The 56,282-nt window shown below is 66.0% G+C and carries 52 protein-coding genes and 4 pseudogenes (2 of these 56 running past the window's edge); 41 read left to right on the forward strand and 15 right to left on the reverse strand.

The window, feature by feature from the left end; genetic code table 11:
* Together ACNJYB_RS13700 and ACNJYB_RS13705 are read left to right on the forward strand one after the other, a co-directional pair.
* On the forward strand, positions 1–732 hold the 3' portion of the coding sequence (locus ACNJYB_RS13700) for a TonB-dependent receptor domain-containing protein (protein ID WP_439374446.1). The gene continues 1,623 nt to the left of window position 1, outside the view; the window shows 732 of its 2,355 coding nt (coding positions 1,624–2,355); its start codon lies beyond the left edge, outside the window; the stop codon is at positions 730–732.
* Between the two features lie 11 nt (positions 733–743).
* Positions 744–2,162, forward strand: coding sequence for a PepSY domain-containing protein (locus ACNJYB_RS13705; protein WP_439374447.1), 1,419 nt, complete (start codon positions 744–746; stop codon positions 2,160–2,162).
* A gap of 156 nt (positions 2,163–2,318) precedes the next feature.
* Here the strand turns inward: ACNJYB_RS13705 and ACNJYB_RS13710 are convergent, their stop codons facing one another.
* Positions 2,319–3,686: an amidase gene (locus tag ACNJYB_RS13710; protein WP_439374448.1), complete on the reverse strand. Its 1,368-nt coding sequence runs from the start codon at positions 3,684–3,686 to the stop codon at positions 2,319–2,321.
* Positions 3,667–4,875: an MFS transporter gene (locus ACNJYB_RS13715; protein WP_439374449.1), complete on the reverse strand. Its 1,209-nt coding sequence runs from the start codon at positions 4,873–4,875 to the stop codon at positions 3,667–3,669. Before ACNJYB_RS13715 ends, ACNJYB_RS13710 begins: the two co-directional genes overlap by 20 nt.
* A 26-nt stretch (positions 4,876–4,901) precedes the next feature.
* Between ACNJYB_RS13715 and ACNJYB_RS13720 the strand changes: the two genes are divergently transcribed.
* Positions 4,902–5,237, forward strand: coding sequence for a hydroxyisourate hydrolase (locus ACNJYB_RS13720; protein ID WP_439374450.1), 336 nt, complete (start codon positions 4,902–4,904; stop codon positions 5,235–5,237).
* Between the two features lie 238 nt (positions 5,238–5,475).
* Here the strand turns inward: ACNJYB_RS13720 and ACNJYB_RS13725 are convergent, their stop codons facing one another.
* The 4 genes from ACNJYB_RS13725 to ACNJYB_RS13740 are packed head-to-tail and all read right to left on the reverse strand — an operon-like array spanning position 5,476 to position 9,329.
* A complete protein-coding gene (locus ACNJYB_RS13725) occupies positions 5,476–6,291 on the reverse strand; it encodes an ABC transporter permease (protein ID WP_439374451.1) in 816 nt (271 codons plus the stop codon).
* The gene (locus ACNJYB_RS13730; protein ID WP_439374452.1) at positions 6,291–7,154 is read right to left on the reverse strand and encodes an ABC transporter permease; all 864 of its coding nucleotides are present in this window, start codon (positions 7,152–7,154) and stop codon (positions 6,291–6,293) included. Before ACNJYB_RS13730 ends, ACNJYB_RS13725 begins: the two co-directional genes overlap by 1 nt.
* Positions 7,155–7,157: 3 nt before the next feature.
* Positions 7,158–8,204, reverse strand: a complete 1,047-nt coding sequence (locus tag ACNJYB_RS13735) for an ABC transporter substrate-binding protein (RefSeq protein ID WP_439374453.1) — start codon at positions 8,202–8,204, stop codon at positions 7,158–7,160.
* A 30-nt stretch (positions 8,205–8,234) separates the two neighbouring features.
* Positions 8,235–9,329 (reverse strand): ABC transporter ATP-binding protein, encoded by a 1,095-nt coding sequence (locus ACNJYB_RS13740; RefSeq protein WP_439374454.1) that lies wholly within the window; start codon positions 9,327–9,329, stop codon positions 8,235–8,237.
* A gap of 88 nt (positions 9,330–9,417) precedes the next feature.
* Here ACNJYB_RS13740 and ACNJYB_RS13745 point away from each other — a divergent pair, with 88 nt between their 5' ends.
* Positions 9,418–10,809 carry an amidase gene (locus tag ACNJYB_RS13745; protein WP_439374455.1) on the forward strand — a complete coding sequence of 464 codons (1,392 nt, stop codon included), beginning with the start codon at positions 9,418–9,420 and terminating at the stop codon, positions 10,807–10,809.
* On the opposite strand, the gene ACNJYB_RS13750 is transcribed toward ACNJYB_RS13745, so the two are convergent.
* Together ACNJYB_RS13750 and ACNJYB_RS13755 are read right to left on the reverse strand one after the other, a co-directional pair.
* Positions 10,806–11,555 carry an aspartate/glutamate racemase family protein gene (locus tag ACNJYB_RS13750; RefSeq protein ID WP_439375546.1) on the reverse strand — a complete coding sequence of 250 codons (750 nt, stop codon included), beginning with the start codon at positions 11,553–11,555 and terminating at the stop codon, positions 10,806–10,808. The genes ACNJYB_RS13745 and ACNJYB_RS13750 overlap by 4 nt on opposite strands.
* Before the next feature lie 2 nt (positions 11,556–11,557).
* Positions 11,558–12,337 carry a GntR family transcriptional regulator gene (locus tag ACNJYB_RS13755; RefSeq protein ID WP_439375547.1) on the reverse strand — a complete coding sequence of 260 codons (780 nt, stop codon included), beginning with the start codon at positions 12,335–12,337 and terminating at the stop codon, positions 11,558–11,560.
* 128 nt (positions 12,338–12,465) lie between these two features.
* Between ACNJYB_RS13755 and ACNJYB_RS13760 the strand changes: the two genes are divergently transcribed.
* The 6 genes and pseudogenes from ACNJYB_RS13760 to ACNJYB_RS13785 all read left to right on the forward strand — a co-directional run.
* Positions 12,466–13,470 (forward strand): ABC transporter substrate-binding protein, encoded by a 1,005-nt coding sequence (locus tag ACNJYB_RS13760; protein ID WP_439374456.1) that lies wholly within the window; start codon positions 12,466–12,468, stop codon positions 13,468–13,470.
* Entirely contained in the window at positions 13,454–14,305 is an 852-nt protein-coding gene (locus tag ACNJYB_RS13765) for an ABC transporter permease (protein WP_439374457.1), read from the forward strand. The genes ACNJYB_RS13760 and ACNJYB_RS13765 overlap by 17 nt, the downstream gene beginning before the upstream one ends.
* Positions 14,305–15,081 (forward strand): ABC transporter ATP-binding protein, encoded by a 777-nt coding sequence (locus tag ACNJYB_RS13770; RefSeq protein ID WP_439374458.1) that lies wholly within the window; start codon positions 14,305–14,307, stop codon positions 15,079–15,081. The genes ACNJYB_RS13765 and ACNJYB_RS13770 overlap by 1 nt, the downstream gene beginning before the upstream one ends.
* Positions 15,082–15,090: 9 nt before the next feature.
* A complete protein-coding gene (locus ACNJYB_RS13775; protein WP_439374459.1) occupies positions 15,091–15,822 on the forward strand; it encodes a maleate cis-trans isomerase family protein in 732 nt (243 codons plus the stop codon).
* Positions 15,823–15,833: 11 nt separating this feature from the next.
* The gene (gene hydA / locus ACNJYB_RS13780; protein WP_439374460.1) at positions 15,834–17,243 is read left to right on the forward strand and encodes a dihydropyrimidinase; all 1,410 of its coding nucleotides are present in this window, start codon (positions 15,834–15,836) and stop codon (positions 17,241–17,243) included.
* 99 nt (positions 17,244–17,342) lie between these two features.
* Positions 17,343–17,502 (forward strand): annotated as a pseudogene (locus ACNJYB_RS13785) (aldehyde dehydrogenase family protein); the annotation flags it as partial.
* 259 nt (positions 17,503–17,761) lie between these two features.
* Here the strand turns inward: ACNJYB_RS13785 and ACNJYB_RS13790 are convergent.
* From ACNJYB_RS13790 to ACNJYB_RS13815, 6 genes are all read right to left on the reverse strand, one after another.
* Positions 17,762–18,598 carry an ABC transporter substrate-binding protein gene (locus ACNJYB_RS13790; protein ID WP_439374461.1) on the reverse strand — a complete coding sequence of 279 codons (837 nt, stop codon included), beginning with the start codon at positions 18,596–18,598 and terminating at the stop codon, positions 17,762–17,764.
* A gap of 70 nt (positions 18,599–18,668) precedes the next feature.
* The gene (locus tag ACNJYB_RS13795) at positions 18,669–19,151 is read right to left on the reverse strand and encodes a MaoC family dehydratase (protein ID WP_439374462.1); all 483 of its coding nucleotides are present in this window, start codon (positions 19,149–19,151) and stop codon (positions 18,669–18,671) included.
* A 9-nt stretch (positions 19,152–19,160) separates the two neighbouring features.
* The gene (locus ACNJYB_RS13800) at positions 19,161–20,744 is read right to left on the reverse strand and encodes an acyl CoA:acetate/3-ketoacid CoA transferase (RefSeq protein ID WP_439374463.1); all 1,584 of its coding nucleotides are present in this window, start codon (positions 20,742–20,744) and stop codon (positions 19,161–19,163) included.
* A 4-nt stretch (positions 20,745–20,748) separates the two neighbouring features.
* Positions 20,749–21,891, reverse strand: coding sequence for an acyl-CoA dehydrogenase family protein (locus ACNJYB_RS13805; RefSeq protein WP_439374464.1), 1,143 nt, complete (start codon positions 21,889–21,891; stop codon positions 20,749–20,751).
* 12 nt (positions 21,892–21,903) lie between these two features.
* On the reverse strand, positions 21,904–22,272 hold the full coding sequence (locus ACNJYB_RS13810; protein WP_439374465.1) for a tautomerase family protein: 369 nt from the start codon (positions 22,270–22,272) through the stop codon (positions 21,904–21,906).
* 3 nt (positions 22,273–22,275) lie between these two features.
* Positions 22,276–23,373, reverse strand: coding sequence for a LacI family DNA-binding transcriptional regulator (locus tag ACNJYB_RS13815; RefSeq protein WP_439374466.1), 1,098 nt, complete (start codon positions 23,371–23,373; stop codon positions 22,276–22,278).
* Between the two features lie 184 nt (positions 23,374–23,557).
* Here ACNJYB_RS13815 and dapA point away from each other — a divergent pair, with 184 nt between their 5' ends.
* The 16 genes and pseudogenes from dapA to ACNJYB_RS13895 all read left to right on the forward strand — a co-directional run bounded on the left by dapA (position 23,558) and on the right by ACNJYB_RS13895 (position 39,505).
* Entirely contained in the window at positions 23,558–24,466 is a 909-nt protein-coding gene (gene dapA / locus ACNJYB_RS13820; RefSeq protein WP_439375548.1) for a 4-hydroxy-tetrahydrodipicolinate synthase, read from the forward strand.
* Positions 24,467–24,480: 14 nt separating this feature from the next.
* Entirely contained in the window at positions 24,481–25,671 is a 1,191-nt protein-coding gene (locus ACNJYB_RS13825) for a CaiB/BaiF CoA transferase family protein (RefSeq protein ID WP_439374467.1), read from the forward strand.
* Entirely contained in the window at positions 25,668–26,831 is a 1,164-nt protein-coding gene (locus ACNJYB_RS13830; RefSeq protein WP_439374468.1) for an acyl-CoA dehydrogenase family protein, read from the forward strand. The genes ACNJYB_RS13825 and ACNJYB_RS13830 overlap by 4 nt, the downstream gene beginning before the upstream one ends.
* Before the next feature lie 11 nt (positions 26,832–26,842).
* Complete coding sequence (locus ACNJYB_RS13835; RefSeq protein WP_439374469.1) at positions 26,843–27,250, forward strand: MaoC/PaaZ C-terminal domain-containing protein; 408 nt, start codon at positions 26,843–26,845, stop codon at positions 27,248–27,250.
* A 3-nt stretch (positions 27,251–27,253) separates the two neighbouring features.
* Positions 27,254–27,685 carry a MaoC/PaaZ C-terminal domain-containing protein gene (locus tag ACNJYB_RS13840; protein ID WP_439374470.1) on the forward strand — a complete coding sequence of 144 codons (432 nt, stop codon included), beginning with the start codon at positions 27,254–27,256 and terminating at the stop codon, positions 27,683–27,685.
* Positions 27,682–28,635, forward strand: a complete 954-nt coding sequence (locus ACNJYB_RS13845) for a dihydrodipicolinate synthase family protein (RefSeq protein ID WP_439374471.1) — start codon at positions 27,682–27,684, stop codon at positions 28,633–28,635. Before ACNJYB_RS13840 ends, ACNJYB_RS13845 begins: the two co-directional genes overlap by 4 nt.
* A gap of 11 nt (positions 28,636–28,646) precedes the next feature.
* Positions 28,647–28,949, forward strand: a complete 303-nt coding sequence (locus ACNJYB_RS13850) for a hypothetical protein (protein ID WP_439374472.1) — start codon at positions 28,647–28,649, stop codon at positions 28,947–28,949.
* A 122-nt stretch (positions 28,950–29,071) separates the two neighbouring features.
* The gene (locus tag ACNJYB_RS13855; protein ID WP_439374473.1) at positions 29,072–29,908 is read left to right on the forward strand and encodes an ABC transporter substrate-binding protein; all 837 of its coding nucleotides are present in this window, start codon (positions 29,072–29,074) and stop codon (positions 29,906–29,908) included.
* Between the two features lie 19 nt (positions 29,909–29,927).
* Entirely contained in the window at positions 29,928–30,659 is a 732-nt protein-coding gene (locus ACNJYB_RS13860; RefSeq protein ID WP_439374474.1) for an amino acid ABC transporter permease, read from the forward strand.
* Positions 30,656–31,444, forward strand: coding sequence for an amino acid ABC transporter ATP-binding protein (locus ACNJYB_RS13865; RefSeq protein WP_439374475.1), 789 nt, complete (start codon positions 30,656–30,658; stop codon positions 31,442–31,444). The genes ACNJYB_RS13860 and ACNJYB_RS13865 overlap by 4 nt, the downstream gene beginning before the upstream one ends.
* Positions 31,445–31,450: 6 nt before the next feature.
* Complete coding sequence (locus ACNJYB_RS13870) at positions 31,451–32,392, forward strand: dihydrodipicolinate synthase family protein (protein ID WP_439374476.1); 942 nt, start codon at positions 31,451–31,453, stop codon at positions 32,390–32,392.
* 475 nt (positions 32,393–32,867) lie between these two features.
* Positions 32,868–34,877 (forward strand): hydantoinase/oxoprolinase family protein, encoded by a 2,010-nt coding sequence (locus tag ACNJYB_RS13875; RefSeq protein ID WP_439374477.1) that lies wholly within the window; start codon positions 32,868–32,870, stop codon positions 34,875–34,877.
* Positions 34,874–36,452 (forward strand): annotated as a pseudogene (locus ACNJYB_RS13880) (hydantoinase B/oxoprolinase family protein). Before ACNJYB_RS13875 ends, ACNJYB_RS13880 begins: the two are co-directional and overlap by 4 nt.
* A gap of 11 nt (positions 36,453–36,463) precedes the next feature.
* A complete protein-coding gene (locus tag ACNJYB_RS13885) occupies positions 36,464–37,759 on the forward strand; it encodes an aminotransferase class III-fold pyridoxal phosphate-dependent enzyme (protein WP_439374478.1) in 1,296 nt (431 codons plus the stop codon).
* A gap of 148 nt (positions 37,760–37,907) precedes the next feature.
* Entirely contained in the window at positions 37,908–38,840 is a 933-nt protein-coding gene (locus ACNJYB_RS13890; protein ID WP_439374479.1) for an N-carbamoyl-D-amino-acid hydrolase, read from the forward strand.
* Between the two features lie 5 nt (positions 38,841–38,845).
* Positions 38,846–39,505, forward strand: a complete 660-nt coding sequence (locus ACNJYB_RS13895) for a flavin reductase family protein (protein ID WP_439374480.1) — start codon at positions 38,846–38,848, stop codon at positions 39,503–39,505.
* Here ACNJYB_RS13895 and ACNJYB_RS13900 read toward each other — a convergent pair.
* Positions 39,502–40,164 carry an aspartate/glutamate racemase family protein gene (locus ACNJYB_RS13900; RefSeq protein ID WP_439375549.1) on the reverse strand — a complete coding sequence of 221 codons (663 nt, stop codon included), beginning with the start codon at positions 40,162–40,164 and terminating at the stop codon, positions 39,502–39,504. The genes ACNJYB_RS13895 and ACNJYB_RS13900 overlap by 4 nt on opposite strands.
* Positions 40,165–40,220: 56 nt before the next feature.
* On the opposite strand from ACNJYB_RS13900, the gene hydA (ACNJYB_RS13905) reads away from it, so the two are divergent.
* The 15 genes and pseudogenes from hydA (ACNJYB_RS13905) to ACNJYB_RS13975 all read left to right on the forward strand — a co-directional run.
* The gene (gene hydA / locus ACNJYB_RS13905; protein WP_439374481.1) at positions 40,221–41,690 is read left to right on the forward strand and encodes a dihydropyrimidinase; all 1,470 of its coding nucleotides are present in this window, start codon (positions 40,221–40,223) and stop codon (positions 41,688–41,690) included.
* A gap of 16 nt (positions 41,691–41,706) precedes the next feature.
* Positions 41,707–42,681 (forward strand): NAD-dependent epimerase/dehydratase family protein, encoded by a 975-nt coding sequence (locus ACNJYB_RS13910; protein ID WP_439374482.1) that lies wholly within the window; start codon positions 41,707–41,709, stop codon positions 42,679–42,681.
* A gap of 1 nt (position 42,682) precedes the next feature.
* Entirely contained in the window at positions 42,683–43,432 is a 750-nt protein-coding gene (locus tag ACNJYB_RS13915; RefSeq protein ID WP_439374483.1) for an SDR family oxidoreductase, read from the forward strand.
* On the forward strand, positions 43,429–44,865 hold the full coding sequence (locus ACNJYB_RS13920) for an NAD(P)-binding domain-containing protein (RefSeq protein ID WP_439374484.1): 1,437 nt from the start codon (positions 43,429–43,431) through the stop codon (positions 44,863–44,865). Before ACNJYB_RS13915 ends, ACNJYB_RS13920 begins: the two co-directional genes overlap by 4 nt.
* Before the next feature lie 119 nt (positions 44,866–44,984).
* Positions 44,985–46,604, forward strand: coding sequence for an ABC transporter substrate-binding protein (locus ACNJYB_RS13925; RefSeq protein ID WP_439374485.1), 1,620 nt, complete (start codon positions 44,985–44,987; stop codon positions 46,602–46,604).
* Between the two features lie 28 nt (positions 46,605–46,632).
* Complete coding sequence (locus tag ACNJYB_RS13930) at positions 46,633–47,667, forward strand: ABC transporter permease (RefSeq protein ID WP_439374486.1); 1,035 nt, start codon at positions 46,633–46,635, stop codon at positions 47,665–47,667.
* Positions 47,664–48,512, forward strand: a complete 849-nt coding sequence (locus ACNJYB_RS13935) for an ABC transporter permease (RefSeq protein WP_439374487.1) — start codon at positions 47,664–47,666, stop codon at positions 48,510–48,512. The genes ACNJYB_RS13930 and ACNJYB_RS13935 overlap by 4 nt, the downstream gene beginning before the upstream one ends.
* Positions 48,509–48,871: pseudogene (locus tag ACNJYB_RS13940) on the forward strand (ATP-binding cassette domain-containing protein); the annotation flags it as partial. The gene ACNJYB_RS13935 and the pseudogene ACNJYB_RS13940, both read left to right, overlap by 4 nt.
* A 65-nt stretch (positions 48,872–48,936) precedes the next feature.
* A complete protein-coding gene (locus ACNJYB_RS13945; protein ID WP_439368201.1) occupies positions 48,937–49,959 on the forward strand; it encodes an IS110 family transposase in 1,023 nt (340 codons plus the stop codon).
* A gap of 193 nt (positions 49,960–50,152) precedes the next feature.
* Positions 50,153–51,469: pseudogene (locus tag ACNJYB_RS13950) on the forward strand (ATP-binding cassette domain-containing protein); the annotation flags it as partial.
* A 147-nt stretch (positions 51,470–51,616) separates the two neighbouring features.
* The gene (locus tag ACNJYB_RS13955) at positions 51,617–53,221 is read left to right on the forward strand and encodes an ABC transporter substrate-binding protein (RefSeq protein ID WP_439374488.1); all 1,605 of its coding nucleotides are present in this window, start codon (positions 51,617–51,619) and stop codon (positions 53,219–53,221) included.
* A 17-nt stretch (positions 53,222–53,238) separates the two neighbouring features.
* Positions 53,239–54,180: an ABC transporter permease gene (locus ACNJYB_RS13960; protein WP_439374489.1), complete on the forward strand. Its 942-nt coding sequence runs from the start codon at positions 53,239–53,241 to the stop codon at positions 54,178–54,180.
* Positions 54,177–55,100 carry an ABC transporter permease gene (locus ACNJYB_RS13965; protein WP_439374490.1) on the forward strand — a complete coding sequence of 308 codons (924 nt, stop codon included), beginning with the start codon at positions 54,177–54,179 and terminating at the stop codon, positions 55,098–55,100. The genes ACNJYB_RS13960 and ACNJYB_RS13965 overlap by 4 nt, the downstream gene beginning before the upstream one ends.
* 19 nt (positions 55,101–55,119) lie before the next feature.
* Entirely contained in the window at positions 55,120–56,109 is a 990-nt protein-coding gene (locus ACNJYB_RS13970) for an ABC transporter ATP-binding protein (RefSeq protein ID WP_439374491.1), read from the forward strand.
* Positions 56,106–56,282, forward strand: the 5' end (the start) of a protein-coding gene (locus ACNJYB_RS13975) for an ABC transporter ATP-binding protein (RefSeq protein WP_439374492.1). 807 nt of this gene lie beyond the right edge of the window; 177 of the gene's 984 nt are visible here — the first part of the coding sequence; it begins with the start codon at positions 56,106–56,108; the stop codon falls past the right edge of the window. The genes ACNJYB_RS13970 and ACNJYB_RS13975 overlap by 4 nt, the downstream gene beginning before the upstream one ends.

Consider the following 56,282-nt stretch of genomic DNA (forward strand, 5'->3'; position numbering starts at 1 on the left):
ATCGGCTACACCTGGGAGGCCGTGCCTGGCCTGACCTTCTTCAGCCAGTACGCGACCGGCGCCGACGTGTCCGCCAACAACATCTTCCTGCTGTCACCGACCCAGCCTCTGGACCTGACGACGTCGCGCATCTACGAGACCGGCGTCAAGCATCTGTTCTGGGACAACCGGGCGGAGTGGTCGTTCTCGGCCTATGATATCCAGCGCAAGAACGTCTATGCGGCGGCCGGCGGGCAAACGCTCAACATCGCCGGACGGCAGGAGTCCAAGGGCGTCGAGCTTGCTGCCTCGGTACGGCCAATCGAGCCGCTGCGGCTGTGGGGCAACATCGCCTATGTCGATGCCCGCTATGCCGACTACAATTTCGCCGGCGGGTCGTTCTCGGGCAACACGCCGCCGAACGTGCCGCGCATCGTCGCCAATGCCGGTGCGTCGTACCGGTTCTTCACGCCGTGGCCGGTGGAGCTCGGCATCGTCGGCCGGCACGTCGGCGACCGCTACAACACCGATGCCAACACGGTGACGATGAACGCCTACACGGTGGGCGACGTCTATGCCTTCGTCGATATCCCGAAGACGGTCTTCAATGGCGTCGACCAGGCCCGCCTGACCTTCCGGGTGCGCAACTTCACCGACAAGCGCTACGCGATCTGGGGCGATCCGTTCTATCCCGACCAGATCCTCTTGGGCGCCCCGCGCACCTACGAGCTCTCGGCCGCGCTCAAATGGTAGGCGCTGAACGCATGGGCGCGATCGTCCTCCTGCATCGCTGGCTCGGAATCGCGTTCTGCCTGCTGTTCGCGATGTGGTTCGCGAGCGGGATCGTGATGCACTTCGTTCCGTTTCCGTCGCTGACGGAAGCCGAACGGATGGCCGGGCTTTCGCTGGTCGACCGCGGCGAGGTGCGCATCAGCGTTGCCGATGCGGTCGCCGCGAGCGGAATCACGGACGCTACGCGCCTACGGCTGATTCAACGCAGCGACGGGCCGGTCTACATCGTGTCGGGACCCTCGCACCTGCGCGCGCTTCGTGCGACCGATGCGCAGGATGGCTCGGTGCGGTCACCCGAGGTCGCGCTCGCCATCGTATTGGCTCACGCGCGTCAACGTGGGCTCGATGCAACGCGAGCAACTGTCGTTGCATACGCGGACCACGACCAATGGAGCGTCCCGAACGGCTTTGACCGGCACCGGCCCTTGCTTCGCGTCGACCTCGGCGATGCGGCCGGCACGGAGGTCTACGTCTCGTCGCGCACCGGCGAGGTCGTGCTGGATACGACGCGACGCGAGCGTGGCTGGAATCTCGCCGGCAGCGTCTTGCACTGGATCTATCCGACGGTCCTCAGGAGCAATTGGGCGCTGTGGGACGGCGTGGTCTGGACGCTGTCGCTGCTGGCGCTGATCGCAGCCCTGCTGGGTGCGGTGCTCGGGATCCTGCGCGTGAAGACGCGGGGACGCCGGCTCGCCTCGCCATATCGCGGCTGGCACGCCCTGCATCACGTCATCGGTCTCGTGGCGACGGTTTTCGTGCTGACCTGGATCTTCAGCGGATGGCTTTCCATGGATCACGGCCGGCTGTTCTCGCGCGGGCAGCTGACGTCGGCCGAAGCCGGCGTGATCGATGCTTCGCCGGACTGGACGGCGGCTCCATCGCCGGATCGCAAGCCGCTATCGCTCCCTGCCCGTGAAGTGGAATGGTTTGCGTTTGACGGAACCGTCCACCGACGTGAGCGGATTGATCTCGATAAGCAGGTCGTGGTGCGGCCGGACGGTCGAGAGTCGGAAGGCCTCGGTGCGCAAGCGATCGCGAGCATGATGACGAAGCTTGCGACGGGCTGCGCCGCGCCCTCTGTCCTCGGGGGTAATGACGATTATCCCGCACAGTCCATCGTCCCCGGTGCTTCCGTCTACCGCTCCCGCTGCGGCGATGCCTGGTTCGACATCGACGCGGCCGACGGCCGTGTGCTGCAAAGGCTGGATGCGTCGCGACGGGCCTATCGCTGGGCCTACGGCGCGCTCCACACGCTCGATTTTCCAATCCTCATCGCGCACCCGCGCCTGCGCGATGTCCTGATCGTCGGCCTGTGTGCGCTCGGACTGGTGTTCTCGATCACCGGAATTGTCATCGGCTGGCGGCGGTTGCGTTTCTCGTTCGCCGGCTAGATTGAAGCCCGAGAAACAAGAAGTGCGAAAACAACCCCATGCACAGTAGCCGGTGATAATTTAATCAACGACTTACGCAGACATCGCCGGAATTTGACCCTTCGGGCAAAACAGGGGTATATTGCGATTATTCCGAAACCGTCGCATTGCCCAAAGCTACGCCCGCAACTGCGCCTCGATCTGCCGCGCGGCGCGCAGCAGCGTGCGGTCCTGGCCGCGCCGGGCGATGATCTGGAGGCCGAACGGAAGCCCGTTTGCGTCGGCCCCGCACGGAAGCGAGATCGCCGGCAGACGGGCATGATTGACGAACGGTGTGAACACGGCATGCGCGCGCGGGCTCGCGGCGCGGCCGCCGATCGTCTCGGGTCCCGCTTGCGTGAACGGCCAGGCGACGCAGGGGACGGTCGGCGCCAGCAGCAGATCGACCTCGGTGAAGAAGGCCGCGAAGGCATTGGCGATCGCGGCGCTCGCGATCAGCGCGCCCGCAACGTCGCTGCCCGACCACGACAGCCCTCGTTCGATCTGCCTCGCGATGTCAGGATCGAAGATCGCCGGATCTTTGCGGAAGGTATCGCCATAGAGCGCGGCGAGGCCGGCATGCTGGAGCGGCATGATGGCCTCTTCCCTCGCACCGGCCGGCCAGACGGGATCGCGCTGCGTGATGCCGAGGCCCGCGGCGGAGAGACGTGCGATGGCGGAAACGAGCCCGTTGGCGACGACATCATCGACGGCGGCGTCGAGCCCGAGCCGCGGCGAGAAGGCGATACGGAGGCCGACGATGTCCTCGGCCGCTTGCGCGATGCCGGCCGCATCCGGGTCGCGCGGATCGATGCCGGCCATGGTCTCGAACGCCAATGCGATATCGGCGACATCGGCGGCGATCGGTGCGATGACGGAGAGGCCGAAGAACGGTTCGGCGAAGCCGGGCCCGTAGGGGATCGCGCCATAGGACGGCTTGAAGCCGGCCACGCCGACATGGGCCGGCGGCCTGCGGCTGGAGCCGCCCGCATCGGTGCCGATCGCGAGCGGCACGAGACCGGCGGCGACGGCCGCGGCCGGGCCGCCTGATGAGCCGCCTGGCGTCAAGGCGGGATCGAGCGGATGCCGCGTCGGCCCGAACAGCTGCGAGGTGGTGACGCCCTTGCTGGCGAACTCGGACGTCGCGCCGATGCCGACGATGACGGCACCGGCGTTGCGCAGGCGCTCGACCGCGACGGCATCGCGCGGCGCGATGAAATCGGCAAACAGGCGCGAGCCCTGCGTCACACGCCAGCCGCCGACCCAGATGTTGTCCTTGATGATGACGGGCACTCCGGCGAGCGGCATGGTCTCGCCGACACGCAGGCGAACATCGACCGCGGCGGCATCGGCGAGCGTGCGTCCGGGGTCGACAGCGACGACTGCGTTCAAGGCCTTCGCGGCTTCGATACGGGCGAGGGCGGCCCTGGCGGTCTCGACAGCGGTCGTCCGCCCCGCGATGACGTCGGCAGCAATCTCGCGCGCGCTATTTGTCGGCTTTGTCATGGCCTCCCCAGATCAGAGCCACTGTGCCGCAGAGAGCCAGGCAGGCCAAGGCGAAGAACGCCGCGCCAAGCCCGGCCACGCCGTCAAGGATCGACACCACGACCGGCGCCGCCAGCAGCCCGGCATAGGATGCGGTCAGCACCGCGCCGGTGGTCTCGCCGATCCGGTCCTGTGGCGCCAGGCGCGCGATCTCGGCGATGAAAACGCCGTTCCAGCCCGATGCCGTCAGGCCGAACAATGCGGCCACGACGAATTGCCCGTTGCGGCCGAGGGAGGCGCCATCGAGGCCCAGCAGCGCGGCGCAGAAGGCCATGCCGAGGCCGATGACGATGAGCACGGCGCGCGAGGCATCGAGGCGCATGGCGACATAGCCCCAGCCGAGCCGGCCGACCAGGCCGCCGGCTTGAGCGCAGGCGAGCGCCATGCCGGCCTCGATATGGCTGAGGCCGAGCTCGCGCGTGCCGAGCGTGACGAATACCGTGTTGAGCGAGATCTGCATCGCGCTGAACGGCATCGAGGCCAGCGCCAGCATCGCGATGCGCCGGTTCGCCGTCATCAGTGCCAGCCGCGCACGGAGATCGAGCTTTGGGGTCGGGGCGAGCTTGCCGGCGTAGGCCGGCCGCAACCATTCGAACAGCGCGATCGCGAGCAGCGCGCAGAGGCCCACGGCCGCATAGCACCAGGCCGGCCCGAACGCGATGGCGATCGCGGGCAGGGCCAGCGAGCCGCAGACCGCGCCGATCTGGTTGCCGGTCTGGCGTACCGAGAACACGAAGGCGCGCCGCTCGGCGGTGACGAGCCGCGCCAGCAGCGCCGCGCTCGCCGGCGTCTCCGGGCCCATGGCAAGGCCGAGGCAGAGGCCCGCCGCAAGCAGGGCGGCGCTCGATCCGAGCGAGGCCAGCGCCATGCCGACGACGATGGTCGCCGCGCACAGGCTCGCGATCCGCAGCGAGCCGACGCGCGCAATGAAGCCGCCGCCCCAGAACGAGGCGGGAATGCCGACCGCGAACACCGCGCAGGAGAACATCGAGAGCTGCCAGACCTCGATATGGGCGCGGGGCGCGACCACGCCGGGCGCGAACAAGGCGAGCGCGACGAGGGCCTGAAGCGTGGTCATCGCCCCCAAAGCAGGCAACAAGGCCGGCAGCAATGCGGGCGCTGGCCGAACGGTGGTGTTTCCGTCTACCATGGCGCTGCGCTCATGGGAGGAACATTGTGGCAGGCGGCATTTCCATTCACGCGGTCGATGTGGCGAGCGGACGGCCCGCGCAGGGCCTTCGCGTCGAGATCTGGCGGATCGATCCGGATTCCCAGCGTATCGCCGACGGGCGGCTCGGCGCCAATGGCGTGCTCGATCATTCCGTCGCGCAAGGCGCGGGCGTGACGGCAGGCGAGTATGAGGTGCTGTTTCATCTCGGGGAGTTCTTTGGCGAGCGCGACGGCTTCCTGACCGTGACGCCGTTCCGCTTCCGCATCAAGAACGTTGACGAGCATTTTCATCTGCCGCTGAAATTCACGCGCTGGGGCTATTCGCTGTTCCGCGGCGCCTGAAGCGTGATGGTCTCAAGTCGAACGGAGTTTGGCTGCTGGGCGGTGTCTCTCCGTTCCCTCCCCCCTTGTGGAGGAAGGGCAGGCAGGGGGGTGCCACACGGGGACTCTTTTGGTTGCTCACCCACACGCGATGCACCAATCGGCACCTTTTGCTGAGCCACCCCTCTCCCTAACCTCCCCCACAAGGGGGAGGGAACGCACCTTCATTGCGGAGCTGGGCGAGGCTCATCCTCTCGCCTTAGTTGGTCAGCCGTCGCGACAGGCCGGTGACGCGCTCCATGACCGCGACCAGCGCGACGGTGGCAATGATCAGTACGCCCGACAGCGCCGCGATGGTGACATCCAGCTTGCCTTCGAGATCCTGCCACATTCGGATCGGCAGCATGTCGGTCGCGGCATCGCGCAGGAACAGCGAGACCGGCACGTTGTCGAAGGAGGACATGAAGGCGATGAAGGCGCCCGCGATGATCCCGGGCCGGATCAGCGGCAGCACGATGCGGCGGAACGTGTAGAGGCGGCTCGCGCCCAGCACCGCCGAGCTTTCGAGCAGGGTCGGCTCGAGCTGGGCGAGCGCTGCGACCGTGTTGCGCACGACATAGGGCACGCAGACCACGGTGTGGCCGATCACCAGCGTCAGCGGCGACACCGGCAGGCCGACCAGCGAGAACAGCATCAGGGCGGCGAGGCCGAAGGCGAGCGCGGGCAGCACCAGCGGCGACATGAAGAGGGAATCGAGCAGCCGCGCCGACAAGGCCTGCGACCTGGAGATCGCGAGCGCGGCGGCGACGCCGAGGGCGACGGATAGGCCGGTCGCCCACAGCGCCACGATCAGGCTGTTCTTGGCGGCAAAGTGCAGCTGCCACGCATTCCACAGCTCGGCGTACCAGCGCAGCGAATAGCCGGGCGGCGGGAAGCGCAGCGAGAAGCCGCTGGTGAAGGAGACAATGAGCACCACGAGCGAGGGCGCGATGATGATGGCCAGAGCAAGCACCGCGATGATGGTCATCACGAGCTCGAAGCTCAGGGCTTCCAGGGTGCGCCTGCGGCCGCTCATCATGCGCCTCCATAGCCGCGCGACAGGCGGCCGAGCGTGGTGAAGACCGAGACGACCGCGAGCACGGCGAGCAGGAAGATGATCGAGATCGCGGCCGCGAACGGCCAGTTCTGCAGCGTCGAGGCCTGCTGGTAGAGATACATCGGCATGAACAGCATCTGCCCGCCGCCGATCAGCGACTGGGTGATGAAGGCAGTGATCGCCGCGGCATAGGTCAGGGTGCAGCCGGCGATGACGCCGGGCAGCGACAGCGGCAGCACGATCCGGAAGAAGGTACGCCAGCTTCCGGCGCCAAGCGAGCAGGAGGCATCGTCGAGGTTGGGATCGATGCGGCCGAGCGCGGTGATCAGCGGCAGCGTCATCAAGGGCATCTGCACCTGCGCCAGCGCGATCACGACGCCGAACTGGGTGTAGAGCAGTTTCAGCGGCGTATCGATGATGCCGAGGGATTGCAGTGTGGCATTGATGATGCCCTGGCGTCCGAGGATGACGATCCAGGCGAAGGTGCGGACCACGACGCTGGTCAAAAGCGGCAGCAGCACGATCAGGATGATGATGGTCTGGAGCTTCGGCCCGACCCGCTGGTACAGCCAGGCGATGGGAAAGCCGAGCACGAGGCAGACGGCGGTCACCTCGGCGCCCAGCAGCAGGGTCGAGCCGAGCACGCCCAGGCTGAACGGATCGGTGAGGAAGTGCAGGTACTGGCCGAGCCCCCAATGGAGCCCGGCCGTGTCGTTGTGCAGCGAGAGCCAGAACAGTTGCAGCAGGGGCGCGACGAAGAAGACCAGGAAGAACAGCGCCAGCGGCGCCGCCAATCCCATTCCGTAGGACGTGACGTCCCGTGATGCCGGTGCTGCGCCCATAGCTTAGATCTTGATCTCGCGGTTGAAGCGCTCGATCCAGGCCGAGCGCTGCTCGTTGATCTTCTTCCAGTCCTGGAACACGAATTTCTGCTTCAGCTCGGCGGTGTCCTTGGCCAGCACGCGCGCGATCTCGCCGCCCATCGTCACCTTGGAATTGGTCGGCACGATCAGATAGGGCGGGTTCATCAGGGTGGTCTGCACCTCCGGCGTCAGCGCCGCTTCGATCAGCTTGAAGGCGAGCTCGCGGTTCGGCGAGTTCTTGACGATGTGGATCGTGGTCTTGAACGCGATGGCGCCTTCCTTCGGTGCCACGAACTCGACCGGCACGCCGCGCGCTTTCAGGATCTGGATGGCGTTGAAATTGCCCGGCGAGATGTCGATCTGGCCCTGCTGGAACAGGGTCGCGAGCGCGCCGGGATTGGCGGCGACGGCGGCGAGATTGGGCTTCAGCTCCTCCAGCGCCTTGAAGCCGGGATCGACATTGGCCTCGGAGCCGCCGCGCATCTTGGCGATCTCGACCAGCCAGCCGGTGCCGAGCGTCGAGTTGAGATTGGTGATGCCGACGCGGCCCTTGAACTCCGGTTTCCAGAGATCGGCCCAGGAGGTCGGCGGCGTCTTGACGGCTTCCGGATTGTAGGTGAGGCCGACGACCTGGAAGAACGGGGCAGGACCCATCGGCTCCTGCGCTTCAGTGATCAGATCCTTGTAGTACGCGCTCTTCTCGACCGGATAGGGCTCGACCAGGTCCTGGCCGATGGCGACGAGGGCGGGGCCGGGATCGTGCAGCATGACGTCGATCGGCGGATTGGCCTTGGCGGCATTGACCTTCGCGATCTGGTCGACCGAGAGCATGGGATCGAGCACCATCGCGGCGTCCGCGTTGGCTTTGCGGAACGCCGGCACCAGCACGGCCTTGTGCGCTTCCTCCCAGCTTCCGGTGAAGGTGGCAAACACCAGCGGGCGGGCCTGGGCAAAGCTCAGGCCTGGAAATGCCTTCATGGCCCCGAGTGTGAGCGCCGTGGTCAGCAGGCTTCTGCGGTTCATGATCATGTCGAACTCCCCTCTGGACAAGAACTGGATCTAAAGCGTTGCGGGAAAGGCGTTGGCGAGCGACGGGCCAAGCGGAGCAAGGCGCACCGCGGCGCCGTTCTCCAGCGCACGCGTCTCGCCGATGCGCGCCTGCGCAACCTTGACGCCGGAGCCGTCGGCGGTGGTGACCTCGTGCACGACGGTTGCGCCCAGCGGCAGCGACATGCCGACGACGCCGGCAAAGCCGGTCTCGTCGCCGACGAATTGCAGATGCTCGGGGCGGATGCAGACCGTGACGCGGCCGCCTTCGCTGAGCGTACCGCCGGCCGGCCTTGCGATGATCTCCGCGCCGGCATCGAGCCGCACCTTCGCCGCCGTACGATTCGCCGAGACCACGACACCGGGCATGCGGTTGGTGGAGCCGACGAAGGTGTTGACGAACAGCGTCTGCGGCCGATCGTAGACGTCGGACGGCGAGCCGAACTGCTCGAGCTTGCCATGGCTCAGCACGGCGACGCGATCGGCCATCGAGAGGGCTTCTTCCTGGTCGTGCGTCACGATCAGCGTGGTGATGCCGGAGACGCGCTGCAGCCGCTTGACCTCGATCTGCATGTCCAGCCGCAAATTCTTGTCGAGCGCGGCGAAGGGCTCGTCGAGCAGCAGGATCGACGGCTTGATCGCGAGCGCGCGGGCGAGCGCAACGCGCTGTTGCTGGCCGCCGGAGAGCTGCCGCGGCAGCCGCTCGGCCATGGTCGGGAGCTGCACGAGCTCCAGCAGGCGCTGCGCCTCGCGCTGGCGCATCGCCTTGTCGATGCCGCGGGCGGCGAGGCCGTAGGCGACGTTCTCGCTGATGCTGAGATGTGGAAACAGCGCGTAGTTCTGGAACACGATGCCGACCGCGCGCCTGTTCGGCGGCAGCGTATCGACGATGTCGTCGCCGATGATGATCCGCCCCTGCGTCTGCGCGATGAAGCCGGCGATGATGCGCAAGAGAGTCGTCTTGCCGCAGCCGGACGGGCCGAGCAGGGCGATGATCTCGCCGCCCTTGATGTCGAGATTGATGTTCTCGACCGCAAGCGCGCCGCTCGGATAGCGGTGGGTGACCGCGTCGACGACGAGCGATCGGCCGCTTGGCGCATCAACCATGGTGTTGCCTCCCGTTGCCCCAGAGGAGAAAGCAAGTCTCGTGCCCGTGCCGGTCGCTTTTCGGCCGGCGTTTTGGCATGGTGGCCCGATGACATCGGATCGATCGATATGCGAGCTCACCGCCACGGGGCTTGCGCGCGCCGTTGCAAGCGGCAAAGTGTCCTCCCGTGAGGCCGTCGACGCGCATCTTGCGCGGATTGCGAGCCTCGACGCCCGATTGGCGGCCTTCGTGACGGTCGATGCGGACGGCGCCCGCCGGGCCGCGCAGATCTGCGATTCGGCGCCTGCGCCCATCGGCCCGCTGCATGGCGTGCCGATCGCCATCAAGGACCTCACCGACACCGCGGGGCTTACGACGACCTACGGCTCGGTGCTGTTCCGTGATCACGTCCCGGCCGAGGACGATCTCGTCGTGGCGCGGCTGCGGCGCGCCGGCGCGATCATTCTCGGCAAGACCAACACGCCGGAGTTTGGCTTTGGCGCGGTCTGCACCAACAGATTGCGCGGGCCGACGCGCAATCCGTTCGATCCCGCGCTGACCTCCGGCGGATCGTCCGGCGGCTCCGCCGTCGCGGTCGCGGCGGGGATGGTGCCGCTGGCCCACGGCACCGATTTCGGCGGCTCGGTGCGCACGCCCGCCAGCTTCTGCGACGTCGCCTCGATCCGGCCGACGCCCGGCCGCATCCCGTCGCCGCGACGGCCGCTCGGCTGGGACATGCTCGCGACGCACGGTTTCCTCGCGCGTAGCGTCGACGATCTCGAGCTTGCTCTGGCCGTCTGCGCCGGGAGCGATGCGGATGATCCCATTTCGCTCGGCGGCGCCAGTGATGATCGACCCATCGTCGATCGTCCTCGGATTGCCTTCACGCCCGATTTCGGCGTTGCCACGGTTGCACGCGAGGTCCGTGCGCGCTTCGCTGCGGCATGGGAGGCGCTCGCGCGTGTTGCCGATGTCGTGCCGTCCTCGCCCGATTGCGGCGGGGCGATCGAAACCTTCCGCACCTTGCGCGCCGCACACATCGCGAACAGCTATGGCGAGCTGCTGAGGACCCGGCGTGCAGAGCTCACGCCGACGGTGATCTGGAACATCGAGGCCGGCGCCAACCTGTCCGCGCAGGACTATCTCAACGCCGAACGGCGTCGCACTGCGATCTTCCGCAGCTTTCGCGCGCTGTTCACCGGCGCCGATTTCCTGGTCGCGCCGGCCGCATCCGTGTTTCCCTGGCCGAACGAGGTCGCCGACGTCACTGCGATCGATGGCGCGGCGCTGGACACGCCGATCGATTATCTCGCGGTCACTTTCATCGTGTCGCTGGTCGGTTTCCCGGTGCTGACTTTGCCAGTACCCGGAGGGGAGAATGAGCTGCCCTTCGGCATCCAGATCATCGCGCCACCGGGCCGCGAATCCCGTTTGTTTGCCCTCGGCCGTATCCTCCAGAACGAACTGGATTTTTCGCATCGGCCGCCGAAGCTCCCCTAGCTGTCGCGATGCTCGAGCCGGGCGGCAAGCGCGCCGGCAAGACCGATGGTCGGCTTGGCGGCGGGGCGGCGGAACGTGCCTGCCGTTGCCTTGCGCAGGCGCAGCGCGACAAGCGCTTCGGCCTGCTTCACCGCGGCAACGACCTGATCGACCACGGGGACGGGGATGCGGTCCGCGACGCGCTCGGCAAGGCCCGAGAGCGGAGCGCCCGCAAAGATCAGCACATCGGCCTCGTCCTCGACGATGGCGCGCCGGGCGAGCTCGACCAGCACGTCTTCCTTCTCGGTGCCGACCTCGGAGATCGCCTGAAAGGGCGTATCGAGCATGCGGATGCCGGCGCAGCGCTCCCACAGCCCGTGGGCGCGGACGCATTCTTCGTACCAGGGGCCGAGCGCCTGGGCGAAGGTGACGATGGCAAAGCGGCGTCCGGCCATGCACGCCGTCAGCATCGCCGCTTCCGCCATGCCGATCACGGGAATGTCGAAGGTCTCGCGCGCGGCGAACAGGCCGGGATCGCCGAAGGCCCCTATGATGGCGGCATCCACCTTCATGTGCTGCTCGGCCAGCATCTCAAGCGCGATCGCGCCGCCGATCTGCGCCTCGGTGCGCGTTGCGATATAGGGCACGCCGCGGGTCGCGGTGCAGGGGATCAGCTCGGTTCCTGATGCGGCCGCGCGCTGCCCAACATCCAGCATCAGCTGCGTGACCTCGATGCTGGTGTTCGGGTTGAGCAGCAGCAGCTTCATGGTCACGCCGCCGTCTGCTTCGGCTGCGATGTCGCGAGCACTTCGAGCAGCGCCGTGCCGGTGCGCCCAACGTGGGCGCCGAGCAGGCGGCCGGCCGCTTCGCCGTCGCGTGCTTCCAATGCCGCCAGGATATCGGCGTGCTCGTCGACCGAGTTGCTCCAGCGCCTGTCGGCACCGAGCGCGAGATAACGCGCGCGCTCGGCGCGGTAGATCAGCGTCTCGTGCGCCTCGCGCAGCGGCGTGTTGCGGGCCATGCGGACGATGGCGTTGTGGATCTCGCCGTTGATGGCGAAATAGTCGTCGAGCTTGCCGTTGCGGTGATGACCCTCCATGCGGGTCTGCAGCGTGCGGAGGCGGGCGAGGTCCCGCTCGGTAGCGCGCACCGCGGCGAGCTCGGCGGCGAGCCGCTCGATGCCGGCGAGGGCCTCGAACAATTCCGCGATGCCGTCGACCGCGATATCGGCAATGCGCGGGCTGCGGTTTGGGCGGAGCTCGATCAGCCCTTCCGCCGCCAGCACCTTCATCGCCTCGCGCAACGGGGTGCGCGATACGCCGAGCTCCTTCGACAATTTTGTCTCCTGGGTCTGCGAGCCGGGCGGCAGCTCGCGGCGAATGATCATCGTCCGCATCCGCGCGGCGGCGCGCTCATGCAGACCCATCCGCTTGAGTTTGGGCGACCTTCGTCCCTTCGTCGCTTCCGGTTTTGGCTGCACGCGTGCCTCATTTCTCACGTTGATCCTAGGCGTTTTCGGCTCTTTTGCTTGCCCAAAATATCGACGTATATCGCTGAAAACAATGGCATAGCGCGTAAATTGTATGCAGCATGCAAAAACCCAATTGCGCTGCGGCCGAGGGCGGCGGATGATCCGGCGACGCGGCGAGATCCCGCGCCTTCGAAACGGAGTGAGCGATGCGGACGGGTTTGCGACTGGGCCTCGTGGTGATGGCGGCGATGTTCGGCGGGAGCGATCTCGCCTCTGCGCAGACCGCGAAGATCAAGCTCGGCTACGCCAAATGTGCGCACTGCCTGCCGATGTCGCTGATCCCGAGCATGGCCAAGGGCGTCGAGGTCGAGGCCACCGGCTTCAACTCGGGCAATGACGTGCTCACGGCCCTGGTATCGAAGAGCATCGACGTCGCGCAGGTGACCTATCTGCACTACATCACCGCGCTCGACAAAGGTTTCGAGGTCGTCGCCGTCTCTGGCCAGATCAACGGTGGCTCGGAATGTCTCTCCTCGGCGAAGCTGAATCTTCCCCCTGACGACTGGGCCACGTTCAAGACCACCGTTGCGAAGGCCAAGAGCGACGGTCAGCCGCTCAAGGTCGCGGCGTCCCGCGGCAATGCGCAGGACATCCACATGCGCGGCGCGTTCCTCAAGCAGGGTGTCGATCCCAACAAGGACGTCCAGTTCATCAACATCCCCAATCCGTCCGATCATCTCGCAGCGCTCCAGCGCGGCGAGGTCGACATGATCTGCTCGGTCGAGCCGTTCGCCTCGCAGATCCGGCTCGCCGGTGCGGGCAAGCATTTCGTGCTGCCGTATGAGCAGGCTGCCGGAAATCTCACCAACCTCATCGTCACCCGTTCCGACGTGATCGCGAGCCGGCGCGCCGGCGTCCAGGGTGTCGTCAGCGCAGTGGTCGAGCTCGACAACAGGCTGATCGCCGACAAGGCGCCATGGATCGACGTCATCAACAAGCTCACCGGCCTCGACAAGAATGTGGCGACGGAAGCGCTGAAGAATGCCTCGCCCGATCCTGCGATCCATCGCTCCCAGACGCTGGCGATCGCCGCGATGATGCGCGACCTCAAATACATCTCGAAGGACGTCTCCGCGGAAGCGGAGAAGAACATGGACTATTCGTTCCTGGAGCAGGCCACCGGAAAGGCCAAGAATGACCTCGGTTACTGACGTCTCGCCCGCAAGGCCGGCGTTTCGGCTGACGCGGGCGTTCCAGGGGCTCGAACGCCTCGTCGTGCCTGCGCTGCTGATCGCGGGCTGGGAAGCCTTTGCCCGCAGCGGCATGCTGCCGCCGGCGCTGCTGCCGGCGCCGAGCGCGGTGCTGCATGCGCTCGGCGACTGGGTGTTCGGCTTCGACGAGACCACGCAAACCTATTCCGGCCACTGGCTGCGCGATGCGCTCGCCAGCGCCTTGCGCGTGTTCGCCGGCTTTGCGCTGGCAAGTTTGTTCGGCATCCTCGCCGGCGTCGCGATCGGCTGGTCGCGCCTGTTCGAGAAGACGCTGGAGCCGACGCTGCAGATGTTGCGCCCGATCCCGCCGGTGTCCTGGATTCCGCTCGCGATCATCTGGTTCGGCATCGCCGACAAGCCGGCGATCTTCCTGGTCTTCCTCGGCGCCTTCTTCCCCGTACTGATGAACAGCATCCACGGCGTCAAGACCGTGGACCACAATCTCGTGCGCGCCGGCGCGATGATGGGCGCCAACGGCCGGCAGATGCTGACCGACATCGTGCTGCCGGCGGCGCTGCCCTCGATCTTTGCCGGTTTGCGCATCGCGGTCGGCTCGGCCTGGATGCTGACGGTCACCGCCGAGATGGTCGCGGTGAAGAGCGGCCTCGGCTACGTCTTGTGGGATTCCTATTACTTCCTGCGCTACGACATCGTGCTCGCGGCGATGATCTCGATCGGGCTGCTCGGCTATCTCTCCGACCTCGGCCTGAAAGCGATCATGGCGCGCACGCTGCGCTGGCAGCGGACGACCACCGTGCAGGGCAGGGCGGGCTGATGGCGGCAATCGAGCTTCGCAACATCGTCAAGGTGTTTTCCGACAAGCGGCGCGGCCGCGACCTGCTGACCTTGGACAACATCAATCTCGACATCGAGGCCAACGACTTCGTCTGCCTGCTCGGCCCGTCCGGCTGCGGCAAGTCGACCCTCCTGAACATCATCGCCGGCTTCGAGCAGGCGACGAGCGGCCGCACGCTGGTCGACGGCAAGCAGGTGGAGCGGCCGGGCTCCGACCGCGGCGTGGTGTTCCAGCAGCCGACCCTGATGCCGTGGCTGACGGCGATCGACAACATCGCCTTCCACCTCAAGCTCAAGGGCATCGCCAAGGCGGAGCGGCAACATCGCGCCATGGAGTTCATCGATCTCGTGGGCCTGCGTGGCTTCGAGCACCATCATCCCTCCGAGATGTCCGGCGGCATGAACCAGCGCGTCGGCATCGCCCGTGCGCTGCTGATGAACCCCAGCGTCATCCTGATGGACGAGCCGTTCGCGGCGCTGGACGCCCAGACCAAGCTCGAAATGCAGGAGGAACTGGTCGCGATCTGGCAGAAGCGCCGCTGCACCATCGTGTTCGTCACCCATAGCGTCGACGAGGCGCTGGTGCTCGGCAACAGGATCGTGGTGATGACGAGGCGCCCCGGCCGGATCCGCGAGGCCGTCAATTTCGACCTGCCGCGGCCGCGCGACATCACCAGCCCCGAATTTAACGACGCCAAGCGCCACATCCTGGCTCTGATCCGCGAGGAGTCGACGCGGCTTGCGCAGGCGTCGTAAGGTATCGCCATGCGCAAGCGTCTCGGCATGATCACGCCGTCCTCCAACTCGGTGCTCGAGCCCGTCACCAGCACCATGCTGGCGGGCGTCTCCGGCGTCACCTCGCATTTCTCGCGCTTCCGCGTCACCGAGATCGCACTCGATGCCGCCGCGCTGAGCCAGTTCGACGCCTCCGTGATGCTTCCCGCCGCGGATCTGCTGGCCGATGCCAAGGTCGACGCGATCGCCTGGAACGGCACCTCCGCAAGCTGGCTCGGCGTCAGTCGCGACCGGAGCCTGTGCGAGGCGATCACGGAACGCACGGGTGTGCCCGCGACGACATCGACGCTTGCCTGCATCGATGCTGCCCACGCTGTCGGCGCCAAACGTGTCGGCCTCGTCTCGCCCTACACCGACGACGTGCAGCGGCGGATCGGCGACGTCTGGGCCGCTGAGGGGATCGCCCCGCATGCCGAGCGGCATCTTGGCCTGCGCGACAATTTCTCCTTTGCCGAGGTCGAGCCCTCGACGATTGCGGACATGATCCGCGCCGTGGCCGCGGAGGGGGCGGATGCGATCGTGATCCTCTGCACCAATCTCGATGGCGCCGCCTTGGCGGCCCCGCTGGAGCGGGAGCTTGACATCGCCGTGCTCGATTCGGTCGCGGTCACGCTGTGGCGGACACTCGAACTCGCCGGCGGCGACATCTCGGCCCTTGCGCAGTGGGGCCGGATCTTTCAGACATCAGCGGTCATCAAGTGACGGAGACATCAGTGACCCAGCTCGATCTCGCCATTCGCGGCGGCACCATCGTGACGGCCAGCGACGAGTTTCGCGCCGATATCGGCATTCGCGACGGCCGCATCGTCAGCATCGCCGAGCGCATCGAGGGCGCGGCGCGCGAGATCGACGCGACGGGGCTGCTGGCGCTGCCGGGCGGCATCGACAGCCATGTCCACATCTCGCAACCCTCCGGTCCCGACGTGGTCATGGCCGACGACTTCGCCTCGGCGACGCGCGCGGCGGCGGCCGGCGGCAACACCATGGTGCTGCCCTTCGCGCTGCAGGAGAAGGGCACGTCGCTGCGGACCTGCGTCGAGAACTATCGCAAGCTCGCCGAAGGCGAATGCTATATCGATACGGCCTTCCACCTCATCATCTCCGACCCGACCGCGGTCGTGCTCGGGCAGGAGCTGCCGGCGCTGGTCAAGGACGGCTACACCTCGTTCAAGGTGTTCATGACCTATGACGACCTCGTGCTCAGCGACAAGCAACTGCTCGAGGTGTTCGAGGTCGCGCGCCGCGAGGAGGCGCTGGTGATGGTCCATTGCGAGGGCTACGACGCCATCCGCTTCCTCACCAGCAAGCTGGAACGCGAAGGCCACATCGCGCCTTATTATCACGGGGTGTCGCGGCCGCAGGCGGTGGAGCGCGAGGCGACGCATCGCGCCATCAGCCATGCCGAGGTGATCGGCGTTCCCATCATGATCGTGCATGTCTCGGGTCGCGAGGCGATGGAGCAGGTGCGCTGGGCCCAGCAGCGCGGCCTGCCTGTTCATGCGGAGACCTGTCCGCAATACATCACGCTGACGGCCGACGACATGAAGGGCCTCAACATGGACATCACCGGCGCAAAATATGTCTGCTCGCCGCCGCCGCGCGATGTCGAGAGCCAGCAGGCGATCTGGGAGGGCATCACCTCAGGCGTGTTCCAGACCTTCTCGTCCGACCACTGCCCGTTTCGCTACGACGATCCCAAGGGCAAGCTGACGCCGAACGCCCGTACCTCGTTCCGCTGGGTGCCGAACGGCATTCCCGGCGTCGAGACCCGGCTGCCGATCCTGTTCTCCGAAGGTGTTTCGAAGGGCCGCATCACCTTGCAAAAATTCGTCGAGCTGACCGCGACCAACCACGCCCGTATCTACGGCCTCTATCCGCGCAAGGGCTCGATCGGTGTCGGCTTCGATGCGGACATTGCGCTGTGGGACCCGAAGCTGAAGAAGAAGATTCAACAGGCCGATCTGCACCATGGGGCGGACTATACGCCGTGGGAAGGTTTTGACGTCACCGGCTGGCCCGTCACCACGATCGCGCGAGGCCGCGTCGTGTACGAACAGGGCAGGATCGTCGGCGACAAGGGCGCGGGCGAGGTGCTGAGCCGCGGCAAGTCGAGCCTGGTGTGATCGGTCAGATCGCAGCAACATTCTTGTGACGCGGCCTTGCGGGACCTGCGATGGTTCGGAGACTTGCGGGCCTTGGCCGGACTCGTTCAAGGCTTGGCCGACGTCGGAAGCGGCATGGTCTCGATCAACCACCACGGCCTCGCGCTGCCGGAAGTGCCGTTCGGGGGGCATCAAGGATTCCGGCTACGGCTCGGAAGGCGGCCTGGAGGCAATCGAAGGGTACCTGAACACGAAGTTCGTGACCCAGGCGAGCGCGTAAGACAAGCAGCCTAGTGGGTTAGCCTGGTGGATGCGCGAAGCGCGTGCGCCGGGCGCAACCCACCATTTCTCTTCGCGCCGACAGCAAGAGGTGGGTTACGCTTGTGCTATAACCCAGCGTCCGACACTTGTGTCCGTGCCGTTGCCCACACTGCGTCATTGCGAGCGTAGCGAAGCAATCCCGACTGTCCGCCGCGGAAAGATGCTGGATGGCTTCGCTGCGCTCGCAATGACGAGATCGGAGCGCCGGTGGAGCCTGCTCAGTTCGTCGGTCCATCCCCGCGAATGGTGAACGTCGTGGCCTTCAGCTTGGTCATGCCGAACTTGTCGAACAACTTGTCATAGGTGCCGTCGGCCCGGATCGCGGTGAGAGCATCGGCGACGGCTTGGGCGAGCAGCTTGTCGCGGAAAGCGAAGGTGATGTCGGTGCCGGCGATGTCGCGGACCCAGATCTTTGCGATGCCCTTCTGCTCCAGCGAGTTGGCGGTCTCGTTGATGTTGAGCGCGGCCTCGAGCTGGCCGGCGCGCAGCGCCGCGGAGGTGGCGGTGACGGTGGTGAAGGTGCGCAGCTCGATCGGCTTGAGGCCCTTGGCCTCCATCGCGGTGCTGAACTCACGTGCCTTGCGCTCCGTGTAGGTCGCCGATTCCACGCCCACCACGCGGCCGGCGAGATCCTCGAACTTTTCGAGCTTCAGGCTGGAGGAGGGATCGGTGTAGATGCTGATCGCCTGCTGCGCATAAGGCACGAGGTAGAGCATCTTCGAGCGCTCCTCGGTCCAGAACAGGCCGGTGTTGATGGCGTCGAACCGTCCCGAGCGCAGCGCCGGAATCATCGGCGGAAAGTCCATGCGCAAAAACACCGCCTCGACGCAGATGCGCTTGGCGATCTCGCGGGCGAGCTCGACATTGAGGCCCTGCAACTCGCCCTTGTCGTCGACGAATTGCTGCGGCGGCAGCGTCGGGTTGATCGACATCTGCCATTTCGGCGCCTCGATCAGGCTCGAGGCCGGAACCTTCGGCGTGCAGGTCTGGGCACCAGCGGCCTGCGTCAGGCCGACCAGCAGGGCGAGGGCCGAGAAGGTTTTTGGAAATCGCATCTGAATACTCCGATCAAGTCGTGGGTGGCAGAGGAGCCGTTCTCCGGTACGCGTCTTCTTCATTGTCTCGTCACGTGGCCGCCGCAGCGTCGGCTTTCCGGGTCAGGATCAGCGAGATGTGGCGGGCGGCCGTCACGATCTCGTCGCGCTGGTTGAGCAGGTCGAGCGTCTCCACGACGATGCCGCGTCCGGGATTCCTGGTCGGACGCTTCTCGACGAAGCGGAAGCGGACGCGCAAGCTGTCTCCGGCGACGATGGGTCCTTTGAACTTGACGTCCTCCCAGCCGAGCGAGGCGACAGAGGTCTCCTCGTACAGCTTCAATTCCGACTTCAGCCCCTCCATCAGCGACAGGCCGAACAGGCCGTGGCCGATCACGGCGGGAAAGCCGCGCGAGCGCGCATAGGCGCCGTCGACGTGGAGCGGGTGGTGATCGCGGGTGACGTCGGCGAAGGCCGCAATGTCGGCCTCGGTCACGGTGTGCGCGGCAGTCTCGAACTCGGCACCGAGCGCGATGTCCTCGTAACGGAGATTGATCGGGGCGCTCGTGTCCATGCTGATCCCTCAGGCGACCTTGCGCGGCCGCGCCGGCAGCGCCTTGAAGCTTTGCGCGATGCCCATCGGCCCGGAGCGGAAGATGCGCGGGTCCATGTCCTTCAGTTGCGGGCTGATGCGTGGTCGAAAGCCCGTATGGGCGAGGATGTCCTCCTCCAGCCGCACGCCCGGCGCGATCTCGGTCAGGGTCACGTGGCCGTTCTCCAGCTCGAACACTGCGCGCTCGGTGACGTAGCTGACGTGCTGGCCGCGTTGCGCGGCGAGCGAGGCGCTGAAGCTGATCTGGCCGACCTCAGGCACGAATTTGCGGAAGGCACCGTCGCGCCGGATCGCGAGACGGCCATTCTCGACGCCGATGTCGAACTTGCCGCCGGTCATGGTGCCGCTGAAGATCAGCCGCTTGGCGTTCTGGGTGATGTCGATGAACCCGCCGGAGCCATCGCGGCGCTCGCCGAAGCGGGTGACGTTGACGTTGCCGGCTTCATCCACCTGCGCGAAGGAGAGGAAGGCGCAGGAGAGGCCGCCGCCGTCGTAGAAGTCGAACTGATAGGCCTGGTCGAGAATGACACGCGGGTTGATCGCGGTGCCGAACTCGCGGGCGTGGCCGGGCACGCCGCCGACCACGCCGGATTCCACGGTCAGCGTGATCAGGTCGGAGATGCCTTCCTCGGCCGCGACATTGGGGATCATCGCGGAGATGCCGACGCCGAGATTGACGACGTCGCGCGGGCGCAATTCGAACGCGGCGCGGCGGGCGATCACCCGGCGCTCGGTCAGCGGATCAGGCGTGATCATCGCCACCGGCACCCGCGTCTCGCCGGAGCGCGCGGGATCGTAGGCGGTGCCGTAGGTCTGCATCTGCTCGGGCTCGAGCACGACATGGTCGATCAGGAAGCCCGGGATCTTCACCATCTGCGGATGGATCGAGCCGCGCTTGACGATGCGCTTGACCTGGCAGATCACGGTGCCGCCGGCATTGTGCACGGCCTGCGCGATCGAGAGATCCTCGCGCGTCGTGCCCTCGTGCTCCATGCTGATATAGCCGTCTTCATCAGCGGAGGTGCCCCGAATGATGGCGACATCGGGCGGAGCGGGGACGCGGTAGAGCAGCCAGGACTGGCCGTGCAATTCGAGCAGCTCCACCAGCGGCGCGGTGGTGCGCTTGTTCATGCGGCCGCCGTCCTGGCGCGGGTCCATGTAGGTGTTGAGGCCGACATGGGTGAGCACGCCGGGATGCTTTGCCGCCATCGCGCGGCAGAGCTGGCTCATCACGCCTTGCGGGAAGTTATAGGCGTCGATGAGCTCGTCGCGGACGAGCCGCATGAACGGCACCTGCAGGCCGAAATTGCCGCCGATCACGCGCGCGATCAGGCCTTCATGGGCGAGATGGCAGAGGCCCTTCTCGGTCACGGCGCCGACGCCGGTGATGTTGATCAGCGTCAGATCGTGCGGGCCCTGGCCGCCGAGGAAGCGCTGCTCCAGTGCGTCGAGGATGGCTTCGGCAGCGCCGGTGCCGCCATTGCCGCCGACGATCAGCGTGTCCGCGTCGCGGATCAGGCCTGCGGCCTCTTTCGCCGTGATGATGCTTAGCATGCCCTCACGCCGCCTCCCTCTCGACCTGGCGGGCGATGATCAGCCGCTGGATCTGGTTGGTGCCCTCGTAGATCTGGGCAAGGCGAACGTCGCGGAAAATCCGCTCGATGCGGTATTCGCGCGAATAGCCGTTGCCGCCGTGGATCTGCAGCGCGTTGGAGACGTGCTTCATCGCCATGTCGGTGGTGAACAGCTTGGCCTGCGCCGCCTCCTTCGCGATCGGCTCGCCGGCATCGTGCAGGCGCGCGGCGTGATGGATCAAGAGGCGCGCAGCGGCGATGTCGGTCGACATGTCCGCGAGCATGAACTGCACCGCCTGGTAGCCGATGATGGCCTGGCCGAACTGCTTGCGGTCCCTGGCATAGGCGGTCGCGTCCTCGAACGCGGCCTGCGCCATGCCGAGTGCCATCGAGGCCATCATCAGCCGGCTGAAGTTGAAGTTGCTCATGGCCATCTTGAAAGCCTGGTTCTCCGGCCCCATCACGCTGTCGGCGGGCAGGCGCACGTCGGAGAAGGTGATCTGGCAGTCGTCGAGGCCGTGCATGCCGAGCAGCTCCTCGTTCTTCCCGCGGGCGATGCCGGGCAGGGCGCCGTCGACGAGCAGGCAGGAGATGGCGCGATGGCCCGCGTCTGCGCCGGTGCGCGCGAACACCATGATGCGGTCGGCCACGCCGCCGAGCGTCACCCAGGCCTTGGTGCCGTTGAGCCGCCAGCCATTGCCTTCGCGCACCGCGTTGGTGCGGATGCTGGCAACATCGGAGCCGTGATCGGGCTCGGAGACGGCGGTGGCGGGAATGATGTCGCCGCTCAGGATTTTTGGGATCAGCGCCTTGTGTGCCTCGGTGCCGTGATGGTCGAAGAACAGCACCGCTTCGACGGGGATCGCGAAGGCATTGGCAACCGCGCCTGAGCAGCGCGCCAGCTCCTCCATCGCGATGCAGGCTGCGACCGCATCGAGCCCGGCGCCACCCGCGCCTTCGCGCAGGCAGATGCCGAACAGGCCGAGATCGGCCATGCCCTTGTAAAGGATGCGGTCGAAACGGTCCTCGCGATCGATCGCGGCGGCGCGCGGCAGGATCTCTGCTTCCGCGAAGCGGCGGGAAGTCTCGCGCAGGGCTTTCTGGTCTTGGCTATAGAAGCGATCCATGGTGTGCTCCCGTCAGTCGCTGGCGAGCTTGGAATCGTGGGACACTTCGCTGCGGTCGCGATCGCAGAAGTAGACCGCGACGTCGTCGCCCGGCACGCCATAGGCGCTGCATACGGCGCGGGTCAGTGCGATGGCGGCGGCGAGGCGCTCGGCCTCGCTGCGGCGGAAGGCGTGGACCTTGAGCAGGATGCGCTGGCCAGTAGCCGGAGCGCCGAACGTGCCGGCGTGGGCGTAGTCATCGGCCGCAATGTTCAGGAAATAGAGCGTGACCGTATCAGCGGTCACGCCGAACGCCGACATCAGGCCGTCGGTCACGGACCGCGCCAGCGCGGCCTTGCGCTGGGATGAAGCTTGCGGGGCGAGCACTTCGACATAGGGCATCGATCAGACCTTCGCGGACTTGGCCGCAGACGATTTGGATGAAGACGATTTGGACTTGCCGGATTTCGCAGGCGGCAGCGCGTCGAACTGGCGGCAGGAGTCGCGCTTGATCAGCTTGGCGCCGACGCGATATTCGCGCACGCCGTCAGCGCCATTGCCCTTGCTATTTCCCCTGGCGTCCATGCGATGCAGCAGCCGGTCGACGGCGAGATCGGCAAGATCGCGTGCGCCGTTGTCGACGATGCTGATCGCCGGGCGATGCCATTCGAACCACGGCATGTCCTCGTAGCAGAGCAGCGAGAGATCATCGGGAATCGCGATGTTCCGCTCCGCCGTCACGCGCAGCACGCCCAGCGTTGCCTCGTGATTGGCGACGAAGATCGCGCTCGGTGGCCGGGGGAGGTCGAGCAGCTTGCGCGCGCAGGTCGCGCCGGTCTCGGGCTCGAAATGGCCGGCATGGATCAATGTGTCGTCCCTGGCGATCCCCGCCTCGCGCAGCGCGCGGACATAGCCGGACAAGCGTTCGCGGCCGGACGTGGTGTCCTGGCGGCCGACGATCAGCCCGATGCGCTTGTGCCCGAGCTCGATCAGGTGACGCGTGCCCAGATAAGCGCCTTGCGGATCGTCGGCGAGCACGGTCTCGAGATCGGTCGCGTCGTCGCGTCGCACCAGGCAGACGATGGGTACGTCCTTGGCGAGCGCCTTGAGCTGCGCGCCGTTCTTGCCGGTCGGCACCACGATCAGTCCGTCGATGCGGTGATCGACCAGCGTGGTGAGTGTGTCGCTCTCCTGCTGCGGATCGTCGCCGCCGATGCACAGAAGCATCTGATAACCCAGCGCCTTCAGGCGCGCCTGCACCACTTCGGCCATCACCTGGAACGAGGCGTTGGTGAGATTGTGGACGAGCAGCGCCACCAGCCGCGACTGTCCGGTCTTGAGGCCGCGCGCGATCGGGTTCGGCCGATAGCCGAGCTCGCGCGCGATGCGCGCAAGGCGCTGCTGCGTGCGCTCGCTGGTCGGGCCGGTTCCCGTCAGCGCCCGGGAAGCGGTGCTGACTGAAACACGGGCCGCCTGTGCCACATCTTTGAGCGTGACGCTCATCAAACCTGCCGATACACTGGAAACGATTGCAGAAACGCTATGGGCGAATCCCACGCGGATCAAGCTCAAAAAATGGATGGTGTTGCCCAATGCAGAGCCAGCGATGGAAACGATTGCACAAGCTGTGCGGATATCCCGAAGGCCACATCCATCGCCTGAAGTCACCCGAGCACCCGGCGATGCCCTGATGAAGACGTTCCGCGGCACCTATACCGTCATGATCACCCCGTTCACGGCCGGGGGCGAGGTCGATGTCGCGGCCTTGCGCGCCTTCGTCGACTGGCAGATCGCGGAGGGCATCCACGGGCTTATCCCGCTTGGCTCGACCGGCGAGTTTCTGTCCATGGACGATGACGAGAAGGCGCTGGTTGCCGAGGTCGTCGTTCGTCAGGCGGCGGGCCGCGTCCCCGTGCTGATCGGCACCGGTGCGGAGGATACGCGCGAGGTGGTGCGCCTCAGCCGCCGTGCCGAAAAACTGGGCGCTGACGGCGTGATGATCATCCCGCCGTTCTATTCGACGCCGACCGACGACGAGCTCGTGCATCACTACAAGACGGTGGCCGACGCGATCGCGCTGCCGATCATGGTCTACAACAATCCGGCAACCGCCAATGTCGATCTCAAGCCGCCGCTCGTGGCGCGGATCGCCGAGATCGACAACTGCCTCTATATCAAGGAGTCAACGCTGGAGGTGACGCGCGTGCGCGACATCATCCGCCTCTGCGGCGACAGGATGACGGTGTTCGGCGGCATCCTCGGATTCGAATCCTTTGTCGAGGGCGCGCAGGGCTGGGTGGCCGTGGCCTCCAACGTGGTCCCGGGGGAAATGGCCCGCATCTTCAGCCTCGTCGCCGACCACGGCGCGATCAAGGAAGCGCGCGAGCTCTACCTGAAATATCTGCCGGTGATCGAATTCGTCGGCGGCCAGGCCTACGTCGCCGGCAGCAAGGCCTTGCTCAGCCACATGGGTTTTGCAGCAGGCCACCCGCGCCCGCCGCGGCTGCCATTGCCGGCTGCACAGGATGCGGCCGCACGTGCCCTGGTCAAGACGTTCGATCTCGCCTGGCGCGGCGCGCCGGGTGCGGCTGCTTGAATCGAGGTGAACGGATGAACCTGCTCGACGGCGTCAAGATCCTCAGCTTCAATCACTATCTCGCGGGCCCGTTGGCCGCGCAGACGCTCGCCGATCTCGGCGCCGACGTCATCGCGGTCGAGCCGATCGAGGGGGCGTTCCAGCGCAACTGGGCGGTCGCCAACCACTTCGTCGCAGGCGACAGCGTCAATCATCTGGCCACGGGCCGCAACAAGCGCAGCCTCTCCGTCGATCTCAAGCATCCCGACGGCATTGCCGCGGTGAAGAAGCTGGTTGCGACCTCAGATGTCGTGATGGAGAACTTTCGGCCGGGCACCATGGCCAAGCTCGGCCTCGGCTACGACACCCTCAAGGAGATCAACCCCGGCCTGATCTATGCGGTGGCGACCGGCTTCGGATCGGACGGGCCGTACAAGGATCGTCCCGGCCAGGATCTCCTGCTCCAGGCGATGTCGGGTCTTGCGATGCGGACCGGGCGTGCCGATGGCGAGCCGACGGCGGTCGGCGCTGTCATCGTCGATCAGCATGCCGCCTCGCTCTATGCGATGAGCATCCTCGCGGCGCTGTTTGCCCGAACGAAGACGGGCAAGGGGCAGCTCGTCGAAGTGAACCTCTACCAGGCTGCGCTCGATCTCCAGGTCGAGCCGCTGACCGCCTGGCTCAATGGCGCGCCGTCGCCGACGTCGCGCGGTCCGGCCGGCATCGCGGCATGGTTCAGCCCCGGTCCCTACGGCATTCACGCCACGGCCGACGGCCATCTCGCGATTTCCATGGCATCGCCCAAGGCGCTTGCCGTCGCGCTCGAGAGCGAAGCGCTCAAGCAGTTCGGCGACACCGACAGTTTTTCCAAGCGCGAGGAGATCACGCGGATCGTTGCTGTCAGGCTGAAGCAGAAGCCGACGGCGGAATGGCTGCCCTCGCTTGAGGCCGCGCGAGTCTGGCATGCGCCGGTGCAGGATTATCGCGACCTCGAAACCGATCCCCAGCTCAAGCACCTCTGCGTGTTCAAGAGCGCCGAGAGTGCAGGGGGCGCGCCGATCCGGATGGTCGCGCATCCCGCGCGCTATGACGGCCGGACGCCGGAGGTGCGGCTGGTGCCGCAGCGGCTGGGCGCGCAGACGCGCGAGGTGCTCGGCGAGATCGGCTATGGCGCCGCGGAGATCGACGCGATGGTCGCGGGCAAGGCCGTCGGGGTGGCGCGATGATCGACTTTTCGCTCCCCGAGGAGACGCGCCTGCTGGTCGACACCGTACGCCGCTTCGTCGAGACGGAGGTGCAGCCGCTCGAAGACGTCGTGGAGCAGACGGCCAGGGTGCCGGCCGACGTGCTGGCCGTGACCAAAGCCAAAGCGCAGAAGCTCGGCCTGTACGCCATGAACATGCCGGCTGATGTCGGCGGCGGTGGTCTAACCTGCGTCGAGCATTGCCTGGTCGAGGAAGAATTCGGCAAGACCTCCGATGCGCTGATCCGCCGCGTGTTCGGCCAGGTCTATCCGATGCTGATGGCCTGCAAGGGCGACCAGGTCGGGCGCTATTTGCTGCCGACGGTCAAGGGTGACAAGATCTGCGCCATGGCGATTACCGAGCCGGGCGCCGGTTCCGACGCGGCATCGATCAGCACGACCGCGCATCTCGATGGCGACCAGTGGGTCCTCAACGGCACCAAGCACTTCATCAGCGACGGCGACATCGCCGACTACGTGATCCTGATGGCGCTGACCGACAAGGAGAAGCGGGCGCGCGGGGGCATCACCCTGTTCCTGGTCGACCGCGGCACACCCGGCTTCAAGGTCGCGCGCACCCAGCCGATGATGGGCCATCGCGGCTACGGCCATGCCGAGCTGACCTTCGAGGACTGCCGCATTCCGAAAGCGGCCGTGCTCGGCGAGGTCGGCGGCGGCTTCAAGCTGATCATGCAGAGCGTGCTCCAGATCCGGCTCGCCCATATCGGCGCCCGCGCCGTCGGCATGGCGCAGCGTGCGCTGGAGATGATGCGCAGGCATGCCGGCGAACGGCGCCAGTTCGGCCAGCTCATCGGCGACTTCCAGATGGTGCAGAAGCTGATCGCCGATTCCGCCACCGAGATTTTCGGCGTGAAGATGATGGTGATGAACGCGGCCTGGGACATCGATCAGGGCAAGGATGCGCGCGACAAGGTCTCGATGATCAAGGTCGCGGCCTCCGAGATGCAGGGCCGCGTCGTCGACCGCGCCATCCAGGTGTTCGGCGGCATGGGGTTCAGCAAGGACCTGCCGCTGGAGCGGATGTATCGCGACGCCCGCGTCACCCGCATCTACGACGGCACCTCCGAAATCCATCGCATGCTGGTTGCGCGCAGCACCATCAAGAACGGTTTGCAGCTCTAGGGAAGCGATCGATGTCTCACGCACCTCTCAAGCCCGGCGCCGCCTTCGCCTTCCGCAAAACCATGACGGTGGCCGAGCAGGCGATGTTCACCGGCATCAGCGGCAATCTCGGCGGTCTCTATGTCGACGCCGTCCGCGCGAAGAAAGCCGGCGCGTCGAACATGGTGGCCTTCGAACTCGCGGTCGGTGGTCTCGCGACGACGTGCCTCAGCCAACTCGGCGGTCCGACGCGGCGGATCGGCAGCATCGCGCTGAATTTTGCCGCGCCCGTGATCGTCGGCGAGTCCGTCGAAGCCAGGGCCGAGATCGTCTCCCTTGACGGCGACGACGCGGTCTGCCGGGTCACCTGCACGCTGTCCCCCTCAGGCGCCACCGTGGTCGACGGCACCGCGACGCTGGTACCCTTTGCCAAGGGCTGAGCCATGTACGAGCCGAAATCCTTCGACGATCTCAAGGTCAACGACAGGGTCAGCCTGAGCAAGACCATCACCGAGGCGGATGGCGCGCTCTATATCGCGGCGACCGGCGATTTCGGCCCCGTCCATGTCGACGAGGTCTATGCCGGTGCAACGCGCTTCGGCCGCAGGCTGGCGCCGGGGATCATGGTCGCGGGCCTCTGCACCAGCATCCTCACCTCTGAGCTGGTCGGCACCATCGGCGTCTCGGTGGAAGACCGCTTCTGGTTCACCGGTCCCGTGTTCTATGGCGACACGCTCACCTTCGACGTCTGGATCGCCGAGCAGCACGAGGAGGCGCGAACCATCATCTGGGAGGCGAGCGCGCGCAACGAGGGCGGCCTCGAAGTGCTGAAGGCGCGGGCGAGCCTGAAATTCCCACGGCGGAAACCGTCATGAGCAGGACGATGACGAGACCGGATTTGCGCGGTGTCACGGTCGCGACCGTGCTGCCCTTCAGGGATGACGGCTCGATCGACTGGGACGGCTACGCCCGCCTGCTAGACTATTGCGCCTGTCCGGACGGGATCGCAGCCGTGTTCGTCAATGGTCATGCCGGCGAGGGCGGGTCACTCTCGGACGACGAACGTCAGGCCGTGATCGAACGGACGCGCAAGCAGATCGGCGGCAAGCCGCTGCTCTCAGGCATCATCGCACATTCCACCGCGGAAGCGATCCATCAGGCCCAGCTCGCGGAAGCTGCCGGAGCCGATTGCGCTGTGCTGTTCCCGCCCGCGCCGCTCGGCGGCGGCGCCTCGGCGACCTCGCGCGCGCCGGTGGCTTTCGTGCAGGCAGTCAGCTCCGCGATCGGAATTCCGGTGTCGATCTTCCAGTATCCGCTGGCGTCCGGCTGCGGCTATTCGCCGGAGACGCTGGCCAAGATCGCAGCGCTCGACAGCGTCATCGCCGTCAAGGAAGGCAGCGATACCATGCTGGCCTACGACGAGAACCGGCGGGCGGTGAAGCAGGCCGACGCTTCCGTCGCGATCCTCCCGTCGAACTTCAACTGGTTCCTGCCGCAGCTTGCCGCCGGCGGTGACGGCATTCTCTCCGGCCTCGTCAGCCTCGCGCCGCATCTGTTCGCGGAGCTGTGGCAGGCCTCCCTCGCCGACGACCTCAAGGCAATGCGTGCCGTCAACGAGCGGCTCTATCCGATCGTTCGCGCCATCTACGGGCCTGCGCCGATCATGGACATGCACACGCGCATGAAGGTCGGGCTGAAGGCGCTCGGCCTGATCCGCAACGCCGATCCGCGGCCGCCGCTGCTGCCGGTTCTGCCTGCGCTGTGCGAGACCATTGCAACGACAGTCGACGCGGCGCGCGCGGCCGGCGACATCCGCGTGCGATGAGGGGCGAGAAGATGCCGGACGAAGCCTTCATCCATATCGTGCGGGTCGACATCGAGCCCGAGCACGAGGCTGCGTTCAACGCCTGGTACGAGCAGACCCATTTCCCCGATCTGCTCGCCTGTCCGGGCTGGCTCTCGGCCAAGCGCTTCGTCTCCATCGGTGACGGACCGAAATACGCCGCGATGTACGAAGTCGCGGGCCGCTGGGCGTTCGAGACGCCGGAGTTCCTGAAGGTGAAAGGCTTCGGTCCGTTCGGATCCCTGGTGAAGAATTTCATGCGGATCCAGCTCAGGCCGATGTCGGGACCGGCCTGAGTGGATCAAGGACGATGCTGTCTGCCACGTCGCGAAATCCGGCCGGCCGCATCCAAGAAACGTTGAGGGAGAATCCCGGACGAGGGACTGCATCGGTCATTGGCGTCTTACTGGAGGTATTCATGGTCTCGACACTGCTTAGCTTGGGTGTTGCTGCGGCACTCGTTCTTGCATCCGCGAACGCGCATGCCGCGTGTACGCCCGCGATCACCGACGATAATCTGATCGCGCCTGGCAAATTGCAGCTCTCCATCAACCCGACCAATCCGCCGCAGCAATTCGTCGACAAGGACGGTCAGCTGCAGGGCCTCAATGTCGAGCTCGCCGCCGAGCTCGGCAAGAGATTGTGTCTTCCGGTCGAACTCGTCCGGATGGATTTTCCGGCCATGATCCCCGCGATGAGCGCGGGCCGCATCGACGGCATCGACACCGGCATGTTCTGGACCGAGGAACGCTCCAAGCTGATGTACATGGTGCCTTACGCCATTCAGGCCATTTCGGTCGTGGTTGCGCCCGACAGCGGCACAAAAATTGCTACCGAGAATGACCTGATCGGAAAAACATCCGCCGTCGAGGTCTCGACCTACCAGATGAACTGGCTCAAGAAGCTCAGCGATGCCAGCGTTGCGAAGGGCGGCACCGCCGTCGAGATGCGAACTTTCCCGACCGCCACCAACGTCGTCAGCGCGCTTCTCGCCGGACAGGTAGACAACGCGCTCCTGGTCGACAGCGTCGCGCGCGATCTCGCCGGCCGCGGCCGCGTCAAGGAAGTGCTGAGCGGCCTCGGCACCGCGCGCACCACGCTCGGCTTCCGCAACAAGACGGTGGTCGATGCCGTCGTCAAGGCGCTCAATGCGATGCGCGCCGACGGCAGCTACCAGGCGCTGTTCGACAAGTTCGGCCTGACCAGCATGCCGGCCGACCAGCCGCTTGCCATCGCCGGCCCCGGTCCGGCCTGATACCAACGGAGACGAGCCGATGAGCCATTTCAGTCCGACGGCCGCCGTCAGCTACTTCTTCAACTACTTCCTGATGAAGGGAGTGCTCGTCACCATCGGCTTGACGGTGGCGGCAGTCGTCGGCGGATTGATCCTCGGGATGGGCATCGCGCTATTGCGCATGTCGTCGAATCCGGTGCTCGCGGGTGTCGCGCGCTTCTACATCTGGTTCTTCCGCGGCACGCCGCTGCTGATCCAGCTCGTCGTGATCTACAGCGGCCTGCCGCAGCTCGGCATCAAGTTCAGCGTGATCGCCTGCGCGCTTGTCGGGCTGATCCTCAATGAGGCCGCTTATCTCGCCGAGATCGTGCGCAGCGGCTTCATGGCGGTGTCGGCGGGTCAGCGCGAAGCCGCCTGGGCGCTCAGCCTGTCACCCTGGGTCACGTTCCGCCGCGTGACCCTGCCGCAGGCGTTCCGGCTGATGATCCCGCCGCTCGGCAACTCCATCAATTCGCTGCTGAAGGCGACCTCGCTTGCGTCCGTGATCTCGGTCGAAGAGCTGATGCGCCGCAGCGACATGCTGATGCAGGAGCATTTCCAGATCCTCGAAGTCTATGCGGCTGCAACGGCGTATTACCTGATCCTCACCTCGGTCTGGGACGCGGTGCAGCGCCGGCTCGAGAAGCATTTCGGCCGATCGAGCGTTGCGAAATCCAGGAAGATTGCGGCGAGGGCGCCGATCGCGCAGGCGAGCGCGGAGGCCCGGGCATGAGCGAGACGCCGATGAATATGGAGGGCGCGACGATGCAGCCGCAGTTGCGCGAGGTTCCCGCGGTTCGCATGGAAGCAGTCTACAAGCACTATGGCGATTTCACCGCGCTCGACCAGATCGACCTCAAGGTCGCCAAGGGCGAGAAGATCGTGGTCTGCGGTCCCTCCGGCTCGGGCAAGTCGACGCTGATCCGCTGCATCAACCACATCGAGAAGCACGACGAGGGCCTGATCTACGTGAACGGCGTCGAGCTCGACCATCAGCGCAAGAGCATCGATGCCGTCAGGCGCGACACCGGCATGGTGTTCCAGAGCTTCAATCTGTTTCCGCACATGACGGTGCTGGAGAACTGCACGCTGGCGCCGATGACGGCGAACGGCATGAGCGAGATGGAGGCCAAGGACCTCGCCATGCATTTCCTGACAAAAGTCCGGATTCCGGATCAGGCCGGGAAATTCCCCGGGCAGCTGTCCGGCGGCCAGCAGCAGCGCGTCGCCATCGCGCGGGCGCTGTGCATGCGGCCCAAGATCATGCTGTTCGACGAGCCGACCTCGGCGCTCGACCCCGAAATGGTCAAGGAGGTGCTGGAAACCATGAAGAAGCTCGCGGAAGAGGGCATGACCATGCTGTGCGTGACCCATGAGATGGGCTTTGCCCGTGAGGTCGCCGACCGAATCGTGTTCATGAACGAGGGCAAGGTGGTCGAGCAGGCCGCGCCGGAGGAGTTCTTCAAGCATCCGAAGTCGGAGCGGGCGCGGACGTTCCTCGACCAGATCATTCACTAGCTGGCGATGTCGGCGGCGATGCGGACATTCAGCGACCGCCTGCGTGGCATTCACGCCGCCACGATCGTGCCGATGACGGCCGATTTCGCGGTGGATGAGGCGCAGCTCGCGGCGCATATCGCTTCGGTCGCGTCCACGCCCGGCATCAAGGGGCTGTTGGTCAACGGTCACGCCGGTGAGAATTTTGTGCTGTCGCTGGCCGAGAAGCGGCGGGTGGTGGAACTGGCGCGCCGGCACGCGCCGAAGGACTGCCTGATCGTCTCCGGGGTCAACCATGAATCGAGCCTGGAAGCCGCGCGCGAGGCTGCCGCATCGGAGCAGGCCGGCGCGGACGGGCTGCTGGTGTTTCCGCCCAACAGCTGGGCGCTCGGCCATGCCGATGAGTGCGTGATCGAGCATCACGGCCGCATTCGCGATGCCACGACGGTGCCGCTGATGCTCTACGCTGCGCCCGTCGGCGCCGGAGCCATGGCTTATGCGCCACCGCAGCTTGAACTGCTCCTGGCCGATCCTCGCTTCGTTGCGATCAAGGAGGGCAGCTGGGAGGTTGCGACGTACGAACAGAATCTCAGGTTGATCCGCAAGGTGCGGCCGGACTTCGTCGTGCTCGGCTCCGGCGACGAACATCTGCTGACCAGCTATCTCATCGGCTCGGCCGGCAGCCAGGTCAGCCTTGCCTGCGTCGCGCCGGAGCTTGTCGTCAGCCTCTGGACTGCGGCGGAAGCCGGCGATTGGGAGCGGGCGCGCGCCGCGCACGAAAAGCTCTATCCGCTGGCGGTCGCGATCTACCGCGATGCGCCGGGAGGACGCGCGACCGTGCGTCTGAAAGCCTGCCTGAAGCTGCTCGGGCGTCTGTCATGCGACGCGGCGCGACCGCCGCAGCCGGCGGCGACGCCAGCAGAGCTTCACGGGCTCGAACTGGCCTTGCGAACCGCCGGCTATGGGTAACGCTTCGGCTTCAGCCAGCGCTTACTGTTCGTACAATAAAGCGAGGCTGAGCCGACCGCGGTGCATAGCTCATAGGCACGGAGGTCTCCGGCAGCGCCGGTCGATCGCCTGCAAATTAGACAGAGGATGTCGAGTTGCTCCCATTGCAGTGCAGCAGATGCTACGATTTGCGCGGAGAAATCCGTGGTGCGCTGCACTTTTCCCGCGTGGAGCCGTCCGCGCTTGCGTGCTCTCCGCGCAAGCAGAGCTGCACCAAATCGTGCACCTGGTGGCGCGGCGCGCGGCGGCGCTCGTGCGTAAGTCCTGTGGTTTGCGACAACGCTGGGCCTATCCCGCGCCCATCACTCTGTCGCACGCTCCCGGTCGGTGGCATCACAGGGGATGCATGATGAGCGATCTCGGTTTGGTATTGGTCTGCGATGGACGGCAAGGACTCGGGTCCGGCTCGGACGTCACGCGTAGCTGACCCCTGCACATGAGCTCTTCCGAACATCACTGGGAGGTCGGCACCGATATCGGTGGTACCTTCACCGATATCATCGCGATCCGGCGCGACTCCGCCGAGGCGCGGATCGCCAAGGTGCCGTCGCGCCCCGACGCGCCCGCGCAGGCGATGCTGGAGGCCATCGAGGCGGTGGGCTTGCGCAAGAGCGAGGTCAAGCGCTTCGTCCACGGCACCACGCGCGTCACCAACGCCATTGTCGAGGGGCGGTTGCCGAAAGTGGCGCTGGTCGCGACCGAGGGCTTTGCCGATGTGCTGGAGATCGCGCGCTATCGCCGCCGCGATCTCTACCGGCTCGACATTCCGCCGAAATCGCCGCCGCTGGTGCCGCCCGAACGATGCTTTGGGCTCGCCGAGCGCATCGATCACGAAGGCGGGGTGCTGAAGGCGCTGGACGAAGCGGAGATCGAGCGTCTGGTGGCTTGGCTGAAAGAGACCGGCGTGCAAAGCGTGGCCGTGGCCTTGCTTCACGCCTATGCCAATCCTGTGCATGAAAAGATGCTGGGCGAGCGTCTCAGGGGTGTCGTCGCCCACGTCTCGCTCTCCCACGAGGTCAATCCCGAGGCGCGCGAATACGAGCGGACCTCGGCCACGGTGTTCAATGCGGCGGCGATGCCGATCGCCGTGGAATATCTCAGCGAGCTCGAACAGCGGCTGCCGATCGGGCCCGGCCTGCAGGTGTTTCATTCCGCCGGCGCCATGATCCCGATTTCCGCCGTGAAGCGGCGGCCGCTGGTGATGGCGATGTCGGGGCCGGCGGCCGGCGTCTCGGCATCGGTGAGCATCGCGCGCCAGCTCGGCGCCTCGCGCATGCTGACCTTCGACATGGGCGGCACCACGACGGACGTCTGCCTGATCGTGGACGGCCAGGCCGAGATGGCGGACGGCCGCATGCTCGGCGACAAGCCGCTGCGCCAGCCGATGCTGGCGGTTCATTCCATCGGCGCCGGCGGCGGCTCGATCGTCCGCAACGGTCCCGGCGGCCTCACAGTCGGGCCCGAGAGTGCCGGCTCCGAGCCGGGGCCGGCCTGCTACGGCCGCGGCGGCACGGAGCCGACCATCACCGATGCCAACGCCGTGCTCGGCTATCTCAATCCCGAAACGAAGCTTGGCGACCGTATCGGGATCGACGTCGAATCCGCCAAGCGCGTCATTGAGCCGATCGCGCAGGCGCTGAGCCTCAGCCTGACCGAAACGGCGCTCGGCATCATCAAGGTCGCCAACGCGACCATGGCCCGCGCGCTCCGCCGCGTCACGGTCGAACGCGGCATCGACGGGCGCGACTGCACGCTGCTCGCTTTCGGCGGCGGCGGCCCGATGCATGCCGCGGGTCTCGCCGATCTCTACGGGATTGCGCAGGTGGTGGTCCCGAGCGCGTCGAGTGCGTTCTCCGCGCTGGGCTGCCTCACGGCCGATTTCAGTTTCCTCCAGCAGCAGACGCTGCGCGCCGCCCTCGACGGCATCGATCTCGCGCGCGTGTCGGAGCGGATCACCGCGCTGATTGACGATGCCTCCGCGCCGCTGATCGCCAATGGCGTTTCGGCGGCGGAGATCCAGGTCGAGCTGGTAGCCTTGATGCGCTACGCCGCGCAGAACGATGCCATCCCGGTATCCTTCACGCTGCCGCTCGACGTCGCACAGTTGAAGAAGGACTTCCTGGCGCGGCACCATGAGATGTTCGGCTATGCGACCGGCGAGCCATGCGTCATCGAGTCCGTGCGGGTGCAGGCCCGCCGCCCGTCGACGACCGTCGTCAGCCGGCCGGCGACGGCGGCGAGGGCGGCCTCGTCCGGCAGGCGGACCTGCTCGTTCGATGGTTTCCACGAGATCGCGACAGCGATCGTCGACCGCGCCTCGCTGGTGGAGACCGTCAGCGGCCCGGCCATCATCGAAGACGCGTGGTCGACGGTGGTGGTGCCGCCGGGCTGGCAGGCGAAGCAAGACGAGGCCGGCAATCTGTTCCTGACACGGAGGGCGGCATGAAGCTCGATCCGTTCGTCGTCGAAGTCATCAGGCATGGGCTCTCCGCCGCGGCCGAAGAGATGAGCCTGGTGATGACGCGCTCGGCGCGCTCGCCGCTGCTGCGCGAAGCGGGCGATCTCTCGTCTGCGATCACCGACGGCCATGGCGGGCTGGTCGGGCAGGGCCGCGACATTCCGATCCATCTCGGTGCGATGGCTTACACCATCCCTGAATTGCTGAAGGTGATGCCGCGCGAAAACCTGAACGACGGCGACGTTGTGATCTACAATGTCGGTGCGCTCGGCGGCAACCATCTCAACGACGTCAAGGTCGTGCGGCCTGTCTTCGTCGAGGGTGAGATCGTCGCGTTCGCGATCAGCCTCGCGCACTGGCCCGACATCGGTGGCACCTGGCCCGGCAGCTATTTCGCAAAAGCCGTCGACACCTTCCAGGAGGCGATGCGAATTCCGCCGGTGCTGATCGCAACCTCGGCCGGCGTCAACACCCCGATCGTGCAGCTGCTCAAGGCCAACGTCCGCGACCCCGAGTCCTGCGAGGGCGATCTCCTGGCGCAGATCGCGGCGACCAAGGCCGGTGAGAAGCGCATCGTCGAGCTCTGCCGCGAGCACGGCAAGGCAGTCTTCATGGCGACGCAGTCGCGCCTGCACGATCTCTCGGAGATCGAGATGCGGGAAGCGCTTCGCGCGCTGCCTGATGGCGTCTACGAGGGCGAAGACCATCTCGACGACGGCAGCGCGAACAACGCGCCGGCGCGGATCCACGTCAAGATCACGATTCGCGGCGACGAGGCGACGTTCGATCTGTCCGGAAGCTGCGACCGCGTCTCGAATTTCTGCAACACGACGCCGTTCATGGCGCGCTCGGCGGTCGCCTACGCCGCACGCATCATGAGCGGGCGCGACATGAACCAGAACGCCGGCGCGCTCCGGCCTCTGACCATCATCACGCGCCCGGGCTCGATCCTGGAGCCGGGCTGGAACGCTTCCGTTGCCGCCGGCAACCACGAGACGTCGATGCGCATCGTCGATGCGATCTTTCGCGCGATGCAGGACACGATTCCGGAGCGCCTGTCCGCGGGGGGCGCGACCACCGCGGGCGTGCTGTTCTTCGCCGAGCCGCGGCCGAACGGGTCCTGGAAGATGCTGTACGAGGTCCATGGCGGCGGCGAAGGCGCGGCACGATCGCGCCGGCACCTCGGCGACGCGGGTGCATCTGTCCAACACCTCGAACACGCCGGTCGAGGTGATCGAGGCGAATTACGCGATCCGGCTCGAGCAGCAGGCCATTCGCCGGAATTCCGGCGGCGCGGGCGCGCATCGCGGCGGTGACGGCTCGGTCCGCACCTACCGCATCCTCGCGCCCTCGATGCATCTCACCACCTGCATCGAGCGTATGGTGATGGCGCCCTGGGGCATGCAGGGCGGCGAGTCCGGCAAGGCCTGCCGCATCTCGCTGGTCAGGCAAGGCGCGAACGTCGCGATCGACGGCAAGTCGAACCTGGTGTTGCAGCAAGGCGATCTCGTCACGATCGAGATGTGCGGCGGCGGCGGTTACGGCCCCGCGGCGGCGAAGTGAGGGGATCCGCGATGAGCAGATTGTTGCGAACCGGTTTGAATGCGGGCGATAGCGCGCCGATGGCCGTGGTCGGCGGCGAGGGCGTCTACTTTCACCTGTCCGATGGCCGCAAGCTGATCGACGGCAGCAACACCGGCGGCGGTCTCGGCCATCGTCACCCCGCGATGGTCGAGGCGATCCGCCGTGCAGCCGACACGCCCGTCGTCAACGAGGGGTGGACCTGGGTCGGCCGCGAACAGGCCGCCGACGATCTGATGGCGACGGCCTTCAAGGGCGAAGAGGACTGGGTCGGCGCGGTGCGCTTCTGCATCAGCGGCAGCGAAGCCAACGACATGGCGCTGTCGCTCTGCCAGGCGCTGACGCAGCGTTCCGCGCTGGCGACGCGCGAGCGCGCCTATCACGGCATCACCGGCCTGTCGCGCAGCATGACGGTGCAGCCGCAATGGCACGGTGGCCTTGCGGTGCACGCGGGCGGCTCAAAACTGCCGGCGCCGATGGCGCCGGTGCGGATCCTGCCGGCGCCGGATGGCGCGATCTATGGCGGGCCGGCCAACAACACCCCGCCGAGCGAATATCTCGCCGATGCCACGCGGCTGCTGTCGGACACCGCTGCAACCATCATCGACTACACGCAAGGCGGCATCTACTACGACGCCGTCTATCAGGACGAGGTGGCGCGCTGTGCGCGGCAAGCCGGCTCGTACTGGATCGCGGACGAGGTCGTCACCGGCGCAGGTCGCGCGGGCCGCTGGTTCGCCTTCCAGGGCGCGCAGAGCCGCCCCGATATCGTGACGCTGGGAAAGTCGCTCGGCGGCGGCGCGGCGGCGGTGGCCGCGGTTGTGGTATCCAAGGACATCGTCGAGCGGCTCAAGGGCACGAGCTGGCAGAACTACGGCACTCTGCGCGGTCATCCCATCAGCATGGCCGCCGTCAGCGCATACTTGAAGGTCGTTAGTGACGACGGGATTCTGGAGCACGTGCAAAACGTGGAGAAGCTGTTCGCCCGCCGCCTGCTGGCGATCGCGCAAAAGCATCCGAGCGTGCAGCGCGTGGCCGGGCAGGGGCTGCACTGGACGGTGGAGCTGCACGGTCCGGACTGGCGTACCTGGCATGCCGACACCACCGAGGTGCCGATCGCCTCGCGCGTCGCGGAGCGGGCGCTGGAGGCCGGCGCGGTGATCGGCACCAGCGGCGAGCAGACTTCGCTTTTCCTGGCACCGCCGCTGGTGATCTCCGAGTGCGAGGCGGACCTTCTTCTGGATGCGCTCGACCATGGCCTCGACATTGCCGATGCGGAGCACGGCTGATGCGCGCTATGCAATGCACACCATGCCGCCTCGCTGGTGCCCGGCTGGAAATTCCGGGCCATGCTGCGTTAAGCTGCGTGCGCCGACACGCTCCTGAAACTGCGATCCCCAATCTCGTCAAGAAACTCAAGAAATCAGGAACTCGCTGATGCGTATCGTCAATGTCGCCGCCGCCCAGATGGGCCCGATCCAGAAAGCCGACAGCCGCGAGGCCGTGGTCAAGCGCATGATTGCGCTGATGGACGAGGCCAAGAGCAAGAGTGCCGACCTCATCGTCTATCCCGAGCTGGCGCTGACGACGTTCTTCCCGCGCTGGTATGTCGAGGATCGCGCCGAGTTCGACATCTGGTTCGAGCGCGAGATGCCGAACGCGGCGACGAGGCCGTTGTTCGAACGCGCGGCGCAGCACGGGATGGCGATGAATTTCGGCTATGCCGAGCTGACGCCGGACGGCCACCATTTCAACACCGCGATCCTGACCAACAAGGCCGGCAAGATCGTCGGCAAATACCGCAAGGTCCATCTCCCGGGCCATGTCGACTACGATACCAGGCGCTCGCACCAGCACCTGGAGAAGCGCTATTTCGAGCCGGGCGATCTCGGCTTCAAGGTCTGGCGCGAGCTTGGCGGCATCATCGGCATGGCGATCTGCAACGATCGCCGCTGGCCCGAGACCTATCGCGTGATGGGCCTGCAGGGCGTCGAGATGGTGCTGATCGGCTACAACACGCCGTCCGTGAATGCGGAGAAGAGCGAGGAGGGCGTCGAGAAGCGCCTGTTCCACAACCGCCTCTCGGTGCAGGCCGGCGCCTATCAGAACGCGACCTGGGTCGTCGCGGTCGCCAAGGCCGGCGTCGAGGATGGTCACCCGCTGTTCGGCGGCAGCCTGATCGTCGATCCCGATGGCGAGATCGTCGCCGAAGCCAGGACCGAGGACGACGAGGTTCTGGTTCACGCCTGCGACCTCGATGCGACCACCTTCGGCAAGACCACGATCTTCGATTTCGCCCGGCACCGCCGCATCGAGCATTACGGCCTGATCACCAGTCAGACCGGCGCGGTGCCGCCGCCGGAGAAGTGACGCCGATGGCGGACAAAGGCATCTCCCTGCGTGAGCTCGACCCACGCGATCGCTACAAGCTGCTCTGCGGCGTGGTGGTGCCGCGGCCGATCGCGCTGGTGACGACGCTGGACGAGAATGGTGCCGTCAATGCCGCACCGTTCAGCTTCTTCAACGTGTTCTCGGAAAGCCCGGCGTTGATCGTGCTCGGGCTCCAGCACAAGCCGGATCACTCGCCGAAGGACACGACCCGCAACATCCGTCGCGACGGCGAGTTCGTGGTGCACATGGTGGACGAGGCGCTGTCGGTCGCGATGAACGACTGCGCCGTCGATTTTCCCTCCGGCGACAGCGAGGTCGCCGCGACCGGGCTGGCGACGCTTCCCTCGGTCGATGTAAAGGTGCCGCGCCTTGCTGCTGCGCCCTTTGCGCTGGAGTGCCGGCGTCATGTCGTGCTGAACTTCTCGCCGGACCGCGAGCTCCTGGTCGGCGAGGTGCTCCGGGTGCACGCCCGCGAGGGTCTCGTCGATGAAGCCAATATGTACGTCGATCTCGACGCCTACCGTCCGATCGGCCGCATGTTCGGCAACCTCTACACCACGCAGCGGGACACGTTTGCGCTTGTCCGCGAGAGCCATGCGCAATGGCTCGCGCGCCAGGACGCCAAAGAGCTGAAGGACGCCTAGTGGGCCGAGAACTGCACCGTACCCAGCGCCATGGTGACGGCCGCCTGTGTCGGGTCGATCACGGGAATGCGCAGCGCCTCTTCGAGCGGGCGGCGGTGGCGCGCCATGCCGGCACAGCCCATCACGATGGCGCGGGCGCCGTCCTCGTCGCGCAGCGCGCGGCCGATTTCGATCATCCTGGCGAGCGTGCCTTCGCCGGACGCCGTCTCGGCGACGCTCATGTTCAGCGGCCGCTCGCCGGCGAGGCGGTCGGTCAGGCCCATCTGCCTGAGATAGCGAATGTGACGCGGAATCGAGCGCTGGGCAATGGCGATAACACCGAAGGTCTCCGCGCGGGCCAGCGCCGTCAGCACGCCGCACTCGGCGATGCCGAACACGGGGCGGTCGGTGCCTTCGCGGCAGACCTGAAGCCCGGGATCGCTGTAGCAGGCGATCACGAAGGCGGCAAAACTGTTGTCGCTTTCGACCAGCTTTCGCAGCGGCATCGCAACGCTGTCGACGTCCGCCTGGCTTTCGATGCCGAACGGACCCTCGGCCAGCGTCTGGCAGACCACCTCCGGCCCGCCCTCGAAACCGAGCGGCTTCAGCGCGTCCTCCAGCCCCTGCGTAACCGCAGGATTGGAGTTCGGATTGATGACGAGAATGCGCGCCCGGGACATCATGGTCTTCCTGCGAAATTACGAGTACGTACCTCGAGCCTATCACGGAGTGCCTCATGACTGAACCCGCTTACGATCTGATCATCCGCGGCGGCCGCGTCGCCACCACCACCGACGTCTTCGAGGCCGACGTCGCCATATCAGGCGAGACCATCGCAGCGATCGGCCGCGGGCTTCCCCCCGCCAAGCGCGAGATCGACGCGCGCGGCAAGCTGGTGCTGCCCGGCGGCGTCGACAGCCACGCCCATATCGAGCAGCTATCGGCCGCCGGCATCATGAACGCCGACACGTTCGAGAGCGCGACGGTCTCTGCCGCGTTCGGCGGCACCACCACGGTGATCCCGTTCGCCGCCCAGCATGTCGGCATGAAGCTGCCGCAGGTGGTGGAGGACTATCACGCGCTGGCGAAGAAGGGCGCGGTGATCGACTACGCCTTTCACATGATCATCGCGGATGCGACCAGGGAGACGGTCGAGGAGCACGTTCCGGCGCTGGTGAAGCAGGGCCATGCCTCGATCAAGATCTTCATGACCTACGACCGGCTCAAGGTCGACGACGAGCCGCTGCTCGACATCCTGCTCGCCGCGCGCCAGTCGGGCGCGATGCTGTGCGCCCATGCCGAGAACCACGGCATCATCGCCTGGATGGTGAAGCGGCTGCTGTCACGCGGCTACACCTTGCCGAAATACCATGCCGTCAGCCACGCCCGCGTGTCGGAGGCGGAAGCCTTCACGCGGCTGATCGGCATGGCGGCGCTGATCGACCAGCCGATCATGATCTTCCATGTCTCGACCGCCGAAGGCGCCAAGGTGATCCGCGACTCGCGCGGACAGGGCTTGAAGGTCTTTGCGGAAACCTGTCCGCAATATCTGTTCTTGACCGCCAACGATCTCGACAAGCCCGGCGCCGAAGGCGCCAAGTGGATGTGCAGCCCGCCGCCGCGGACGCATGCCGACCAGGAGGCGCTGTGGCAGGCGCTCTCGCTGGGCGATCTCCAGACCATCTCGTCGGATCATGCCCCCTATCGCTACGACGAGACCGGCAAGCTGCGCGCCGGCCCCAATCCGAACTTCAAGCAGGTCGCGAACGGCCTGCCGGGACTAGAGCTGCGGCTGCCGCTGCTCTTCGATGCGATGGTCTCGAAGGGCCGCTTGGGCCTGGAGAAATTCGTCGAGCTCACCGCGACAGCGCCCGCAAAGATCTACAATCTGCATCCGCGCAAGGGCTCGATCGCCGTCGGTGCCGACGCCGACATCGCGATCTGGGATCCCGACCGCGAGACCGTGATTGCCGACGAGATGATGCACGATCTCGCCGGCTACACGCCGTTCGCGGGCCGCAAGCTGAAGGGCTGGCCGGTGTCGGTGCTCTCGCGCGGCCGCGTGATCGTCGAGGGCAACAAGTGTCTCGCAAGCGCGGGTAGCGGAAAATTCCTGGCGCGCAGCGGCGGCGAGGCGGCGAAGCCGACGGGCCGGCTGGTGGCGGACATGGATCCGGAACGGAATTTCGGGGCAAAACTGCTGTGATGTTGGATCGCGTGCGATGAAGATCGTCGTCTTCGGCGGCACCGGCTTTGTCGGCCTCAATCTTGCCGAGGTGCTGCTTGCGCGCGGCCATGAGGTGACGCTGTATGATCGTGCGCCGCTGCCTGCAGCTGCGCATCGATCCCTGGGCGAGTATCGCGAGCGGCTGAGGGTCGTTCAGGGCGACATCACCGACGCGGAAGGCATCGACACCCTCATTGCCGGGGGCTCCGACGCAATCGTGCTAGGCGCCGCGGTCACCGCTGGCGATGACCTCGAACGGGCATCGCCAGCGCGCGTTCTCGAGATCAACGTCATGGCCCAGATCCCGATCCTGCAAGCGGCGATCCGGCATGGTGTTCGCCGGGTCGTCAATCTGTCCTCCGCATCGGCCTATGGCGCTGCGGGCCGGCGGGCCCCGGCCCTGGAAGAGGAAACGCCCTGCGATCCCGTCTCGTTCTATGCCATCAGCAAGTTCACCTCGGAGCGATCGGTGGCGCGGCACGCCGAGCTTTTTGGCGGTGATTTCCTGAGCGTGCGCTTAAGTGCCGTCTTCGGTCCATGGGAGCGGCCCGGCTCGGTGCGCGATACGCCGAGCGTCCAGTTCCAGATTCTGGCCGCGTTCGCGCGCGGCGAACCGGCGCTCCTCCCTGCACCAGGCATCAAGGATTGGACCTACGCGCCGGACGCTGCCGAAGCGGTGGCGGTGCTGATCGAGGCCGAGCGGCCGCGCCACCGGCTCTACAACATCTCCAGCGGCACGGCCTGGTCTGCACTGCAATGGGGCGAGGCGTTTGCGGCCCTGCATCCCGGGCTGGAGTGCCGGCTTGCCTCTCCCGGAGAGAAGACTGTCATCAAGCTTCACGGCGGGGATCGTGCACCGATGTCGATCAAGCGGATGGCCGACGAGTTCGGCTGGCGCGCCCGGTTCGGCTGCGCGGAGTCGGCCGCTGCGATGAGCGCCTGGTGGATGCAGCACAAGGAGGGGATCTGACATGCGGCTGCAGGGGCGCACCGCCATCATCACCGGAGCGGGCTCGGGCATCGGCCGGGCCAGTGCCAAGCTGTTCGCGGAAGAGGGCGCGCGCCTTGCTCTGGTCGACCGTGATGCTGCTGGTCTTGAGGAAACGCTGAGCCTGGTCGGCGCGGCAACGACGCATGTCGGCGACGTCGGTGATGCCGCCTTCGCCGAAGTCGTTGTTAGCGACGTCGTGGCGCAGCATGGCCGGCTCGATATCCTCATGACCGCTGCCGGCTTCTCCGTCGGCGGTACGGTGCTGACCACGAGCGTGGAAGACTGGGACGCCGTGTTCCGCGCCAATGTCGGCGGCACCTGGCTGTGGGCACGGGCCGCCGTGCCTCACATGCAGCGGCAGAACAGCGGTTCGATCATCACGCTGGCGTCGCAGCTTGCGATGGCCGGCGGCAAGGGTAACAGCGCCTACATCGCCGCCAAGGGCGCGATCATCAGCCTGACGCGGACGATGGCGGTGGACTTCGCCACCGACGGCATTCGCGTCAATGCGATTGCGCCCGGCGCGATCGATACGCCGATGCTTCGCCGCAGCTTTGCCCGTCACGCCAATTCAGAAGAAGTGCGCGAAGCCTCCCGCAACCGCCACGCCATGAAGCGGTTCGGTGCTGCGGAAGAGATCGCGCAGACGGCACTGCATCTCGCAAGCGATGCCTCTTCGTTCACGACCGGCACCGTCATGGTGGTCGACGGAGGCTGGCTCGCGTCATGAGTGACGGGCTGACCAAGCTTGAAGCGGACGTCCGCGCCGATCTGGCGATGATCGCGCATCCCGGCGCCGCGTGGCTCGAGCCGAAGACGGGGCCGGACGGCAAGCCCGCGCTGGACGTGCTCATCATCGGCGCCGGCCAGTCCGGCATCGCCATCGGCTTCGGCCTGATGCGCTCCCGCGTCAGCAACATCCTGCTGCTCGACAAGGCCGAGGAGGGGAAGGAGGGCCCGTGGCTCACCTATGCCCGCATGCCGACGCTGCGCAGCCCGAAGGACTACACCGGCCCGGATCTCGATATCCCCAGCCTGACCTACCAGTCCTGGCACGAGGCCCGCTTCGGCAAGGACAGCTGGCAACAGCTCGGCCTGATCGAGCGAGAGCATTGGGCCGAGTATCTGCTCTGGCTGCGGCGCACGATCGGCTTGCCGGTGCGCAACGCCTGCGAACTTCTGGAGATCGCGCCGGCGTCCGACGGCCTGCTCGCCGCGCGCGTGGAGCGGGCATGGGAAGTCGAGACCCTTTACGCCCGCAAGATCGTGCTGGCGACAGGGCAGGAGGGCATGGGCGGCTGGATGATCCCGCAGCAGCTGGCGCATCTGCCAGCGGGTTCGGTCGCAACCGTTGCCGACGACATCGCTTTCGAAAGCCTGCGCGGCAAGCGCGTCGCCGTGATCGGTGCCGGCGCATCCGCCTTCGACAATGCGGCAACCGCGCTGGAGGCGGGGGCCGCCGAGGTGCACCTGCTGTGCCGCCGCGCAGAGATCCAGGTGATCCAGCCCTATCGGTGGCTGACGTTTCGCGGGTTCCTGCGTCATCTCAGCGACCTCGACGACGCCTGGCGCTGGCGCTTCATGCGAAAAATCCTCGAAATGCGCGAGGGATTTCCGCAACCGACCTACGACCGCTGCGCGCGTCATGCCAACTTCACATTGCATGAGGGCGCTCCGGTCGAAGCGGCGCGGAAGACCGAGCACGGCATTGCATTGCAGACGCCGCGCGGAACCATTACCACCGATTTCGTCATCTGCGGCACCGGCATCGACATGAACGTTGCCGGCCGCGGCGAGCTCTCCAATTTCGCCGGCAACATCGCCACCTGGGCCGACCGCTACCACCCGCCCGAGGACGAACGCAACGAACGGCTCGGGCGCTTTCCCTATCTCGCCGACGACTATGCCTTCACCGAGCGCGTGCCGGGAAAGACGCCCTGGATCGCCGACATCCATCTCTTTGCCATCGCCTCGACCATGAGCTTCGGTCCATCGGGATCATCGATCAACGCGATGACGACGGCGGTTCCGAAAATGATCCACGGCCTGACGCGCGGCCTGTTCCGCTCCGATATCGCGCGTCACTGGGCCTCGCTCGGCGCCTATGACGTGCCGCAGGCCGTGGTCACGCGGCCGGCGCGAAAAACCGAGGAAACGCTGTGATCATCCATGCGCCGCCGCGACGATGCGTCCTCAAAAACGCCCCATGAGACTGGCGCGCAACTTGCTTCTTTCTTAACCTGCCTTGCTGGCGTTCTCGTTCGAAATTCAGGGAAAAACCAATGCGTTTTGTGTCTTTCAGGCCGGCGACCTCAGTCCTTGCTGCCACTGCGCTGTTGCTCATCGCCACCGCGCCGTCGCAGGCGCAAACCAGGGCGGAGACATTGCGCTATGTGACGGGCGCATCCGTCAACACGCTCGATCCCAACATCCCCGGTTCGACCCGCGAGTCCTTCGCGCTGAGCATGAGCACCTATGACCGCCTGGTCGCGTTCGGCCGCAAGCAGCTCAATGGCAAATGGGTGTTCGATCTCGACACGATCACGGGCGAGCTCGCCGAATCCTACGAGGTCAGCCCCGACGGCCTGAAGCTCACCTTCCGCCTGCGCAAGGATGCAAAATTCCAGGACGGCTCGCCCGTCACGGCCGATGACGTCAAATGGTCGCTCGATCGCTGCGTCACCGCGCCGATCCTCGGCAAGGCGCAGCTGCTGACGGGCTCGTTGACGTCGGCCGATCAGTTCAAGGTGATCGATCCGCTCACCATCGAGGTGACGCTGCCAAAACCGGACAAGCTCGCGCTGCCGAACCTTGCCACTGTCTACCCGATGATCATCAACTCGAAAGTGGCAAAGGAGCACGCGACCGCTGACGATCCCTGGGCAACGGCCTGGCTGAAGGAGCACACTGCCGGCAGCGGCGCTTACGTGATCGAGAGCTTCAAGCCGGGCGAGCAGGTGATCGTCAAGCGCAACGAGGACTGGAACCGCGGCTCGGCCAGCAAGCCGGCCTTCTTCAAGCGCGTCATCGTGCAATCGGTGCCGGAGCCGGCCACCCGCGCCAACCTGGTCGAGCGCGGCGATGCCGATCTCGTGCTCGATCTCCAGGCCAGCGACGTGCAGTCGCTGGAAGCCAAGGGCAAGCTCAAGGTGATCTCGACGCCGCAGTACAATTCGATCACCTTCGTCTCGATGAACAACCAGATCCCGCCGTTCGACAACGTCAATGTCCGGCGCGCCATCGCTTACGCGCTGCCCTATGACGATATGTTCAAGGCCGCCTTGTTCGGCCGCGGTTCGCCGCTGTTCGGCGCGAACTGGCCAGACGGCAAGCCGGCAACCGGAATCTACCCCTTCCAGCAGCCGGTGAAGCTCGACCTCGACAAGGCGAGGGAATATCTGAAGGCCGCAGGTCTCCCCGAGGGCTTCTCGACCACATTCAGCTTCAACGTCGGCCAGGCCTCGACGGCGGAGCCGATGGCGGCTCTGGTCAAGGAATCGCTCGGCAAGATCGGGATCAAGGTCGATATCCAGAAGCTGCCGGATGCGCAGATGTCGACGCAGATCAACGAGAAGAAGCTTCCCTTCTACACCGAAGGCATCGTCGCCTGGCTGCCGTCGACCGATTACTTCTACCGCAACTTCTACACCGGCAATCAGCGCTGGAACTACTCTTCGATCAACAACCCGGATCTTGCCGCGATTGCGCAGGAAGCCCGCTTCGAGCCTGACAAGGCCAAGTACGAGGAAGCCGGCCGCAAGCTCAACGCGATGCACTTTGAACTGATGCCGCAGATCATGCTGTGGCAGCCGAACCAGGACGCCGTCATGGCGCCGTCGATCGAAGGCTACACCTATGAGTTCCATCGCCAGGTCGACTATCGCGACGTCAGCCGCAAGTGATATCGGAAAGCGAGGGAGGCTCTGAAAGGTGACGACCGGTCTTGGCGCAACCATGGTGCGGGCGGGCAGGCGGCTGTTGTCGTCGCTGCCGGCGCTGTTCGGTGTGCTCGTCTTCACCTTTCTTTTGATGCGCGTCCTGCCGGGGGATCCCGCGGTGTTCTTCGCCTCGGGGCCCAATGCGGGCAAGGAGGAGATCGAGCTGATCCGCAAGCAGATGGGGCTCGATAAATCGGTGCCGGAGCAACTCGTGTTCTATCTCTCCGACATCGGCCACGGCAATCTCGGCCGCTCCATGATGACCGGCCAGCCGGTGCTGAAGGATCTGCGCGAGCGCCTGCCGGCCTCCCTGGAGCTCACCTTCACCGCGCTGCTGATCGCGCTGATTGCGGCGGTGCCGCTCGGCGTCATCGCGGCGCTGCGGCCGGGGTCGATCATCGATCACGGCGTGCGGCTGTTCTGCGCGCTCGGCGTCTGCGTGCCGACCTTCGTCTCGGGCCTGCTCTTGATCTACGTCTTCTACTATCTGCTCGGGCTCGCGCCTGATCCCACGGGGCGGATCGACGTCTTCACCTCGCTGCCGCCGCAGCGCACCGGCTTTCTCTCCATCGACTTCCTGCTTGCCGGCGACTTCGAGGGCTGGTGGGCGGCCTGCAAGCAGCTGATCCTGCCGGCGGTGAGCATGGCGCTGTTCGTAATCGCGCCGCTGGCGCGGATCACGCGCGCCTCGATGCTGGTGTCGCTCGGCAGCGATTTCGTGCGCACCGCGCGCTCGGTCGGATTGTCCTGGCGCAAGGTTGTCGTCACCTATGCGCTGCGGAATGCGATCCTGCCCGTCATCACCATCGCCGGCATCGTGTTCTCGACCATGCTGGGTGCCAACGTGCTGGTGGAGAAGGTGTTCTCCTGGCCGGGCGTGGCCTCCTACGCGCTCGATGCGCTGCTGTCGTCCGACTATGCGCCGGTGCAGGGTTTCGTGCTGCTGATGGCGAGCCTGTTCGTGCTGGTCAATCTCGTGGTCGACATCTGCTACGGCATCGCCGATCCCAGGGTGTCGATCGAATGACCAGCGCAACCCTTCGCCACTCGGTCTGGATCCTGCGCGGCAACCCGCTCACGGCGGTGGCTGCGGCCGGGGTGACGGTGTTCGTCCTGCTCGCGATCTTCGGCCCCTGGATCGTGCCCTATGATCCCGTGGTCTCCAACGTTTCGGAGGCCCTGCAGCCGCCGAGCGCGGCGCATCTCGCCGGCACCGACCAGCTCGGCCGCGACGTGTTCAGCCGTCTCATCGTCGCGGCACGGCTCGATCTCGCCATTGCGGTCTCCGCAGTCGGGATCTCCTTCCTGATCGGCGCCGTCGTCGGCTCGTTCTGCGGTTATGCCGGCGGCAAGCTGGACCGCGCCGTCGGCCGCTTCGTCGACGTGATGATGGCCTTTCCGCTGTTCGTGCTGGCGATGGCCATGGTCGCAGCGCTGGGCAACCGGATCGAGAACATCGTGGTCGCAACCGCGATCATCAATCTTCCCTTCTACATCCGCTTCGCTCGCGCCGAGGTGAATGTGCGTCGCAATGTCGGGTGGGTCGAGGCCGCGCGCGCATGCGGCGAGAGCCATTTCTCGGTGGTGCTGCGCTTCCTGCTGCCGAACATCCTGCCGGCGATGGCGGTGCAGATCTCGCTCAATCTCGGTTGGGCCATTCTCAATGCCGCAGGCCTGTCCTTCATCGGCCTCGGCGTCAAGCCGCCAACGCCGGAATGGGGCATCATGGTCGCGGAGGGCGCGCGTTTCATCTCGACCGGGCAGTGGTGGCTGGTCGCCTTTCCGGGCCTTGCGCTGATGATGGCCGTGCTGTGCTTCAATCTGCTCGGGGACGGGATGCGGGACATTCTCGATCCCCGGATGCGCACATGAGCGAGGAACTGCTCAGGATCGAGGACCTCCACGTCTCGTTCTCGACGCGGCGTGGCATGGTCGAGGCCGTGCGCGGCGTTTCGCTCAACCTTGGGGCCGGCGAGATGCTCGGCCTCGTCGGCGAGAGCGGCTCGGGCAAGTCGGTGACCGGCTTTGCGACGACGCGGCTGCTCGATGCCGCCGGCCGCGTCACCGCCGGAAAAATCCTGTTCCGCGGGCAGGACGTGACGAAGCTTGGGGGAGACGACCTCCGTCATCTCCAGGGCGCCGCGATGTCGATGATCTTCCAGAACCCGCGGTCGGCGCTGAACCCGATCCGCGCGATCGGCCTGCAGATCGCGGACGCGATCCTCACCCACATGGCCTAATCGCACGCGCGAGACTGAGGCAGAATGTTCTCCTCAGTGCAAAAGAGGAGCATGTGATGACGCTTTATGTTGGTTTGGACGTATCGCAAAAGGAAACGGAGATTTGTGTCATCGACGGTGACGGTCGGCGCACTTGGCGGGGCAAATGCTCCTCGGAACCGGAGTGCATCGCAATGGCGCTGCGCGAGCACGCTCCAGACGCAGTTCGGGTCGGCATGGAAACCGGGCCGCTGGCGATCTGGCTTTGGCATGGGCTGCGCGCTGTCGACGTTCCAATCGACTGCATCCACGCGCGCCATGTCGCGGCGGCGCTCTCGCTACAAGTTAACAAGACGGACGTGAACGATGCATTTGGGATCGCGCAAGTGGTGCGCTCCGGTTGGTACCGGCCCGTCGCCATCAAGAGCCTGCAGAGCTGTCGTATCCGAGCCCTGCTCTCAGCCAGAAGCGAACTCGTTGCGATTCGTACGACGCTTTACAATCAAATTCGTGGTCTACTGAAGACCTTCGGCGTGGTGCTCGCAGCCGGTAAGGGCGGAACGTTCGAGCGCGCAGTGCTCACGCGATGTCCGGCGGACCCCTTGATCCGAAGCGCCATTGACGCGCTGCTTGAGGCTTGGCGTGTTGCGGGAGAGCGCAGGCAGAGGCTCGATTCGCAACTTCTACGTCTCGCGCGCTCCCATGAGGCCTGCCAGCGCATGATAACGATCCCCGGTGTAGGCGCGATTACTGCATTGACGTTCACGACGGCCATCGACGATCCTAACCGCTTCTCCCGATCCACCGATGTCGGAGCGTTTCTCGGCCTGACACCTCGGCGCTATCAATCCGGCGAGGTCGATATCTCTGGCCGGATATCCAAGTCAGGCGACCGCATGGCCCGAAGCCTTCTGTTCGAGGCGGCCAACGCGCTCATGACGCGCGTGCGCAAAGATAGTGCACTCCGCCGTTGGGGGCAGCAATTGATGGCTCGGATCGGGTCGCGAAAGGCGAAGGTCGCCGTGGCGCGCAAACTCTCCATCATCCTGCATCGTATCTGGCTGGATGGCACGGAGTTCGCAGCTGCGCCGGCTACCTGAGCCTAGCTAGCTAAGCCAATATCTCTGTAGATCGTCCTGGAAGGACGCTGGCTGGATTATCCCGTAACTTCTTGGGCGGCTTCAGACCGCGGGAATCACATGGGGAGATCCACTGGCGAGGGCCATGATGAGGCGGCACATTCTTCCGACCTCGAAGACGACAAGGTCCGGTACCCAGGGCAGTTGACAGCGATTAGACGACAAGCGGATATCGAAGGACGCGGCGCGGGCCGAGGCGCTCGAATTGTTGCGGGCCGTCCAGATCCGTGATCCCGAGGCGCGGATGAATGCCTATCCGCACGAGCTTTCGGGGGGCATGTGCCAGCGCGTCATGATCGCGATCGCGATCTCCTGCAATCCCGCGCTCCTGATCGCGGACGAGCCGACCACCGGCCTCGACGTCACCACCCAGAAGGTGGTGATGGATCTCCTCGCGGACATCGCCGCCGCGCGTGGCATGGCGACGATCCTGATCACGCACGACCTCGGCCTCGCGGCCCGCTATTGCCGCCGCATCGCCGTGATGGAGCGCGGCCGCATCGTCGAGGAGGCGAGCCCGAGGACTCTCTTCAGCGCGCCGCAGCACGCCTATACGAAGCGCCTGGTTGCGGCGTCGCCGACCGCGACGTCCCGGATCGAGGATCTCGTGACGGAGGAGGAGCGGGAGCGTTACGCGACTGTCCTCAGCGCGCCGAGGCGGGAGCCCGCACCCGGCACGCCGCCGCTGCTCGAAGTGCGCAAGCTGGCAAAACGTTTCGACCAGGGCTCCGCGGCGGTTGCCGATTTCTCGATGACGATGGCCGGCGGCGAGAGTGTCGGTCTCGTCGGCGAATCCGGTTCCGGCAAGAGCACGACGTCCCGCATGATCTGCCGTCTGATCGATCCGAGCGATGGGGACATCGTGTTCGACGGACAGTCGATCGGGCATGTCGCCTCGCGCGACTTTCACCGTTCGCCCTTGCGCAAAGACATCCAGATGGTGTTCCAGGACCCGAACGAGAGCCTCAATCCGCGCTTCACTGCCTTCGATTGCATCGCCCATCCCTTGATGCGGCTCGAGGGCCTGCGGGCGGGCGATGCGTTGCGGCGGCGGGTCGAGGAATGCGCCGAGCGCGTCGGGCTGCCGCTCGATCTCTTGGCGCGCTTTCCGCACCAGCTCTCCGGCGGTCAGAAGGCCCGCGTCGGCATTGCCCGTGCCATCGCCTGCAGGCCGCGCCTGCTCGTGCTGGACGAGCCGACCGCTGCGCTCGACGTCTCGGTGCAGGCGGTTGTGCTGCAGCTGCTCGATCGCCTCAGGCGCGAAAACGACATTGCGCTGCTGTTCGTCAGCCACGATCTCAACGTCGTGCGCATGCTGTGCGACCGCACCATCGTGCTGCGCAATGGCGGCATCGTGGAGCAGGGGGAGAGCCGGGCGCTGTTCGATAATCCGAAGACCGACTACACCCGCAAGCTGGTCGAGGCGATCCCGCATATCGAGACCGGCGCGGTGCTGGCGGCTGCTCTTTAAGGCCGGCCAAGTCAACGTGGGCCGGTCAAGATGAGATCCCGCTGGCGAAGGCGCATTTAGTGGCATACCATTTGCTTGCAATTGGGCTCGGTTTCACTTGCCCTTGGCCAATGAACAGCTGGCATCGGGCACTATCGGGAGGACTTCATGGATCGCAGGACGGTATTGAAGGGACTGGCTGGCGCGGGCGGTCTGGCATTGACGGGCGGCCTCTCGGCCCCGGCGATCGCCCAGGGCGCGGCGGCCCGCACCCTGCGATTCGTGCCGCAGGCCAATCTCGCCAATTTCGACCCGATCTGGGGCACGCAATACGTCGTGCGCAACGCGGCCGCGATGGTCTGGGACACGCTCTACGGCATCGATTCCTCGTTTCAGCCGCAGCGGCAGATGGTCGAGTCCGAGGAAGTGACGGATGACGGTACGACCTGGACGTTCAAGCTGCGCCCGGGCCTCAAATTCCACGACGGCGAGCCGGTGCTGAGCAAGGACGTCGTGGCGAGCCTCACCCGCTGGGCGGCGCGCGATCCGATGGGCCTGATGATCAAGGCCCTCCAGCAGGAGCTGACGGCCGTCGACGACCGTACCTTCAAATGGGTGCTGAAGCAGCCTTACCCGAAGATGCTCTACGCGCTGGGCAAGAACAATTCGCCATGCGCCTTCATCATGCCCGAGCGCATCGCGCAGACCGATCCGTTCAAGCAGATCTCTGAATATGTCGGCTCCGGTCCGCTGAAGTTCGCCAAGAGCGAGTGGGTCCCCGGCGCCAAGGCCGTGTTCGAGAAATTCGCGGACTATTCGCCGCGGCAGGAGAAGCCGTCCTGGCTCGCCGGCGGCAAGCAGGTGATGATCGATCGGATCGAGTGGGTGATCATGCCCGATCCGGCAACCGCAGCAGCCGCGTTGCAGAACGGCGAGATCGACTGGTGGGAGAATCCGATCGCGGATCTCGTTCCGGTTCTGAAGAAGAACAAGAACATCAACGTCGATATCGGCGATCCGCTCGGCAATGTCGGCTCGTTCCGCATGAACTTCCTCCATCCGCCCTTCAACGACGTCAAGGCGCGGCGTGCGGTGCTGATGGCGCTGAGCCAGGAAGACTACATGCGCGCGATCGTCGGCGACGACAATTCGCTGTGGAAGCCGCTGCCCGGCTACTTCACGCCGGATACGCCGCTCTACACCGAGGTGGGTGGCGAGATTCTGAAGGGCAAGCGCGATCTGGACGCCGCCAAGAAGCTGCTCGCGGAGAGCGGCTATTCCGGCCAGCCGGTGACGTGTCTCGTCGCACAGGATCAGCCGATCACGAAGGCGATGGGCGACGTGACCGCCGACCTGCTCAAGAAGCTCGGCATGAATGTCGACTTCGTCGCGACCGATTGGGGCACGGTCGGCTCCCGCCGCGCGCAGAAGACACCGCCCGGACAGGGCGGCTGGAACATGTTCCACACCTGGCATGCGGGCGCCGATTGCGTCAATCCGGCTCCCTACACCGCCATTCGCGCCAATGGCGACAAGGCCTGGTTCGGCTGGCCGACCAGCGCGGCGACCGAAAAGGAGGTCACGTCGTGGTTCGAGGCCAAGAACCTCGACGAGGAGAAGGCCGCCATCGGCCGTCTCAACAAGGCGGCGCTGGATGACGTCGTGTACGCGCCGACCGGCTTCTTCCTGAGCTACACCGCGTGGCGCAAGAACGTCTCCGGCGTGACCAAGGGGCCGTTGCCCTGGTTCTGGGGCGTGTCGAAGTCCGCTTGATCGTGCGCTGAGGCCAGATGCTCTCCTACATCCTCCGTCGCATCGTCGCGACCTTGCCGGTCATGGCAATCGTCGCGCTGTTCGTGTTCAGCCTGCTTTACATTGCGCCGGGTGATCCGGCCGTGGTGATCGCGGGCGATCAGGCAAGCCCGGAGGATGTGGAACGCATCCGCCAGAGCCTCGGCCTCGACCGGCCCTTCCTGATCCAGTTCGGAAGCTGGGTCTGGCGCATCCTGCACGGCGATCTCGGCACCTCGATTTTCACCAATCTGCCGGTCTCGGCGATGATCGGGCAGCGTCTCGGACCGACGCTGTCGCTGATGATCGTCACGCTGCTGCTCACGATCGTGGTGGCGGTGCCGCTCGGCGTGGTGGCGGCGTGGAAGGCCGGCAGCCTGATCGACCGGATCATCATGGGCTTTGCCGTATTCGGCTTCTCGCTGCCCGTCTTCGTGGTCGGCTACATGCTCGCCTACATCTTCGCGCTGGAACTCGAATGGCTTCCGGTGCAGGGCTATACGCCGCTCACACAAGGCTTCTGGCCGTGGCTGGAGAACCTGATCCTGCCCGCGGTCGCGCTCGGCTGCGTCTACATCGCGCTGGTCGCGCGCATCACCCGCGCCGCCATGCTCGAAGTCCTTCAGCAGGACTACATCCGCACTGCCAAGGCCAAGGGCCTCGGGCAGGGCGGCATCCTGTTCATTCATGCGCTGAAGAACGCTGCGGTGCCGATCGTGACCGTGATCGGGATCGGCATCGCGCTGCTGATCGGCGGCGCGGTCGTCACCGAGAGCGTGTTCGCGATTCCCGGCCTCGGCCGGCTCACGATCGACGCGATCCTGCGACGCGACTATCCGGTCATCCAGGGCATCGTGCTGCTGTTCAGCTTCGTCTACGTCCTCGTCAATCTGATGATCGACGTCACCTATACGCTCGTTGACCCGAGGATCCGCTATTGACCGACACCACCGTCAACCCGCAATCGCTTCCGGCCGGCCTCGTCCTTGCACCGCAACTGCCGGACATCCTACGGCCGGTCAAGATCCGGCGCGGCTTCATCGGCCTGTTGCGCGGCCATCCGACGGTCGCGATCGGCGGCGCGCTGCTGCTGACCCTGGTGCTGATCGCGATCTTCGCGCCCTATCTCGGCACGGTCGACCCGACCGCGCTTGCGCCCGCCAAGCGGACGCGGGCGCCGTCGGGCGATTTCTGGTTCGGCACCGACGTGCTCGGCCGCGACATCTATTCACGCGTGCTGTTTGGCGCGCGGGTCTCGCTCACGGTCGGCCTGTCGGTCGCGATCTTCGCATCCGCGGCGGGGCTCGCGATCGGCATGATCTCGGGTTTCATCCGCTGGGCCGACGGCATCCTGATGCGCTTCATGGATGGCCTGATGTCGATACCGCCGATCCTGCTGGCGATCGCGCTGATGGCCTTGACGCGCGGCAGCGTCGGCAACGTGGTCCTCGCGATCACCATCGCCGAGATCCCGCGCGTCTCGCGCCTCGTGCGCAGCGTCGTGCTGTCGCTGCGCGAGCAGCCCTATGTGGACGCGGCGGTCGCCTGCGGCACGCGCACGCCGATGATCATCCTGCGCCACATCCTGCCCAACACGGTTGCGCCGATGCTGGTGCAGGCGACCTATATCTGCGCCAGCGCGATGATCACCGAGGCCATCCTGTCCTTCATCGGCGCCGGCACGCCGCCCACGATTCCGTCCTGGGGTAACATCATGGCCGAAGGCCGCGCGCTGTGGCAGGTCAAGCCCTACATCGTGTTCTTCCCGGCGGCGTTCCTGTCCGTCACCGTGCTCGCCGTGAATCTGCTCGGCGACGGCCTTCGCGATGCGCTCGATCCGCGCATGGCCAAGAGCCTGTGAGAGTGCGGGGCTGATCACAATGGCATTGCTCGAAGTCGAGAACCTCCAGACCCATTTCCGCACCCCCGGCGGCATCAACCGCGCGGTGGACGGCGTGTCCTTCCATGTCAACGAGGGCGAGACGCTCGCCATCGTCGGCGAGTCCGGTTGCGGCAAGTCGGTGACCTCGATGTCGCTGATGCGGCTGGTCCCGGAGCCGCCGGGCCGGATCGCAGGCAGCATCCGCTTTGCCGGCAAGGATCTCCTGAAGCTGTCGGACCGCGAGATGCGCGCGATCCGCGGCAACGACATCTCAATGATCTTCCAGGAGCCGATGACCAGCCTCAATCCGGTGCTGACCGTCGGCCGCCAGATCCGCGAGACCTTGATGATCCATCAGGGCCTCGACAACCAGGCCGCCGAGGCGCACGCGATCGAGATGCTGACGCTGGTCGGCATTCCCGAGCCGAAGCGGCGCGTGCGCGAATATCCGCACCAGCTCTCCGGCGGCATGCGCCAGCGCGTGATGATCGCGGTGGCGCTGGCCTGCAATCCAAAACTCCTGATCGCGGACGAGCCGACCACGGCGCTCGACGTGACCATTCAGGCGCAGATCCTCAAGCTGATGCTGGATCTCAAGCGCCGGGTCGGCGCCGCCATCATCCTGATCACCCACGATCTCGGCGTCGTCGCCGAGATCGCCGAGCGCGTCATGGTGATGTATGCCGGCCGCAAGGTCGAGGAGGCGCCGGTCGCCGAGCTGTTCCGCTCGCCGCGCCATCCCTATACGCAGGGCCTGCTCGGCGCGGTGCCCAAGCTCGGCTCCTCGCTCGCCGGCACGGCGACACGCCTCGCCGAGATTCCGGGGCAGGTGCCTGATCTGCGCAAGCCGATCACCGGCTGCGTCTTTGCCGGGCGCTGCGCGCTCGCGACCGATCTCTGCCGCCAACATGCGCCGGGGCTGGAAGAGAAGGGCCCGCGCCACATCGCGGCCTGTCACTACGCTGCCAAGGGAGCGATCGCGGCATGAGTCCTCCGCTGCTCCAGGTCAACGACCTCAAGAAGCATTTTCCGATCAACAAGGGCCTGTTCAACCGCAAGTCCGAATTCGTCTATGCCGTTGACGGCGTGTCGTTCGAGATCGCGCGCGGCGAGACCTTGTCGCTTGTCGGCGAGTCCGGCTGCGGCAAGTCGACGGTCGGC

Source organism: Bradyrhizobium sp. SMVTL-02 (assembly GCF_051853005.1).
GTDB lineage: Bacteria > Pseudomonadota > Alphaproteobacteria > Rhizobiales > Xanthobacteraceae > Bradyrhizobium.

Bases quoted from the DNA above. Each gene is read 5' to 3' on its own strand.
- ACNJYB_RS13705 (WP_439374447.1), top strand. From the start codon at position 744: ATGGGCGCGATCGTCCTCCTGCATCGCTGGCTCGGAATCGCGTTCTGC.
- ACNJYB_RS13710 (WP_439374448.1), bottom strand. From the start codon at position 3,686: ATGACAAAGCCGACAAATAGCGCGCGCGAGATTGCTGCCGACGTCATC.
- ACNJYB_RS13715 (WP_439374449.1), bottom strand. From the start codon at position 4,875: ATGGTAGACGGAAACACCACCGTTCGGCCAGCGCCCGCATTGCTGCCG.
- ACNJYB_RS13725 (WP_439374451.1), bottom strand. From the start codon at position 6,291: ATGAGCGGCCGCAGGCGCACCCTGGAAGCCCTGAGCTTCGAGCTCGTG.
- ACNJYB_RS13730 (WP_439374452.1), bottom strand. From the start codon at position 7,154: ATGGGCGCAGCACCGGCATCACGGGACGTCACGTCCTACGGAATGGGA.
- ACNJYB_RS13735 (WP_439374453.1), bottom strand. From the start codon at position 8,204: ATGATCATGAACCGCAGAAGCCTGCTGACCACGGCGCTCACACTCGGG.
- ACNJYB_RS13740 (WP_439374454.1), bottom strand. From the start codon at position 9,329: ATGGTTGATGCGCCAAGCGGCCGATCGCTCGTCGTCGACGCGGTCACC.
- ACNJYB_RS13745 (WP_439374455.1), top strand. From the start codon at position 9,418: ATGACATCGGATCGATCGATATGCGAGCTCACCGCCACGGGGCTTGCG.
- ACNJYB_RS13750 (WP_439375546.1), bottom strand. From the start codon at position 11,555: ATGAAGCTGCTGCTGCTCAACCCGAACACCAGCATCGAGGTCACGCAG.
- ACNJYB_RS13760 (WP_439374456.1), top strand. From the start codon at position 12,466: ATGCGGACGGGTTTGCGACTGGGCCTCGTGGTGATGGCGGCGATGTTC.
- ACNJYB_RS13765 (WP_439374457.1), top strand. From the start codon at position 13,454: ATGACCTCGGTTACTGACGTCTCGCCCGCAAGGCCGGCGTTTCGGCTG.
- ACNJYB_RS13770 (WP_439374458.1), top strand. From the start codon at position 14,305: ATGGCGGCAATCGAGCTTCGCAACATCGTCAAGGTGTTTTCCGACAAG.
- ACNJYB_RS13775 (WP_439374459.1), top strand. From the start codon at position 15,091: ATGCGCAAGCGTCTCGGCATGATCACGCCGTCCTCCAACTCGGTGCTC.
- ACNJYB_RS13790 (WP_439374461.1), bottom strand. From the start codon at position 18,598: ATGCGATTTCCAAAAACCTTCTCGGCCCTCGCCCTGCTGGTCGGCCTG.
- ACNJYB_RS13795 (WP_439374462.1), bottom strand. From the start codon at position 19,151: ATGGACACGAGCGCCCCGATCAATCTCCGTTACGAGGACATCGCGCTC.
- ACNJYB_RS13800 (WP_439374463.1), bottom strand. From the start codon at position 20,744: ATGCTAAGCATCATCACGGCGAAAGAGGCCGCAGGCCTGATCCGCGAC.
- ACNJYB_RS13805 (WP_439374464.1), bottom strand. From the start codon at position 21,891: ATGGATCGCTTCTATAGCCAAGACCAGAAAGCCCTGCGCGAGACTTCC.
- ACNJYB_RS13810 (WP_439374465.1), bottom strand. From the start codon at position 22,272: ATGCCCTATGTCGAAGTGCTCGCCCCGCAAGCTTCATCCCAGCGCAAG.
- ACNJYB_RS13815 (WP_439374466.1), bottom strand. From the start codon at position 23,373: ATGAGCGTCACGCTCAAAGATGTGGCACAGGCGGCCCGTGTTTCAGTC.
- ACNJYB_RS13825 (WP_439374467.1), top strand. From the start codon at position 24,481: ATGAACCTGCTCGACGGCGTCAAGATCCTCAGCTTCAATCACTATCTC.
- ACNJYB_RS13830 (WP_439374468.1), top strand. From the start codon at position 25,668: ATGATCGACTTTTCGCTCCCCGAGGAGACGCGCCTGCTGGTCGACACC.
- ACNJYB_RS13835 (WP_439374469.1), top strand. From the start codon at position 26,843: ATGTCTCACGCACCTCTCAAGCCCGGCGCCGCCTTCGCCTTCCGCAAA.
- ACNJYB_RS13840 (WP_439374470.1), top strand. From the start codon at position 27,254: ATGTACGAGCCGAAATCCTTCGACGATCTCAAGGTCAACGACAGGGTC.
- ACNJYB_RS13845 (WP_439374471.1), top strand. From the start codon at position 27,682: ATGAGCAGGACGATGACGAGACCGGATTTGCGCGGTGTCACGGTCGCG.
- ACNJYB_RS13850 (WP_439374472.1), top strand. From the start codon at position 28,647: ATGCCGGACGAAGCCTTCATCCATATCGTGCGGGTCGACATCGAGCCC.
- ACNJYB_RS13855 (WP_439374473.1), top strand. From the start codon at position 29,072: ATGGTCTCGACACTGCTTAGCTTGGGTGTTGCTGCGGCACTCGTTCTT.
- ACNJYB_RS13860 (WP_439374474.1), top strand. From the start codon at position 29,928: ATGAGCCATTTCAGTCCGACGGCCGCCGTCAGCTACTTCTTCAACTAC.
- ACNJYB_RS13865 (WP_439374475.1), top strand. From the start codon at position 30,656: ATGAGCGAGACGCCGATGAATATGGAGGGCGCGACGATGCAGCCGCAG.
- ACNJYB_RS13870 (WP_439374476.1), top strand. From the start codon at position 31,451: ATGTCGGCGGCGATGCGGACATTCAGCGACCGCCTGCGTGGCATTCAC.
- ACNJYB_RS13875 (WP_439374477.1), top strand. From the start codon at position 32,868: ATGAGCTCTTCCGAACATCACTGGGAGGTCGGCACCGATATCGGTGGT.
- ACNJYB_RS13885 (WP_439374478.1), top strand. From the start codon at position 36,464: ATGAGCAGATTGTTGCGAACCGGTTTGAATGCGGGCGATAGCGCGCCG.
- ACNJYB_RS13890 (WP_439374479.1), top strand. From the start codon at position 37,908: ATGCGTATCGTCAATGTCGCCGCCGCCCAGATGGGCCCGATCCAGAAA.
- ACNJYB_RS13895 (WP_439374480.1), top strand. From the start codon at position 38,846: ATGGCGGACAAAGGCATCTCCCTGCGTGAGCTCGACCCACGCGATCGC.
- ACNJYB_RS13900 (WP_439375549.1), bottom strand. From the start codon at position 40,164: ATGTCCCGGGCGCGCATTCTCGTCATCAATCCGAACTCCAATCCTGCG.
- hydA (WP_439374481.1), top strand. From the start codon at position 40,221: ATGACTGAACCCGCTTACGATCTGATCATCCGCGGCGGCCGCGTCGCC.
- ACNJYB_RS13910 (WP_439374482.1), top strand. From the start codon at position 41,707: ATGAAGATCGTCGTCTTCGGCGGCACCGGCTTTGTCGGCCTCAATCTT.
- ACNJYB_RS13915 (WP_439374483.1), top strand. From the start codon at position 42,683: ATGCGGCTGCAGGGGCGCACCGCCATCATCACCGGAGCGGGCTCGGGC.
- ACNJYB_RS13920 (WP_439374484.1), top strand. From the start codon at position 43,429: ATGAGTGACGGGCTGACCAAGCTTGAAGCGGACGTCCGCGCCGATCTG.
- ACNJYB_RS13925 (WP_439374485.1), top strand. From the start codon at position 44,985: ATGCGTTTTGTGTCTTTCAGGCCGGCGACCTCAGTCCTTGCTGCCACT.
- ACNJYB_RS13935 (WP_439374487.1), top strand. From the start codon at position 47,664: ATGACCAGCGCAACCCTTCGCCACTCGGTCTGGATCCTGCGCGGCAAC.
- ACNJYB_RS13945 (WP_439368201.1), top strand. From the start codon at position 48,937: ATGACGCTTTATGTTGGTTTGGACGTATCGCAAAAGGAAACGGAGATT.
- ACNJYB_RS13955 (WP_439374488.1), top strand. From the start codon at position 51,617: ATGGATCGCAGGACGGTATTGAAGGGACTGGCTGGCGCGGGCGGTCTG.
- ACNJYB_RS13960 (WP_439374489.1), top strand. From the start codon at position 53,239: ATGCTCTCCTACATCCTCCGTCGCATCGTCGCGACCTTGCCGGTCATG.
- ACNJYB_RS13970 (WP_439374491.1), top strand. From the start codon at position 55,120: ATGGCATTGCTCGAAGTCGAGAACCTCCAGACCCATTTCCGCACCCCC.